This window comes from Micromonospora sp. CPCC 205546 (genome assembly GCF_036902715.1).
In the GTDB taxonomy this organism is placed as follows: Bacteria; Actinomycetota; Actinomycetes; order Mycobacteriales; family Micromonosporaceae; genus Micromonospora.
This window is the reverse complement of record NZ_JBAKHL010000036.1, coordinates 1-55,367: the sequence shown is the minus strand read 5'-3', so window position 1 is coordinate 55,367 and position 55,367 is coordinate 1. Positions and strand designations below refer to the sequence as shown.

The following is a 55,367-nucleotide window of genomic DNA, read 5'->3' as shown; positions in this document are numbered from 1 at the left end:
GATCTCACTGATCGTCGCCGGCAGCGAGGCGAAGGCGCCGTCGGTGACGGTGACCGAGTCGCCGACCTCGAAGTCGAGGACCTTGATCTCGGGCTTGGCCTTCTTCTGCTCGGTCTCGACCGCCGGCGCCAGCCACTTCAGCACCTCGTCGAGGGAGAGCGGGGCCGGGCGGTCCGCCCGGTCCGTCGCGCCCACGAACCCGGTGACGCCCGGCGTGTTGCGCACGCAGGAGTAGGACTCGGCGGTCAGCTCCATCCGGACCAGGATGTAGCCCGGGAAGACCTTGGCCTGGATCTGCGACCGCTTCCCGTTCTTGACCTCCACCTCTTCCCGGGTCGGCACCTCGACCTGGTAGATGTAGTCCTCCATGTCGAGGCTCGTGATCCGGGTCTCGAGGTTGGTCTTGACCTTGTTCTCGTAGCCGGCGTACGAGTGCACCACGTACCAGTCGCCCGGCGCGTAGCGCAGCTTCTGCCGCAGCTCGGCGACCGGGTCGTAGTCCTCTTCCGGGGCGGGCTCGGTGGTGGGGAACTCCGGCTCGCTGGCGGCCTCGACCGACTCGTCATCAGCCGCCGTCGCCACCGTGGACTGGTCGCCCGTGGTCTCGGCGGTCTCGTCGTACTCAGGCACGCTCGCTCACTTCCGTCACTATCGGCTCAGTCGGCCGGTCAGCTGGGGTTGCCGAAGACCCACAGCACGCCCTTCGCGAAGGCGAAGTCAAGGCCGGCCACGATCGTCAGCATCACCGCGACGAAGGCGACCACCACGGCCGTGTAGGTCAGCAGCTCCTTGCGGGTCGGCCAGATGACCTTACGCAGTTCCGCCACGACCTCGCGGATGAATCGGGCGATGCGACCGAACAGACCCACACGGTCGGTTTCCGCCTTGGTCTTCGGACGGCTGTCCGCCGAATCCGCCTTCGCCCGCGAGCGCGTCGCGGTGCCGCCGCGGGAAACCGGCTCCTCGGCGTCGGTGGCGTCGTCGTCGGCCACGTCGTCAACGACCTCGTCGTGCAGACGGTCGTCGCCGGCGTCCTCGCCGCGCCGCTTCTTGTCGGCCACTTCGCCCTCCGTCGCGGGATGTCGGGTCGCACGCTGTCGGGCGTGCGCGGCGCTTGGTCACGCCGGCCGGACCAACCGTCCCGCGACGGGCCGCGGCCGGCGGATCAGCCAGGGGGGCCCGAATGCCTCGGAGCCACCCCGCCGATGCCACCACCACGGGCCGGACGCCGCCGTACGGCGGCGCGACCCACGGGAACGGTCAGGCCTGAGGCGCAGGGGTGACAGGACTTGAACCTGCAGCCTGCGGTTTTGGAGACCGCTGCTCTGCCAATTGAGCTACACCCCTGTGCGGCAATGCTCGCCCCGCCCGGTCATGCACGACCGTTCAGGGGTTACTTGCCCCACGGCGGACCAGTGTACGGGTAGCGGCACCACTTTCCCAACCGGTCTGCCCCTCGCGCGTCGGGAGCCTGGTCAGCGGGCCGTCCGGACGGTGGCCCGGGCCTGCGACAGCACCTTCTCCCCCCGGCAGACGGCGGTGACGTCGAGCTTGGTCAGGCCGTCCTCGGTGACCTCCCGGACCACCGCCGAGACCTCGATCTCGGTGCCCTCGTCGTCGTCCGGGACGACCACCGGCCGGGAGAAGCGGACGTTGTAGTCGACGATCGCGTCGGGCGCTCCGGCCCACTCCGCCACCGCACGGCCGACCAGCGCCATGGTGAACATCCCGTGGGCGATCACGCCCGGCAGGCCCACCTTCGTGGCGGTCCGGTCGTTCCAGTGGATCGGGTTGAAGTCCCCCGAGGCGCCGGCGTAGCGGACCAGGTCCGCGCGCGTCACCCGGAACGTCCTGGCTGGCAGTTCCATCTCAGCCCTCCCCACGTACGACGAGCTTCGACCAGACGGTCACCACCGGCTCGCCGGCCGGGGTGGTGACCTCGGTGCGGGTGGTCAGGAAGCCGTGCCCGCCACGGCTGCTGACGTCGTCGATGACGCTGACGCAGACCAGCTCGTCCCCCGCCACCACGGGACGGGCGTAGGCGAAGCGCTGGTCGCCGTGCACGACGCGGCTGTAGTCGACGCCGAGGTCCGGGTCGTCGATGATCTGCTGGTTGGCCGCCATGGTGAGCACGATCGGGAAGGTCGGCGGGGCGACCACGTCCGGGTGGCCGAGCGCACGGGCGGCCTCCGGATCGTGATGCGCCGGGTCGGCGGCGCCGATCGCCGTGGCGAACTCGCGGATCTTTTCTCGGCCCACCTGGTAGGGGGCGGTCGGCGGATACGTCCGGCCGACGAAGGACGGGTCCAGGGACATGCCGCCGAAACTACACGCAAACAGCGATCGCCGATCCGTGCGGTCGGGGCGGCCGGAGCCGCGCCGTCCCTAACGGACCGGCGATCGGGTGATGCCAGAGGACCAAGGCCGGCGGTGCCGGCCGTGGGTCAGCGGGTCTCGCGGTGGACCGTGTGCTTGCCGTCCCGCGGGCAGAACTTCTTCAGTTCGATGCGGTCGGGGTCGTTACGACGGTTCTTGCGCGTGATGTAGTTGCGCTCCTTGCACTCCACACACGCCAGAGTGATCTTCGGCCGGACATCGGTCGCCTTCGCCACGGCGGAGTGCCTTCCTCGCTACGGGTAACAACTACGGCGCATCAGCCTACGCACTGATGCCGCGGACATGCAAAGTGGGCGCCTGTGGCGCCCATCCCACCGACCGCCGGGAGCTGGCCCGGTGGACGAGAGTAGCGGTGGCCGGACTTGAACCGGCGACACAGCGATTATGAGCCGCTTGCTCTGCCATCTGAGCTACACCGCCGTGGCGGGTCCAGCCGGACCCTCTGAGCCCCCTTACGGAATCGAACCGTAGACCTTCTCCTTACCATGGAGACGCTCTGCCGACTGAGCTAAGGGGGCCTGCGCGATCTCCCCGGGGGGTGACGCGCAGGGGATACATTACACGGCCCTGCGGCACAGATGAAATCGGATCCCCCACCGGGGCGTTCCCGCAGATCAGGGCACTGCCCGCAGGCGGGGCAGCTCCCCCGGTGAGATCGTCTCCGGGTCCACCTGGGCGCCGAACCACGCCTCCAGCCGCTCGTACGGCAGCGGGCGGCTGAACAGGAAGCCCTGGCCGATCTCACAGCCGATGTCCTGCAGCAGCTCCAGGGTCAGCTCGCTCTCCACGCCCTCGGCGACCACGGCCAGGCCGAACTGCTGGGAGAGCGTGACCACCGCGTTGACGATCGCCAGGTCGCCCGGGTCCGTCGCCATGCCCTGCACGAAGGAACGGTCGACCTTCACCTCGTGCACCGGCAGCCGCCGCAGGTGGGCCAGGGACGAGTCGCCGGTGCCGAAGTCGTCCACCGACAGCCGTACGCCGAGGTCCCGCAGCCGCCGCAGGGTCGGGATGGGCCGGTCGGTGCCGTCCAGCACCCCGGCCTCCTTGATCTCCATCGTGAGCAGCTGCGGCGGCACGCCGTACTCGTCGAGCAGCTCCTTGACGCGGGCCGGGAAGTGCTGGTCGGTGAGCGTACGGGCGGAGAGGTTGACCGCGACGGCGAGCGGCTGGCCGGCGTGCGTCCAGTCCCGGCTGCGCCGCAGCCCCTCGCGGAGCACGAACTCGGTGAACCGGCCGAGCTGGCCGGTGTGCTCGGCCACCGCCACGAAGTCCTCCGGGGCGACCGTGCCGTGCGCCGGGTGCTCCCAGCGGGCCAGGCACTCCACGCCGACCAGCCGGCGGTCCCGCAGCGTCACCTTGGGCTGGAAGTAGACCTCCAGCTCGTCGTTGTCGAGCGCGCGCCGCAGGTCGCCGGCGAGGCCGAGCCGCCGCAGCGACCGGGACTCCAGCGCCGGGCTGAACAGCTGCACGCTGCCCGGCACGGACTTGGCCGCCGTCGCCGCCAGGTCCACCCGTTGCAGCAGGGAGGCGGCGTCGCTGCCGTGGTCGGGGTGCACGGCGACACCGACCGCCGTGTCGACATCGAGGGTGAGCGCGTCGAAGACCATCTCGTCGCGGATCTGCTCGCGCAGCTGCGCCGCCAGCTCCACCGCCGCCTCGGCGCTCTCCAGCCGCAGCGTCACCAGGAACTCGTCCCCGCCGGCCCGCCCGACCAGCGCCGACGAGGGTACGCAGGAACGCAGCCGGTTGGCGACCTCCACCAGCACCTTGTCGCCGGCCGCGTGCCCGAGCGACTCGTTGACCTGGCGCAGCCGGTCGACGTCGAACAGCAGCAGGGCCACCACCTCGCCGGGCGCCCGGATCTTGACCGCTTCCTCCAGCGCGACCGTGATCCGCCGCCGGTTGGGCAGCCTGGTCAGCGTGTCGTGGCTGGCGTCGTGCCGGAGCCGGTCCACCAGCCGCGAATTCTCCAGCGCCACCGCCGCGTGGGCCGCCACCGTCTCGAAGAGAGGCACGTCGGTGCGGACGAAGTAGTTGCTGTCCCCCAGTCGGTTGGCCACCTCCAGCGTCCCGATGACCGCCTGACCGGACCGCAGCGGCAGGACGATCACGTCCTTGACCCGGTGCGCCGTGAGCGGGGCACGCAGGTCGCCGTCGGTCGTCAGCCCTCGGCCGACGGCGACGGTACGACCCTCGTCCCGGGCCCGCTCCCGCACGGGGGCCGGAGTCTTGGCGAAGTCGAGCAGGCCGGGGGCGTCGTTGCGAGCGGTCAGCAGCACCTCGGGGTGCCTGCCCTGAGCAGGCAGCCAGAGGGTGGCGTACTCCGCCTGCATGAGAGCCCGCACGCGGCCCAGCAGGGCGTCCGGCAGCGTGCCGTACTCGCCGCTCTCGCTCACCGCGCGGCTCAGCTCGTACATGTCGGTGAGGGTGCGGTGCTGCCGGAAGAACTGGGCGTACGCCCGGTAGACGAAGGCCAGCGCGACGAGGAGCGCCCCCAGCAGCAGCAACGACCACCAGGTGGCCGCGATGAGGATGAGGAAGATGATCCCGCTGGCGATGTTGATCATCGCTGCCAGGAGACCCGGCACCGACTGGCGCAGCGCGCCCCGGCCGGCCTGCCACCCCTGCAGCAGCGTGTGCACGCTGGCGACCGAGGCCATGCTCAGCAGGGTCACCATGCTGGCCGCGAAGGCCAGTTTCAGCCAGGTGGCCGGGCCGACACCCTCGACGGGCGGCAGGGCCTGGAGCACGAGGACGGCCAGGGACGAACCCGCCGCCGCCCGACCCACGTTGAACCAGAACTTCGTCGCGCCGAACCGGTGCCTCAGGTGCGACACCGCCGACGCGACCGTGTAGATCACGACGACCGTCAGCGGTTCGACGAGATAGAACGCCAGGACCAGCGGAATCTCGGTCAGGGTCACGCCGAGGGACTGCCGCCGGACGGTGAAGTTCAGCACCGGGATGCCGGCGGCCACCATGGCCACGAGGAGTGGCAGCGCGAGCGACCACCCGCCGAACGGCTGCGGCGCGACCAGGCCGACCACCGTGGTGCAGACGATGGCGATCAGGGCCAACGGCCCGGTGATCAGCCACGCGTATTCAGTCGAGCGGGGGCCGGTGGGGCCACGACCCGCCATCCCGTGCCCCCTTACCGGCCCGCCGGTGTCACGTCATCGAGCAGTGGATGCTCAGCGAGGCGCAGGCATGTTCCAGATGATGTCGGCGGTCTGGAGGTCACCGAGTCCCTGGAGATCACCGATCATGACGGCGCTCGCGAGAGCGGCGAGCGCGAAAAGCGAACCAAGCAGCCGGCCGAGCTTTCGACGAGACATGTTTGCTCCTGCAGGGGAAGTGTCACGGGGATGGTGGAGGTTCCACGATGGTGCCACAAGGCAGGTACCCAGGAAAGCGGTGTGCGTACCGACCGGACGAGCGTCGGCGACGTCGCGCCGTTCGGCCCACGGGTCGCCTCGACCGAGCCCTGATCACGGGGCTGAGTGGGCACCGCGCACTTCGCACATTGCGGATTGCGACCTTCCACGCAATTGGGGGAAGGCCCGGGAGTCCAGACGTACCCACCACCATCGTCGGCGCCCTCTCGCCGAGGGCAGACTTGACCGGACATCGACCACCATACTCGTTCTGCGCCAGCATGCCACAGCTTCTGCCGGCGGCCCGACAGACCTCGTGCGCGGACGGGGAGGGCACCGACCGCCCCGCCCGGCCGAGGGGAGCCGGGTGGACCGGCGGGCACGATGCTGTCGATCGCCTCGCGGGCGTCGTCGCGGACCGCCCCGGTGACGCCGTCGCGAGCCCGTCCCACCGGGACCGAATGCGGTGGTGCTCCTCGGTGGCCCGCCGGTACTGTCCGCGGGCTGGACGGCGCGCCGAGGGAGTACGGCGGGGCAACGCCGGCGGCGGCTCAGCCGAACGCCAACGGCCCCCGATCAGCGGTCCTGCTGGTCGGGGGCCGTGGGCGCTATTGGCGGGCAGCGGGTTCAGTTGACCTCGAAGCTGCGGGTGTCGCTGTAGCTGGCCAGGTGGTCGATGTCGGGCGGCATGTGAACCCGGTAGTGGTGGGTGCCCTTCGCCGACGGCTGGATGGTGAACGAGTAGGCGCCGGTCCACGACAACTCCGTGCTGCTCACCGTGGACCAGCTTCCGTCCACGTGACGCTCCAGGCGCACCGTCCTGCCCGGGTGGGCCGGGGACACGCTGCCCGACAGGGTGACCGAGCCGCCGAGGGAAACGGACGTCTTCGACAGCGTGGCAGTGACGGTGGTCCTCACCCAGACCGTCGTGAGGCTGCTCTCCGAACCCAGGCGGGTCGTCGAGCCGAGGTGCAGCCACTTGTAGTCCAGCCCCCACGAGGGCTTGTGGCTGTAGCTCACCTCGCCTGAGCTGTCCGTGGTCGACGTGGTGATCAACGTCCACTGGCTGGTGCCCTTGCGCCTGCCGTAGAGCCGCATCGGAGCGTCCGCGACACCCGCACCGGTGTCCGCGCGGACTGCCGCGCCCGACACCGTAACCGCCGACCCGTGCGCCAGCGACGTGGCGCTGGCCGCGATCGTGGTCGTGCTGCCGACCAGGGTCACACTCGACGCGGCCGACAGCTTGCCGCTGCCGTCCTTGACCCACACCGCGAAGGTGTACGTCGTACCCGGCGCCAATCCCGTCGCCGTGGCACTGCTGCCCGTGCCCCCGTACACCGCAATGCCGGCGGTTGGTGACGACGGCGCCGTCGGGCCCGTGGCACCTCGCACGATCACCTGGTCCAGATCTGTGATCGACGGCAGCGTCCAGGACAGCATGGCCGAGCCGACACCACCGGTCGCCTTGAGATCCGACACCGTCGGCGGGCCCTCGACGGTGAAGCTGTACGTGGTGACCATGGAGGCGGTGCGGTCGGCCGTGAAGCTGCGGACGCTCAGGACGTACCTGTCGGCGGCCGGCGGCGTCCAGGTCACCGCCGCGCTGCCATCGGCCTCGACGGCAACGGTGCCGCTGCCCGCGGCAGACCCGTTGCTGACCCACCATTGGTACGAGGCCGAGCCGGGCATACGCGGTGTGAAGCTGAAGGTGCCCGGGGCGAGGCGACCGCTGCCGGTCGCCGGGAAGTCGGTCGAGGTGACCCGGGGCCCGTCCGTCACGGTCCAGGTCACGCCGCCCTGTTCCGTCCGCACGCCGGCGGCGTTGCGGGCGATGACGGTGACGGCCTTGTAGCCGCTCCTGGTCGGGGTGAAACTGAAGGTGGCGGTGCCGTCGGCGGCCGACTTGACGACCTGGCTGCTGGCCTCGTCGTAGTGGAGCGTCGCCACGTAGTCGACCACGTCGGCCATCCCGCTGCGGGCCGTGAAGGTCGCCGGCGTGCCCAGGTCGGTGCCGCCGGTGCGGGTCACCGTCGGTGCCGCTCCGTCGACGGAGATCGGTTGCCAGCGCGGATGGGAGAGGGTGCCGTCGGCGCTCCGGCTCTGGATCCGCAGGCCGGCGACGCCGGTCTCGGTGGCCGTCCAGGTCAGGTCGGCGGTGCCGTCCGGCCGGGCCGGAACGGTGATCTTCTCGATCGGCCGCTCCTCCAGGCTCGAGTACTCCGCCCAGTAGACGTACGCCTCGACGTTAGACATCCGGGGCGCGAGGCGGAAGGCGAGCGACGACCCGATGACCACGCTGCCGCGCGTGTCCCCGGTGAGCGTCGGGCCGTTGTCGACGATGAACCGGTAGGCGCGGTCCGCGTGCGCCGTGCCGTCGTGCGCGACGCTGTGCACGTAGAGGGTCTGCCAGCCGCCGCGCGTCGGAGCGATCATGACCGTCGCCTTTCCGGCGGCGTCCGCGGGCACGGTGCCCGATGGTCCACCCTCGTCGATCCGCCATGCGAACGACGCGGTGCCAACGAGCCTGGCGGCGGTGAACTCGAACGCGCCGGGCACGCCGACGTTGTAGTCGAGGTTCGGAGACAGGTCCTGGTACGCGGCGGAGAAGACCGACGGTCGGGTCTCCTTGACGTAGAACTCGTGGTAGGCCGGCTCTGACGAGTTGCCAGCCCGGTCGATGGCTCGGACGGTGAGCGAGTGGTGGCCGGCAGCTCGCGGGCTCCAGCGGACGGTCGCCGGACCGCCGAGCCCTTCGGCGTTCACCGTGCCCTCCACGGGGTCTCCCGAGAGTTCGCCCGAGTAGAACCGGTAACGGTAGCTGACGGCGTCGGCGGAGACCGGGGCCAGCGCGAACACGCCGGGGACGCCGATAGCGCCGCTGGCGTCGCCCCAGCTGCCCGCGGGATATTCGGCAGAGGTGACGGTCGGTGCCGGGCCACCGCTGCGGTCGACGGTGAAATGGCACGTGTCGCTCCACGCCGACGCTGCCGCGCCGTCGAGGACCCGCACCCGCCAGGCGTACGTGACGCCGTCGAGCTGCTTCGCCTCGTCCTCGAGCTGGACGTAGACCTCGCCCTGCTCGCCGACGGTGCGGAGCCACTGCTGCGGGTGCTCCGGGTCGGCCACGTCCCACACCTGGAAGTCGGCCTCGAGATGGGGGCCCGCGCCCGTACGGTCGAAGGTGCCCCGCAGCACGACGGCCTGAGCGTCGTTGAGCCTGACCGGGCTCAGGTACGGCCCCGGTGCGGCGGTGGCGCACGACTGGCCGGCGGTCCTGAGGTCAATGGGTGCGCCCGCGGCCGCGGTGGCCGGGGCCGAGGTGAGCCCCACGATCGTGCCGCAGCCAAGTGTCGAGGCCATGATCAGCGCCATGGCACGCTGCCGAGCGCGCGAAGCGTTACGCACGTGGTCTCCCAGATTGACGGGTAGCGTCTGTCAGCCGCGAAGAGGATCGCATGCCGCCGCGACGGAGGATGCCCCGGAACCGTTGCCCGCGGCCATGGCCTACCTGCCCGATAAACACCGCTTTCCAGTGATCCACGCGGATTTCAGGGATGATGCGCTCTGGGACCAAGTGCGAAAGGACATCTCAAGGAAACAGGAACGGGCTCCAGGACAAACGTCGAGTTTGTCGAGGATCCGAGGCTGGCCGGCCTCGATGTGCCGGCGCTGGTCCGCGCCTTTCCCCCGCATACCCTCACGCGTACAACCATCAGGCGGTGTTCGTCGTCGACGCGGTGACCGTCTCATCGCCGGAACATCCCGTCCTCGTCATTGGCCTCAACGGGCGCGGGACGCCGCAGAGCCGTTCCGGGTCGTGCCCGAAGAGCTGCACTCGATCGAGACCAACCTCCCGCTCTCCAACATGGACTTTCGCGACTTCGCGAGGGCAGCGCACCGCAGCGGCGGTGTCTACCGGGGCTGAGCCGCACACAGCACGACCAGGGTTTCCACACTCCGCGAGGCACGCCTCGCCACCGGGCACCCAGCGCGTCATCGATGCGGTCGCTCACCCCGTCCTCTCCCCCGTCGAACGGTTGCGGTGGGTGGGAGCTACGGCGGTGCCGGCGAGCCGCCGGAATGCGGGATCATCTGTTCCCGCGCTTGTTCCCGTAACCAACCACCGAGCACCGGACCGGGCCGGACTCCGCTGGGCTGAACGAGAGCGGCCCCGGAGTGCGTTTCCGCAGCTCACGGGGCCGTTCGTGCACCTGGTGGCGGGTAGAGGATTCGAACCTCTGTAGCTTTCGCGACGGATTTACAGGGCGTCCGCGGTCTTGGCCCTTCCGAGCCTCTGACCTGCTGCGATGCCGCCCTGACTTGGCTTTAACGCCCCCACCGCCCACCATGCGCCCACGCCCACCGGCCTCGCATCAACTCTTGGGGTGCAGTGCACGGAAGCGGAGCCAGCTACCCGTGGCCTCGGAATTAGTCAACACAAGACCGTTTTTTTTAACGGAGTTCGCCGAGCCCGTCACGGCGGCGAGTTGCACGCCCAGGGCACCAAGAACGCCGGCCAGACCAACCATCCAGAGCTGGAAGAGTTCTGGCGCAGCCCCTGGTGCCGCAAGCGCCATACACACCGAGGATCCGCCAGCGGTAAGGGCGGACAAACCCCCGATGATCAACCGTCGAGAACCACGCACGGCCCGACTCTGCCACAGTCCGTCCACACCACGGCTCATCTGAGCGCGTCGCCGATCTTGTCGTTCATGGTGTCGTCTCCCCCGTCGATGCAGTTGGCGTATACCCGGAGCAGGACGGCGACGCCGTGGCCCAGGCGCCGAGCGACCTCGGTCGGCGGGACGCCGGCATTCAGCCAGAGCGACGCCGCCGCGTGCCGCAGGTCGTAGGGACGACGGACGAGCGGCGAGGTGACCTGCGATTCGGTCAGGGCCTTCTCGCGGGCGAGCTTCCACCACCGGTCATAGACCGACTCGGAGAGCGGCCCGCCGTGCAGGCCCCGGAAGAACCGACCATCCGGGCCGACGCCGTGATTCTCGACGTGGGCGCACAGCAGCTCGACGAGCCGGGGCGGGATCGGGACCGTTCGGGTTTCCTGCCGGCCCCGGTGCTTGAGGCCGCGCCGCTCGTGGGAGCCGCCGTCATCGGTCCAGTGCGACCCGGCGCGCGGAGCGGTCCCGGCGAGCACCAGGCGGCCCCAGCGGTATTCGATCTTCTCGTGGTCACAGGACGCGGACGGCTTGACCGCCGCTAGGTCGTCGAAGTCTGTCCCGCAGTCGAGGCAGCGCCCGGGAAGGTCGCAGTCCTCCCGCCGCAGGTCCGCCGCTTCCGAAGGCCGCATGCCCGCGTAGTAGAGGCAGCCGAAGAACGCCGTCACCTTGTCAGCGCGTCTGCCGAGAGATCTTACCGCCTCCAGCAGCGTGGCGACCTGGGCCGGGTTCGCCACCACCCGCCGGTCGATGGACTGCGCGACCTCGGGGGCAGTCCACTGGACCCGGTCGACCGGGTTGGAGGCGATCAGCTCCAGCTCGACGGCGTACCCGAGCGCGTTGTAGAAGGTGGCCCGCTTGCGCTGGACGGTGGAGGCAGCCGCGGGCTTGCCGTCGAGGCGTACGCACAGGCTGTCCAGGACGCGGCGGACCATCGCGGGTGAGTCCAGCTCGACAACTGGGAGGGACGCTGTTTCCAGCCAGGCGAGCGCCGCCGCGTGGTCGGTCGGGATCTCGTCGGACCAGCGGCGCGGGTTGAGGCCGTAGAGGTACAGCGCCTCACGGAGCAGGGCGTCATCCGGGCGGCCCCGCTTCGTCGGCCGGGTCAGGGTCACCGTGATGGAGGTCAGCGCCTCCACGATTGACCGCCGGGTCTTGGCCGCCGCCCGGGGCCACTTCATCTCGACGTACGCGCGGCTGTGCGCGTACCACGTGGTGGGGTTCTTGGTTCTGGCCTCCGAGACCGGGCGGCCGGTGGCCGGGTCGAAGGGCTCCCCCGCGTTGGCCGCCTGGACCAGCTCGGCGCGGAACGAGTGCGCCAGAGCCTTGGTACGGAACATCTCCTCGAAGCGCTGGCTGCTCACCGCCCAGCGGACCCGCCACGGCCGAGCCTTCCGGTCAGCGCGCTTCCCGATCTCCCAAATCTGGACCTCGTAGCTCTTCACGCCGCGTCCTGCTCCAGCTCACCGAGCCACCGACCGAGCGCGGACCGGCGAACCCGAAGCTGCCCGTTGGGGAGCTTGATCACCCGTGGTCCCTTGCCGGTCTGCCGCCAGTAGAACCAGGTCGAGCGCGGTACGCGCAGCTCGGCGAGCACTTCCGGCACGGTCAACAACTCCTCGTTCACTGCTTCTCCTCCCCGTGGTTCTGTGCACTGTGCTGAGTTGCCGAAAGATCTGAGGACCCCTGCGCGGCCCGGTCCTTGGCGGCGAGCAGTTCGGACCGCCAGCGGGCCCGTTCGCTGATCGACCGCATGAGCCGGTGGGACAGGGGCCCCACGTCGGGATCGTCGGGCCGGGCGAGTTCCCAGGCGTGCCGGACCCGCTCGGGCGTGGCGCCCTGGTCGTCGACGAGCTGCCCGGTCTCGGCCGCACCGCTGTCGGTGGTGGCGCCGAGCAGTGCCCGCACCCAGGCCCGCGCGTCGTGCTTGTGGTCGGCGAGGGTCTTGCCCGACCAGTCACGGGAGATGAGGATGCGCCGGCCGCCGATGCCGAGGGTGTCCCGCTGGTGCACCTTGCCCTTGCACCGGCCCGGCTTGAGCTTCGCGTGCGCCTTCTTCGGCTGGACGCCGTACAGGAGCCAGTTCGCGCAACGGTCGGTGCACGGGGTGAGCTGGAGTTGCTGCCAGAGCCGGTCGAGGTGCTTGCGCTGCCGGTCGGTGGTCGCTTTGTGGCAGTCGCCGGTGTGCTTGGTGATGTACTTCGTGACGTACCGGATGGTCCGTTCGGCGTCCTCGGTGCCGGGCATGACGCCGCGGGCGTCGACCTGGGAGCCGAAGCGGACGACGTGCACAGGCTCGGCGTCCGGGTCGTCGTCGATGTCGTCGAGCGCTTCCGCCCAGGTGGACAGCGGCTCGTGGGTGTCTGGGTCGACCCACGCCGCCGTCTGCTCGTCCCAGACCGGGAGCCGGTCGAGGGTGTACCGCTGGACATCCACGCTCGGCCACCAGACCTGGTGGTACGTCGCCGCCGCCACGGTGCGCAGCACGTCGCGGGGGATGGTGCCTCGGATGGCGAAATGCGCGTGCGGGGCGAGGCGACGTTGCGGCTCGACGCAACCGGCGTACTGGACGTTCCAGCCCTCACAGCGGCGCAGGTTCTGCCAGAACCGGTCGAGCAGCCGGGGGAAGTGGACGGCGTCCCAGGCGGCGCGGCGGTAGTCGTATCGGTCGGGGTTGACCGGGGTGCCGTCGGGGCGGACCGGCCCGTACGAGTCGAGGGTGAGCGTGAGCCACATGGACGGTCGGAAGGTCGAGCCGTCGGGGGCGGTGTAGGTCTTGCCGACGGTGCGACGCTCGACCTTGCGCCGGGGCAGGTCGGGGGCATCCTGGCGCCGCCTGGTGGAGCGCTTGCGCCGGCGGCCGGGCTCATCGTCGGAGTCATCGTCGACGCCGCCGTGGGGTGGCCCGACGCGCCCGCGCAGCCCTTCCGCGGCGATGGCTTCCTCTACCTCGCGGATGGCCTCGTCGAGGTCGGTGACCTGGTCCCATTGGGCGGCACGGATGGCCTCGTCGCGGGAGAACTCCAGGTGTGCGCGGAACAGGATCAAGGACTTCTGTGCCTCGGTCGCGGGTTCCGGGCCGGGTAGCGGCTCGTCGTCGCGGTGCCAGCCCTCCCGGATCTGGGCCTGCCGCAGCCGGCGGTTCTTCTTCGCGCACGGCCCGCACTTGTCTTCGCGGGTGGCCCCGCAGGGCAGGTCGATGACCTCGGTCAGACCGGTGTCGAGGTCGGTGCGGCGCATGGCCAGGGGGCGGACGCAGACGCCGTACTCAGCGGCAATCTCTTTGAGCACGTCGACCGAGCGGGGTAGCGCCATGCGGGCCGCCCGCGACCCCGGCCGAGGAGCAACCGGGGTCGGGGCGGCGGGGGCGAGGCCGGGCAGGGTCGGAGCGGTCATCGGATGATCCCGACTACCTGGGGCCGGTTGGGCTGGACGACGCCGAGCGGAGGCAGCACCGCGGCCGGGGCCGGGCGGACCGCCGGGGCGGGCACGGTCGGCTCAGCCGGTCGCTGCGGTTCAGGCTCGGTGACGACCTGCTCCGGGACCTCGTAGGCCCAGTCGACCGGCGGTTGGTCCGGCTCGGGAGCCGGGACGGTCGCGGGCGCGCTGGACAGGACGACCTTCACCAGGGCGAGGAACGCCAACGACGGAACGGCCGCCACGATCCAGCCCCACACCGATGGTTCGGCTTCCGCGACCTGGGCGGCGAGGGAGAGCAGCGCGAACGCGACCAGGAGCACGCCGACCAGGCCGACGGGACGACCGGCGCGACGGCGGGCGCGGATCTCCAAGCCGAGGTAGATCGCCATCAGTTCGACGGCTACGGCGTTGGCCCAGCCGATCCAGTCGGGCTGGCCGTGGGCAACGCTCAGGTCGTGAACGTGGGTGAAGGCAGCAGCGCCGGCCATGGTGCCGATGGCGAGCAGGATCAGCACCCGTACGCCGGATTCGGCTCGTTGGCGGATCATCGGCCACCCCGGGGGTTGCGGACGGTAAGGCTGATGTGGATGTGCTGCCCGTCCAGGTCACGACGGCGGTTGACCATGTGCGCGAGCCCGTGCAGAGCGGCGGCGAGCCGGTCCGGGGAGTCGTTCAGCTCGATGTGCAGCGGCTTGAGCCGGTGGGTGCCGAGGAAGAAGCGCTTGAGGGACGTCATCGGGTTACCTCCGGGCCGGTCGGATGTCGGTGCGGATGTGGTCGGGCGGGTCGCCGAGGGAGGCGACCGCTTCGGAGAGGCAGCGCCACAGCGCCCACGCCTCGTCGGGGGTGAGGCACATGCGGCGCCGGCCGCCACCGACGGCGAGATAGACCGGGTACGGGTCGGGTCGGTCGGCGTCGACGCGGACGGATACCGCCGTCGGGCCGGTCGGGTTGGGCGCGCGCAGCCGGTAGAACCGCCGGCTGTCGGTCGGGGCGGTCACCGCGGGTCGCTCCCGTCGGCGTCGAGGATGTTGCGCAGCGAGTCCGGCAGCAGCGGACCACGACGCGGCCGAGGCAGGGACGGCCGGACCGGTTCAGGGGCCGACTCGCGGCCGACCTGGGCGAGGATGTCCGCCGCGTCAGCCGGGGCCGGATAGTCCCGCGCAAGGTCGCGGATGTGGTCATCAGTGATGTACGAGAACCGGACCCGCAAGGGCTCGGGGGTGCCGTCGAGGATCACGTAACCGACGCCCTTTGCCCAGCGGGGCATCTGATCGGCCAGGGCGCCCCGGTTGCGGGCACCGTCGCCCAACACGAGGTCGACCTGTGCCGCTTCGGTCAGACCGAGCGCGATCCGGGTCGGGAACAGGTCCCGGAACGGCAGCACCTCCTTGCGCGGGTCCTGCAACGCGGCCACGACCAGGACGCCGACCCCGGCACCCTGGGACAGCAACAGGCCCAGCGAGGACGCGATTCGCTTACGCAGGTCGACGTCTTGCAGGTACGCGGTCAGCGCGGCCATCTCGTCGACGACGACCACGACCAGGGGGTCAGCTTCGGTCGGGGTGTGCACCCGGACCGTTCCGGCGAGCCGGGTCTGACGTTCCCGCATGACCGTCACGGCCTCGTCGAGCAGGTCCGCCATGGCCTCGAAGGACTTGCAGGCGAACCGGGCGAACAGGGACCGGCCCATGGCGAACTCCATTCCGCCCTTGGGGTCGATCACCCAGAGCCGGACCAGCCCCGAGGTGATGCCACCGGCCAGCGAGCGGACCAGCGACCAGAGCACCGAGCCCTTGCCGGACCGGGTGGCACCGCCGATGAGGACGTGCGTGGCGAGCAGGTGCAGGGACCAGACGCCCAGGTCTTCCCGCCGAGCCAGCGGCAGGGCGGTGAAGTCCGGGACGGCCGCAGCGTCGAAGGGAGCCACGACCGGCCGCAGGGCATCGGTACGGACGAGCACCAGGTAGACCACGGTCGGCCGGTCCCGGAACCGCACCCGGTCCACCAGGCCCAGCACCAGCGCCCAATAGCCGGTACGAGTCGGCGGGTCGTCGGGCCGCTCGGAGTAGATCCGGGCGTGCCGCCGACCGAAGGCGTACGCGAGATTGGTCGTGACCCGCTGGAAGTCGGCCGGGGTCTGCCCGCGGACCATGCGGATGGTCAGCACGTCGAGGGCCTGATCCGAGCGCACGCGCAGCAGCTCGGGCAGGACGGCCCGATGGTCGTACGTCTCGGCGAGACCGCACAGGGTCATGGCCTCACGCCACGCCCGCCGGTACACGAAGACCTGACGGAACCGGCCGAGCAGCGGGCCAGCGCACCACCGCCACCAGGACGCCTCATCACGCCACCGCCACACGGCCGACACCGCCGACGCCAGGACCAGCGGCACGACCAGACCCGCCCAGCCGTACTCGGCGTAGAGCACGACGGCGAGCACGGCCAGGCCCACGGCGACCGGGTGGCGCAGGCCCCACCAGCAGGCCCGAGCGAGCCAGCGCAGCACCAGGCCGAGCACGACCGCCCACATCGGTAGCTCGAACCGCTTCGGCCGGATCACCATCAGGTCCCCGGTGGTCGTCATGACCACTTCGCCCCGCGGCCGGCGCATCATCGCGCACCCCGCAGCGACACGAACCGGCCCGACGAGTCGCGGACCGCAGGAAGGGGAAGAACGAGCTGACCGACGCAGAGCGGGCAGCGGTCAGCCGCGCCGCCGGCCGGGTCGAACCGGGACTGACACACGCCGCACCGAGGCTGAGCCGGGGCAGCCGAACGCCTACGCTTGGACACGTCACTACCTCTCTCGACAGAGCAGGGGGAAGAGACAGAGGGGCGGGGCTGCCGTCCGCCAAGACCTGACAGCCCCGCCCCCACCCGATGCGGCTACGCCGCCGCTTTCTTGGCCACGCCCGCCGGAGCGCGCATGCCGGTCGCCCGCAGCGAGTACGCCATCCGGTTGTTGTTGGTCACGTACGGCGTGACCGTCATGCCCTCGAACTCGACCGCCTCGAACGGGGCGCCCGTCGGCGGGACCGGCTGGTAGTCCGCCGAGATCTTCACCGTCGTCTCCCGGGAGCGCTTGCCAAGCTCCGGGTCCAGGTCCATTACGCGGACCTGCCACACCCGCTGGCCGGTCAACTTGTCCTTCGCCGGGCTACGCCGGCCGGTCTTCTCGTCGTAGTCCTCGACCTCACCCAAGGACTCGGGGACCAGGGCGCATCCCGCCGGGAACACGTCCTCACAACGCACGGCGAACCTCGTACCGCCACGCAGAGCCATCGCTCAACCTCCAGGTTGTTGGCATGTCTGCCAAGTTGAGACACCAAGGTAGACGGCACTTGGCAGACAAGTCAACAAGTGCCGCTGAAGCCTTGCGGTTGATCCCCATGACCGCGGCTGGCCGTCCGTGCCAGCCGACCTCACCGCCCAGGCGCCAGCCGGCCGAATCAAGGCCGCCGGAGGACGCGGAGTCCGCTCAGATCAGAGAAGGCCCCGGACATCAAGGTTGTACCCGATGTAGGATTTGATTATCCCGCTTAGCTTTCCGCCATAAATCCGCGCGAAGTCGATCGGATCATCCGTGGTCAGATCCGCCAGGTAGGCATCAGCCGCGCATCCTTCCGCAGCCCTTGCCGCAAAAGATGTGAATTCCTTGAGGAATTCCTGCGAAGCTTCGACGCCTGCAGCCTGAGCCAATGCTGAATAAATTGGTAACCAAAGCCCGTCGTGGCAGTCCCTACGCCACTTTTCCACCCTTGCAGCTTCCGGAAGATGCGCTGAGTCCCCCAACAAGGAGTTCAGCTTCCGGATGATCGCCTCCATGCGCATCCGACGCCGGATGTTTGCCGGGGCGGCCTTGTCGATGATGCTAGGCAAGGAGATTCGCCCTACAGTCAGGAGTTGTGCATCCTGGAGCAGGGAAAAGCGCATGCGCTCTAGGATGTCGTCCAGCCACACTAAGGACTGCGCAAACGCGGCGAGATCACGACGGTAATCGTCCTTGCTAGCCCATCTTCGGTCAAAAGTTGATTCATGAACACGGTATCCACGAGCCTGAAGTTCAACAACCGCGGTCTCTCTACTCGGAATTCTACCCGCCCGCCGCCTGGCCAACTCTGACCGCAAGTTCCGCCCAAGGCAGACATCGATTCCAACCTGCAAGAAGGCCCCAACATCATTGAGGTTCGCATCCTTAGGGTTAACGAGGCCCAACCTCATCACGGGAGGGATGCTTGGTTTCGTTGTTCTCTCAGCCATCCAGGAAGGGTGCCCGAAGAGCAGGAACTGACGCAAGCATCCAGACACCTCCTGCCTGAGTCGTGGAGCGGGTCCGCACCAAATCGGCCACCCAGCAATTATGAGTTCTATTCCGAATAGACGGTGCCCCGTCAGTTCGTGTCGCCCTGCTTCTCCCGGCTTAAGGAGCCGGCCGCAGGGTATCGAACCGCCATGACAGGCGATGACAGGTCGGTAGACGAAGAGCACTCCCGTCCCAAGGGCGTAGATGACGCCACGGTTGAGGCGCTAGGCGAGTTGAGTAAGGCCTTGGAGACGATCCACCGGGTGCGCGGTCACCTGTATTCGGCGCACCAGCTCGTGGGCGGCGCGGATCTCACCCTCGATCGGGTGGTGAAGCTGCTCCGCGAGGCCGGGCACGACGAGATGGCCGACCGGGTCGAGCATGAGCTGTTGGGGCGCAACGTGCTACCGGGCCGGTGGACGTTCCAGATCATGGAGGAGTTCGACGACGGCTACTACGCCGCGTTCCAGGAGATCGAGCGGGAGGCGCGGGAGAAGCTGGCCGGCGGACGGCGGCACATTTACGAAGCGGAGATGAAGGAGCGGCGCCGCACCCCTGGCATGCCGGGACACGAGGCTACGCCGGAGGCGTGAGCGGCAATCCGTTAGGCAGCATCGAGGCCAGGGCGTTGGCTCTGGCTTCGATGATCTTCATTCGTCCCTGGTACTCGGCCGGCTCCCTGTGCGCGGGCTGACTGGTGACCTGACCGGGCCACTTGCGATACAGCAGCCCGTACTCACGGGTGAAGTAGCCCTCGCTGATTGCATTGGCGGCGAGCAGAAGCCCGGTGTCCTCGGAGGCCGGCAGAGCCATCCAGCCGCCCAGGGCGAAGACGAGATCCCGCCGCAGGCACAGCGTCGCCGGATGCACGGACGCCCGATAGCCGTTCGCCTGCCAAAACGACAGGACCGATCCGCGGTCGATGACTCCGCCGGCCGGGTCCTTGTCCCATCCGGCCGTTGACCCGTCGGGCAACAGATCGAGTACCCGCGAGGTGGTCCAGCCGATCTGCGGGTGCGCGTCGAACGCGGCGATGTCCCGAGCAAGCGCGCCGGGGGTCAACTGGTCGTCGGCGTCTAGGACCTTGATGAGTTCCCCGGAGACTCGGGAAAGCGCGAGGGTACGAGCTACGCCAGGCCCACCGGGACGGCCGGTGCCGTGACTGATCCGGGGATCATCGGGCAGCGCGTCAACCAGGGCGCCAGTCTGCCCGTCCTCTTGGACGAGCCATTGCCAGTCCCACCCGTCAGGCATCTCCTGCTTTGCCAACGACTCGTAGGCGCCAGCCAGGTACTCGATGCTGGGCGCGTGGACCGGAGTGATGACCGAGACGAGCTGCGTCAAGTTTTCCACCGCTGGAGTTTGTGGGAGTAGACAAGCTCGGTGCGGTCACCCGGCATCACCACGTCGGCGACCTCGACGACCCGCCCGGTGGTGTCGACCGAGGTCTTGCGCACGGTGAGCACGGAGACGCCCGGGTCGATGTCCAGCAGCTCGGCCTCATCCGGCGATGGCGGACGCGCGCGAACCTCGTCGTCGATCCGATCCAGCTCGATGCCGAGGGTGTAGAGCTGATGCTGCGTACCGCCCGGCCACGGCTCCTTGCCCTCGTCGAGCAGGTCCGGGTTCGCGGCCACTAGGTCATACGGCAGGTACGAGTACGACACCGTCAGCGGCGCGTTCTCGTGCCGTGAGGACGTCCAGTAGACCCGGCGCAGCAGCGGCGTACCCGGCTCGACCTGCAAGGCCGCCGCCATCTCCTCGTCAGCGTTCACGCGGGAGTATTCGGCGTGGAACTTCAGGTCGTCGACGGTAAGGCCGGTGTCGTGCTCGGTGGCGCCGGTCTTCAGCCGTTCCGCCTCGTCGAGCAGGACGCGATCCTTCTCCCACTGGTACCGCTCGGTGTTGCGACGGCGTACCCGCTGGCGAGGTGCCCGCACGTAGGTGCCGCGCCCCTGCTCCGCCCGAACCAGGCCCCACTCCCGGAGCTGCCGGATGGCGTTGCGGACGCTGGTGCGGGACAGGCCGGACGACTCAGCCAGCTCGGTCTCGCTGGGCATCAGAATGCCCGGTGGCAGCTCCCCGCTCATGATCTTCGCCCGCAACTCCTCAGCGAGTTGCAGGTAACGAGGGCGCCAGTCCCGGCTATGCACACCGGCCACCGTACCCCCTAGACGTTCCAACGTCTGCCATGTGGTCCCCCCAGCAGGCCGCTCGGGAACTGGAGGAATCGCTACCGCCGCTCGCGGTGACTGCCCGCGGCGAGCGCCGGGAGTACGAGGGGCGGCTACAGCCCGACGGCTGCTGGAGTTCACTGCGTCTCCCCCGCCCGTTCGTGTCGGCCAATCGGCGCCAGCATCTCCAGGCGGGCACGGGTCAGCTCGTCGATGAGCCGGTCGACCTGCGCCGGCGACATGAGCACGGTCTGCGTTGCGCCGTAGCGGGTCGCATCGAGCTTCACGGCCAGGCCCCGGCGCGCGAACCGGTCGACGAGCAGTTGAACGGTCACCCAGCCGGTCCGCTCCCGCCCGATGGTGGACGGCAAGCCCCGGTGCATCGGATCGTTCGGCCCGCAGCCCCGGCACCACATCGGGCACACGGCCGGCTCGATCGAGGACGACGGCTGACGCTCCGTCATGGGTTCGTCTTCACTCATCGTCGGCCCCCTTCTGGCCGCCAGCTTGCTTAAGCAGCTCGCGCAGATGCTCGACCAGTTGGACGACCTGCGGCAACGGCAACTCCGCCCAGCCCATCCCGGCCCGGCACGTCGCGTGAACCGCGATCAGGGGCGCCGTGGGGTCGGCACCGATGAGGTACGTGACGATGTGGCCGCTCGCTTGGGTATCACCGACCCGGTACATCAGGCCCCGATGGCGACGGGCCATATGCGTCATCAGCGGCGGCACCAGGTGGCCGCAGCGATCCGGGGCGCACCAGTCCGGGTGGCTCGTGACGTCAGCCGGTTTGCTCGTACGGCTCACCGCGGCCACCGCCCACCGCTACCCCGGTACAGCTGCGCCCGCGTCATCAGTGGCGCGTACCGCAGCGCGGGCAGCTCCCGCGTCGGCCCCGAGGGCCACCGATGCGAGGGCGGGACAGAAACCGATCGGGGACGCGACAAGGCGTTAAAGCTGGTGGCCCGGGTCGACGGACGCCGCCAGGACCACCAGGACGAGAACCAGCGGCGCCGACGATGAGAGCCGGACATCGCACCTCCACAGTAGGCGGGGACCGGTGGCCAGCTACGGGGGAAATGCAGCCAGCCACCGGCCCGGATGAAGGCACGGCGCACCGTCCGACGCAGACGGGTCGGGTATCGCCGAGCCAACTTGTACGCGCGGCTACCGCAACCGGTCCGACAGGACGCCGCGCATCAGGTGCGACCAGGGCCGACACGAGACCACCCCTGACACGTGCCGTCAGCCTGGCTACACACAGAGAAACGTACCTACAAGTGGACGTGTTGTCTATACGTCGAAACGGGTCGCTTGGTTGGCACTTGGTACGACAAGTGCCAGGTACCGTGAGCAGGTGCCCACCCCGCACTACGGACAGCCCCTTTACCGCGTGATCGCGGACGAACTCCGGGAACGCATCGAGAGCGGCGTCATTCCACCTGGCGCTCTCCTGCCAGCCGAGAGCGTGCTCACCGTCGAGTTTCGGGCGAGCCGCGGCACAGTCCGCAGGGCCATAGCTGCTCTCCGGAACGAGGGTTTGGCGAATACCGAGCATGGTAGGGGTACCTACGCCCAGGCAAACTCCTACGATCACGACCCAAATCGATGCAGCGGTATAGAAACGAGGCAGCGTGAGGTTGCTGCGGATGCAGAACTAGCGGACCTATTTGGCATCGAGGTCGGGGCACTCTTGATCGAATACGAGAGCGTAACGCGGAGAGGAAGAGGAGTCGAGAGGGTCGCCCGAGTCTATCGGCTAAAACCCACCTGCCATTGAACGGCCGGGTAAATGAGGTCGGCGATGATGGCAAACCCCTGGTCAACAGCAGCCGACGCTGCAACCGTAGCAAGGGCGCAGCCTGACGCGAGTCACGCTGCGAGTGTCAACGGATGGCCAGAGCCTGCCAGGTTCCAAACAAAGCCGGTTCACTTAAGCGCAGTCTGTACTCTCCCAACGGATTGCCGTTCCACTCTTATCTCTTTCCACTACAGCATCGTAGCTCAGCCGGGCTTTCGAAATTGCATACAACCAGGCAGCATTTCGGTCAGGATCGGTCTTCAGCGCTCGGCGAGCTTTCTCCTTCTTGCAGGCATAACGCCTTCCATCAAAGTCGACAAAGATGATCGAAATGTCATCCGCTAGCTTCGGACGTGAGGCTTGCGCAAAGCTAGTGACGCTATCATGAATTAGACGTGCCGCCCTACTTGCAAGAAGATCAAACCCAAGAGCGATTGCCTTAGCCTGCTGACAGAAAGTCAGCAACTCGCTCGGCTGAATATTGGAGTCCGCCTTGTGCGCTGCCCGATTGCGCAGTCTCAGCCCTTGGGCGTATGCGTCCCGGAGTGGCACCCCACCCAGTCCGACCCGAGAACCGAGTCTTGTCATTTCATTCCAAGGATCCGCAGCATGTAGTGTCTTTAGAATAGAACTCACTTCATCAGCACCTACGTTAGAGCCATTGTAGCCCAACGAGAACTTTGATATGTGCAGCGGACCAGTGAGCGTGCTAGCGACCTCAGACGCGGCCTGTTGCAGCAAAGGTACCGGATCGTCCCCCTGACGGCTCGCCATTTTTGCATGAGCGTGAGCCGCTCGCATGACTTCCACGGTGGCCGCAAGAACTAAGTCACGCGGGAGATCGGAGAAGACGAGCGCCGTTCGACTGATGTAACCTAATACTTCTGCAGATCTTTCGCGTATGAAATCTTCAAGCGCGCTGAATGTCACGACCATTAGGCCGTTACGCAGAATCCTAGCCCGATTATTGTGGGAGACGTCAGTTAGCGCTTGGTCAATGAGAAGTGGCTGGGCGAGTGCATCCTGCACGGCAACGACTCTGTCCAAGAAGTTGCGACGTGTAACCGACATACGCTATTCAGCCGCCTCGCGCAACGCATCGGCCATTTTGCTGACTCTGTATTTCACCTTCGAGGGCGTATTGGTGGCGACACGGACGGCATCCTCAAAATTCTCGTCCTCGAAAAGCTCTCGAGTGATTTGCTCAGCGCGCCCCTTCTTGCGTCCTAGTTTCTCAATAACCGCCGGGGAAACGAGGCTCACAGCAATCATCTGGCTGTCATACATTCCAGCCAAGGCCTGATCTCGCCATGCACCTCGATCGGGACGCTTGAATGCGTTAACGCCCCAGAGCCGTTCGCACCCGCTTATCGCGCTCAGAAAATCAGACGACAAATCTTTTAGCGACTTCGGGTCGGGGTTCTGATTCCTCTGCATGAAGGCATCCATTGACCAACGAAAGTCGCCCGAAAATTGCTGCCAAGTGTCCATCAGGGTAAAATACCGCAACACATATTCCACATCGAGCATTGCCCTGTATGCCGGGGACCTAGTATCACGAATCTTCAACTGGTGACGAAGGAAAGAGTTTTCGGACAGCGTCACGAGTAGGTCGTTAAGGCTGCCTCGATAGATTACGTTACGGATCTCCTGTGCGTTGAGCGGCTGACCGCCTGAGTTTAGGCGATGGAAGACCTCGTATTTAGTTGCCGGGTCGCTCTGACGCAGCAATGTAACTGCTCGAATATACGGGCGGACGAGTAGCGCGTTTTTGAGTGAAGGCGGAAGATCCTTAAAACGGTATCCGTTGAGCTCTTCAAACCTTCCGAGGAGTGAAAGAGTGAGACGATTCCTCATAAACTCGTGTATCGCCGTCAGTCGCTGCTTTCCATCGATCACTGAATAGCTTCCGAAATCATCTTCGGCAAGGTACACGGGAGGCACCGGTATGTTAAGCAAGAAAGACTCTATTAGAGCCGACTGCTTAGCTGGATCCCACCTTTCGCGACGCTGAAACTGGGGGCGGACATCGATAGCCTCACTTTCAACCATCGAGGCCACAGTTTCAAGAGACAGGTCAGACGCCTGGAGAACTAACGCATCTTGCGCCAGTTCAAATCTCCGTGTGACGTCACTGTCAGTGCGCATCGTACTCCTATGGACATCATGCATCAGTGCCAGATGGATAACCGTACCGACCAAGAGTGCCCCAGTCTAGGGCGCAGCGAGGGAGACGGGCGCGACGGCAGAGCGCGAGCCGGGCCCGAGCAAGATTCTCGCTGGTATTGGCATTCAAGCATTCAAGAAACCACTGCCGATTTCTTCTGTTCTGGATCAAGGCACCGCGCTTCGCGCGGTGCGGGGCGGTGAGCCCGGCCGGCGGCAAGCCGCCCCGGTCGCCTGCGGCGCCGGGGCGGTCAGCCACCGACGGCCGCCGGGCAGCCGCCCCCCACGACGGAGAACTCACAGGGCCGCATCAGCTCCAGGCGGTACGGAAGCCGACCAAGTCAGCCCAGCAACCCGCTCAGGGCTTCCGGCTGCCGCGCCAGTCCAAACCCCGGACTGGCTTGCCCCCGGCCTGACTCCCGTACCCACAGACCGCCTCAGCCGCCCAGGCGACGCCGTCCGCGACCCGAGCGCTCGGCCGAGGAACGGGCATGATCGACCTGCCCACTATCTGCCCACAACCAGTCGTGATCGGCTGGACTCAGCCAGACTCGGCTAGATCAACGACAACGGCCCCCGATCAGCATCTCTGCTGGTCAGGGGCCGTAATCGCACCTGGTGGCGGGTAGAGGATTCGAACCTCTGTAGCTTTCGCGACGGATTTACAGTCCGCTCCCATTGGCCGCTCGGGCAACCCGCCAGGGCACCCCACCGCGTCGTAACGCGGCAGCGGAAGCAAGGATAGCGGCTCACCCCGGCATCGGCGCAACCGGGTACCGTCAGGGGGTCGTACCGCTGGTCAGCGGGGGACGAAGGACCACAGACCGCCGGACAGCAGGAGCATGAGCATGGCAGCGAACCCGTCGTTCGACATCGTGAGCAAGGTCGACCGCCAGGAGGTCGACAACGCCCTCCGTCAGGCGGAGAAGGAGCTCGCGACGCGGTTCGACTTCCGGGGCACCGGCGCCGAGATCTCCTGGTCGGGCGAGGAGGCGATCAGCCTCCAGGCGGAGACCGAGGAGCGGGTGCGGGCGGCGCTGGAGGTCTTCAAGGAGAAGGTCATCAAGCGGAACATCTCGCTGAAGTCACTGGACGCCGGCGACCCCCGCTCGTCGGGCAAGATCTTCAAGATCGACTGCAAGGTGATCCAGGGCATCGACTCCGACAAGGCCAAGGCGATCAGCAAGAAGATCCGCGACGAGGGCCCCAAGGGCGTCCAGGCCCAGATCCAGGGCGACCAGCTGCGCGTCACCGGCAAGAAGCGCGACGACCTCCAGGCCGTCATCGCGCTGCTCAAGGGCGAGGACTTCGGCGTCGCCCTCCAGTTCACCAACTACAGGTAAGGAGGTAGCGGCCAGCCTGGTCATTAGGCTGGCCACACCTTGTCACCTGGGCAGACGTTGTCATCAGTGGTCGTTGTTGGTTGCTCGCAATCGGCCTCCGACGGCCTGGCGACGGCCTGGACCTGCTCTTGCCCGGGGGCGGCTCAGCTTGGCGGCGGTGGGCAGGATTGGCAGATGGCAACCTGAATCACTACTCGCTCGTCCAGCCTCGCGGCGACCGTTTCGCCATCGCTAGTGATCTTCGCGCCGCACCCGTCGCAAACCACCCCCGCGCTGGTCGTGGCTGCCGGCAGCCCACTCGCCATCGCGTGGATCTCACATACGAGCTTCCACGGGTACCAGCTGAACCACGCCACGTCCGCCTCTTCAGCGTCAGCGCAACAAAACTCGACGTCACCTTGCTCGACCATGAGCGCCAGCCTCATGGCTCCGTTGTAGACAGGAGCGTAGGTCGAGTTGTCCCTTGCCCACTGGCGGGCAACCCGCCTGATCTCATCCATACGAGTCACGCTCAAGAGATACCCCACAGCGCCAAGCCCTGCCCATGACGCCATCTCTGGTCGGCGTTTGACGGCCCAGCAACCGGTCCAGACGGCTCGTAGACGGCCCGGCCGACCCCTCGCTTGTAAGTTCTGGGCGCTCTGTCCGGCGGTGTCCGTCGGCGTCATCGGCCTCGGGCCACCGTCCGGCCTCGGTTTCAACTGTGTGGCTGCGTCTACGCCGGTTGCTGTCACCGTTGCTGTCGACAGTCACGCCCAAGCCCCGCGTCGGCAGGCGGTCGGAGCGCTGGTAATCGCTCCGGGACGGGGCTCTGTTAGGTCCACGCTGCTTGTGCGGCCAGCTCAACGATGAGATCACGCTGGGCGACGCGTCCGCCGCGAGATGTCCAGGCGGTAACGGGTCGGGCGGGGTCGAGGCGGGTCCACGCCCAACGTGGGTGGGTCATCCTGGGCTGATGAACCCACACCATCGGTCCGTAGCGTCGGGTGCGAACGTCGGGGATCACGAGGGCGTGGCCGTGGTCACCGACGTGCCAGCCGAGGCCGGTGTACCAGCCGGCGGATTTGGCGTGGATCGTGGCCATCATGCCGAGCCGGCCGGCGGCGAGGGCGCGGCGCTGCGCGTCGACGACGAGGTCGGTTCCAAGGCCGTGCCCGCGATGAGTGTCCGCGACGGTGACAAACCCGAGTTCGCACCAGACGCTTTCGAGCATGACCTGGCCTTCGCCCATGTGGGGCTTGATCACTGCGAACCCGCTCACCTGATTGTCTTCGAGGGTAACGGTGAAGGCCCAACCGTTTCGGGGCGCTTTGGTGATTGTCCTCTGTAGGTTCCCTGGGCGGGGGAACGCAAGGCTCCAGTTGACTCCGAACGCGCGGCTGCCAAGCGCGTTGATCGCGTCGGCGTGACTGGCGGTTGCTTCATGGATCGGCCGGGGCGTCGCCTGCATGCCGGGAACCTACCGCGTGCGACGGGTACATCGCGTACCTCGGCGCCACCCCTATCGGGCCGCAGCGGCACTGGTCGCGGCCGTCGTCACCCAGTGGTCACCCAGCACGGGCTCGTGGGGAGCCTGCCGCTAGTCCCACGAGCCGCCCGGCCAGCCTCCGGATGCCTGGTCTGGCCCGTATTGCTGATGCGCTCAACCACGCGATGCCCCCAGGCTGTAGACATGCCGTCGTTCTACATCATGGCCCTCGGCCTCGTCCCGGATGGCGAAGCGGGAGGGGCAGAGTCGTGTCGTCTTATTCCCCGAGCTTGGGGCGTAGCAATATTCGATTGGGCTTTGCTGGCCACTCAACACAAGATGCACGTGCCTTATCAGCTAGCCGACTCTTATGCAAATAGCTGCAATCTGGAGTTCCGTGTCAAGGCAGATACGGCGGATGCAGCAGTTCAGAGCTTCCGATCTATCACTGTTGCCTTGCTTGCTTCGGGGGTGGCGCCGTTCGGGGTACCGATGGTGTCGACGCACAGCATCAACGACTTCTCGAATATCAGCGGGGCAGCGTGCGACGAAAATGACCCGCGCCACGGGCAGGCAAAGCGGATCGCCTCGAAGGAGGAGGTTGTTGAGATCTGGCCGGCCGCTACGAGCAGCGGCGGGATGGCCGCCCTGGGTGCCACACGTCGCGTATCGGCGAAGCTCGTTGCGGAGGCGACCAGGGAGGCCGAACTGTGGCGCGACCTGGTCAAGAAGCAGCCTGTGTTGCACGTGCTGGAAGACACGATCCTCTCGGTTCCTCAAACGACGAACATGGGTCAGGGGATCCTTCAAATGTGGACGGGTCTCGAATCCCTCTTCCCAAAAGTGCAGAGCGAGGTATCTTTTAAGCTCGCTCTTTACTTGGCGCAACTTCAAGGCGCATCCAAAAGTCGCCTGGCATATTTCAATAAAGCCAAAAAGGCGTATAACATCCGATCGAAGATTGCTCACGGTGGAAGCCTTCGCGATGACACCGAGCAAAATCGAGAGAAATGGTCTTCAAATTGGGCACTGCTCATTGACGCCTACAAGGCGATTCTGGTTCGCCGAGGGTTGCCAGACGAAGAGGAACTAATCGCCGAACTCCTTAGGGACGCTGACGAAGCGGGCGGGGATGCAAACCCGCGCCCACCGAGCGGGTTGCCATCCCGTCTGCCGTCGACCCGCCCTCCTGGGGAGCGGGCCGCCGCCCGGCCCGCCACGTCAAGCGGACCTTGACGCACGTTCGGACGCTGGCGGGTCGGGCGGTGGTCTGCTCGGCTTGCCCGGGTCGAGGGCAGGCGGGATGGCCTACCGCAACCACCCACGGACCGTGACCCGCCGACGGAGCCCCGGCCATCCTGGAGCCGGAGCGCCCCCGCCGGAGGCGCAGTAACCGCCACCCCGCGACCGCCGGCAGCTCGCCGAGGCGGCCGGCGTGCCCTCCCCTACGCCGCGCGGGCTCATGGCCGCGCGGCCCGGCCGGCTGCCGGCCCACCACCACCCGGTCAACGCTGCTGTCGTCATGCGGCGGCCCCTCCGGGCTTCCCGCTCTCCGCGCCAGCCGCCGGGCGTGTTGCGGGGCCGGAGTCGGAGCGCCAGCGAAGCGACGGACGCGCGCCCAGGCGGCGGCGCGTGCGGCCCGTTCAGGGCCGCCTTGAAGACGTACAGAAAGTTTGAACCACTTCGCCGGCAGCCGGCATGTCCTCCGTCGGCTGATGTGCGACACGCGTCCGCCAGGTGATCTGCGACAGTGGTCGGTTTCGGCACTCTGAGCCCGACGTCTCCGCGGGGCGTCGGGACTCGGGGAGGCCGGGATTGGCGCTGGTTGTCTTGTCGGTTGTCGAGCAGCGGTTGGACGCGGTCCGTGCGGTGCTGGCCGGGTCGGATGTGGTGGAGGTGGCCGCCAACTGTGGGGTGCATCGGTCGACGGTGCATCGGTGGGTGGGCCGGTATCTGACTGAGCAGTTGGCGGGGTTGGCCGACCGGTCGCACCGGCCTCACTCGTGCCCTGGTCAGGTGGCGGAGGCGGTCGAGGTCGCGGTGGCGGAGATGCGTCGGGAGCATCCTCGATGGGGGTCGCGGCGGATCCGGTTGGAGATGCTGCGCAAGGCCGGGCCGTGGGTGGTCGAGGATCTGGTGGTGCCGTCGGAGCGGACGATCGACAGGATTTTGCAGCGGCAGGGGCTGCTGCGGGTCCGGCCCCGGAAACGGCCGAAGGACTCGTATAAGCGGTGGGAACGGCCTGCGCCGATGCAGTTGTGGCAGATGGACATCGTCGGCGGAGTGCAGCTGGTCAACCCGGCCACTGGTGTGCTGCGGGAGGCGAAGCTGGTCACCGCCGTTGACGACCACTCCCGGTACTGCGTGATCGCGAAGGTCGTCGAACGGGCCACCGGCCGGGCGGTGTGTCTGGCGCTGGCGGAGGCCCTGACCCGGTTCGGGGTCCCGGAGGAGATCATCACCGACAACGGCAAGCAGTTCACCGACCGGTTCGGCAAGTATCGTCCCCGCACCGGTGAGGTGCTGTTCGACAAGATCTGCCGCCACAACGGCATCACGCACCGGCTCACCGCGCCGGCTTCACCGAACCAGAACGGCAAGGTGGAACGGTTCCACGGCACCGTCCGCCCGGACTTCCTCGACACCGCCGAGGCGTTCACCAGCCTCCGGGAAGCCCAGGCCGCGGTGGACGCATATGTCCTGCACTACAACACCGACCGGCCCCACCAGGCCCTCGACCCGAGAACACCGGTCACCCCTGCTGACCGGTTCCAGCCGGTCGGAGCCCAGCAGCGGACGCTGGTCGACCTGTGGCTGCCGCCCACCCTGGACCCCGTCCCCTCCACCGAGGTCCAGCCGGTGGCAGCCGACGCACCACCGGTCCAGGCTCAGGAGACGGCGGTGGAGCCGGGTGGACCCGTGGAGTTCGACCGGGTCGTCCCGGCATCGGGCAATCTGATGGTCTGCCAACGCCAGTTCTGGATGGGCACCCACCGGGCCGGCATGGTGGCCCGGATCTGGGCCGACTGCGACCTGATCCACGTCCTCATCGCCGGCATCCGGATCAAGACCGTCCGGTCTCACCTGAGCGTCAACGACCTGGCCACCCTCGTTCGCCAGGGCGCCGTCCCGGCCGGCCCCGCACCGCTGCCGCCGATCGAGGACGGCGACGCCATCGAGGTCGAACGCTGCGTCAACCGAGGCGGCGGGGTCTCACTGGGCCAACACATCGTCCTGGCCGCAGAGATCCTCGCCGGCCGCCGCGTCGGCATCCGCATCGAGCCGACCACCCTTATGTTCTACGACCTGGACACCCGCGAACTGCTGCGCACCCGCGCCAACCCACTCCGCCCGGAACAGATGAAGCGCCTGCGTGGAGCCCGACCGGCAGGACCACCACCACGACCCTCCATCGAACCCGTTCGGGTGCAACGGAGGGCTTCCAACAGCGGGATCATCATGGTCGCCGGCCAGAAAGTAGCCCTCGGCCGGCTGCACCGCCACCAGACAGTCACCGTGACCGTGTCCGAAACAACCCTGGCCATCGAACTCACCGACGGCGACACCAAGGTCATCCGACGCACGACCACGCAGCCAGTCCGTAGCATCAAAGCCCAGCGACCGCGGATCGCTACCTCAGTTTCCTAGACCACCCGTCGCACATCACCTGGCAGAGCTGCGTCGCACATCAGCTGTCGGATCACACGCCGGCAGCCGGCAGCCGGCAGCCGGCCGGCCCTGCCTCGCCACCGTCCGGACACGGGATGGCGTGGGCTGAGTGCGCTCCGTACCCTGACGGCATGGCCGCCTTCGTCGATACCGCCCGGGAAGTTGCGCGACACCTGCTGGCGAAGCCGCTACCTCGTCGGTGGAGTCACGTCCAGGCGGTCGCCGCCAAAGCGGACAGGATCAGCGGGGCGGTTCCCGCCGAGGACCGCGATGTACTCGTAGCCTCCGCGTGGCTGCATGACGTGGGCTACAGCCCCGACTTGGTCGACACCGGCTTTCACTCCCTCGACGGTGGCCGTTGGCTTCGGCGCGAGCAGTTCAATGAGCGGATCGCCGCTCTGGTGGCCCACCACTCCTGCGCGTGGCTGGAAGCGGAAGAACGTGGGCTCGGCGGCGTCCTGGCCGCCGAGTTCCCTCGGGAAGAGACGCCGGTAACCGACGCGCTCTGCTTCTCCGACATGACGACCGGGCCGGACGGGCAAGACTTCGAGGTGCTGGAACGGCTCGCGGAGATCCGGTCGCGGTACGGGCCGGAGCACCTGGTGACCCGGTTCATCCGCCGGGCGGAACCAGAGATGGTCGCCGCCGTGCAGCGAACTCAGCGCCGACTCTCGGGCAGCGTCGTTCAGCCGATGTAGGGCTCGGGGCGTTCCTCGTAGCCATGGGTAATGCGGAGCAGGGTCGACGGGTGGATGTCGAGCGCGCCCAGCTCGTCACGGGCGACCCATCGGACGTTGCTTGACTCGTCACTCGGCGTCGGGGTGCCGCCGACGGGTACCGCTCGCAGGCAGAGCGAGAACTGCTGTCGTACCTCACCGTCGGAGTAGGCGACTACGTGGCGAGGGTCGGAGTAGACGCCGACCATCCCGGTCACCTCGACCCGTACGCCAGTTTCCTCCTGGGTCTCCCTCACCGCGGTTCCTGCGACCGACTCGCCGATCTCCTGGCCGCCTCCGGGCAGTGACCACAGGCCGTTGTCGGTGCGCTGGATGAGCAGCACCCGGCCGGCCTCGTCTCGGGCGAAGACGGAGACCGCCACCACGATGCTGTTGGCCTTCGGCGCGTTCGGGTCGTGGTAGTGCTCGGTTCTCGCCATGGCCCTAGGCTGCCACCTCGCTGCCCGGCTGGGGCTTCGAGGCCTTCCGGACCCGGTCGAAGCTGTCGGAGTAGGTGCCGAACAGGTCGCCGCCGTTGAGCCGCCGCAGGTGCATCACGGGTGCGTGAGGTGCGTGGCGCCCGAGTACGTGCATGTTGACCAACATCTCGTCATCGAACCGGTAGATCGAGTTGTACAACGTCGTGTCGTGGTAGAGCACCGTCACCCCGGGCGCGCCTTCGAGCCGGTTGTAGTACTGCTGGACTTGGCCGATCTTCGCGGCCATGAGGCCGGGCGCACCCTCCTCGACGCTTCTCCGCTCGATCGCCTCACTGGTCGGGTCACCGAGCAGAATCGTCACCTCGACGCCGTCAATACCCTTTTGACGCAGGACGTCGATAAGCCTCGGGTCCTGCTCGACGAGGAAAAGACCGGCGTAGGCCAGGATGTCAATCCGCTCCTCTGCTCGCTCGATCAGGCGACCCCAGAGGTCGTACGGTACGGAGGATCGCCGGGAGTAGATCTGGAGCAACTCGCTCTGTCCGATTCTCGACGCCCTCTCCGGCGTCACCGCCTTGGGCCAGAGGTAGGGGACGTCTTCGCGCACCACGGCCGCGATCGCGTGCCGGTGACGTGGATAGGGAGTCCGGTCTTGGGTGATCCACCGCTCTACCGTCTTTGGGTCGACACCGATTTTTTCGGCCACCGTGCCCGGGGTCAGCCCATTGCGCAGGATGGCATCGCGTAGCCGGTCGTTTGCCATTCGACCCTCCTCAAGGGACGACTAGGGACGAGTAGACAGTAACCTAGACGTCCCATAGTCGTCCAGCTCATGGGATGGGGTGTCCTCCGCTTTTCGAGAGCCTTATCCGCAGAGGCCACGAGCAAGAGTCCACCGGGGACAAGCTCAACAACTGGCCCGAGACACAGGAGGTTTCTCGTGAAGCTGTACGTGGACACCCAGAGCAAGCAGGTTCAGGTGACGAAGGACCCGGAGCCGAAGAACGACCAGAACGGCAATCAGCGGTCGGAGAAGAACACTGGCCGGCTCATGTGGTCGACCCAGGTCTTCGTTCTCGACGAGACTGGCGGCGAGATCATCACCATCACCACGGCGGGTGAGAAGCCGGGCGTGACGGTGGGACAGCTCGTCGCTGTCGAGCAGTTGGAGGCCATCCCGTGGGCGACCAACGGGCGTAACGGCGTCGCGTTCCGTGCGATCTCGCTGAAGCCGAAGGCTGGCACCTCGGCGGCAAAGTAGGTCCTTCGCTCACCCGTGCTGTGTGAGCCTCTGGTGTCGTACGTGAAGCGGCCTGATGGTCCGCTGATCTGATCCATCGGTCCGGGAGTGTTTCTGGCTCCTACTCTCCCGGCCCTGGCAACCGATGGTTGCCCTTTCGATATGGCGCGGGGTCGGTACTGGCTCCTACACCTGCCGGCCCCGCCTGCCCTTCCAACCCGTCTGCCCACACGCTGGGAGTGGTTGTCATGCTCGTTTCCGCTGTCGTGTTCGCCGTTGTCGCGGCGACGTTCTCCGCCGGCCATCAGGTGGCCGATCACGTGTTCGGCCAGTCCGACAAGCAAGCCGCCCACAAAGCCGCGCCGGGCTGGCACGGCTGGCGCCACCTCCTGGGCCACGTGCTGGCCTACCACCTCGTGGTGGCGGTCATGCTGGCCGTCGCCATCGCCGCGCTGGACCTGCCCGTCACCGCCCTCGGCCTGGCCGCCGGCATGGGTTTCTCGGCCGTGTCCCACGCGTTGCTCGACCGGCGTTGGCTGGTGCGTTGGCTGCTCATCCACACCGGCAGCCCCGACTTCGCCGACCGGCAGTCGCCGATCTGCGGCATGTACCTGGCGGATCAGTCCCTGCACTCGGCGTGCCTGTGGATCTCTGCCCTGCTCGTCGCCTGCCTCTGAACCCCTCATACCGAAGGAGGCCCTGACGTGGCCCGCAAGTTCATCTTCGCCACCGACCCGAACGGCCGATCGCATGAGGTGAAGGCCGACCCGAAGCACATCGACCGTCAGAAGCGCGACCTGGAACGCGCCGGCAACGAGGTCGTCGTCCTCGACGAGGACGAGCGCATCCGCATGGGCCTGATCGCCCAACAGCTGCGTAACCGCTGACCCCGGTCAGCTCAGGAAATCGAGCGTGGGGCCGGTACTGGCTCCTACACCTGCCGACCCCGTGCTCTCCAACCCATCCACCCCAACTCGCGATTGGGAGGACGTGTCGTGTCCAAGTCTAGCCCTCGCCGCTCGTTCGGACGGAAGTCCAACGGCACCATCACCGTCATCGAGGCCAAGGTCCACCGCTCCTCGGCCCGCAACGCCCGCTTGGCGTTCATCCTCACCGCCGTCATCACCGGCATCCTGACCGCCGCCGTGGCCACCTCCTACACGCACCCCATCGTGGCCCTGTTCGTCGCCGTCGCCGTCGGTGTTCCCCTCGGCGGGCTCGCCTGGGTGCTCGTGCGTATCTGGCCGGTGCTGCGGCTGCTGTGGTGGTGGCTTCCCGAGATCGTGTTGACGGTCATGGCACTCACCTTCTGGGTGCAGCTGGCCAACCACACCCCGGCGGTCGTGACCCTCGTGGTCGTCGCCCTGGTCGTCGGTGTCCCCGCCGCCGTTCCCACCATCCGCCGTGCCGTAGTCGCCTGGGCCTGGTGCCTGATCGTGCGGCACCGACTGCGCGTGTGCTTCGCGCAGTTCATCATCGCCAACCAGTCCGGCAGCCTGCCGCTGATCCTCTGGGCCAAGCCGACCCCCGTCGGTGAGCGGGTCTGGGTCTACCTACGCCCCGGCCTCTCCATGGCCGACCTGGAAGGGCGTCTCGACCGCATCGCGGTCACCTGCCACGCCTCTACCGCTCTCGTCGAGCGGGCCTCTGACCGCAACGCCGCGTACCTGCGGTTCGACATCAAACGCCGCGAGGTCCTCACCGCTGAGGTGGGTTCCCCGCTGGTCGACGTCATCGACCCGAGCATCCCGGCCAGTGACCGGCCGATGCCGGTCGTGCCGACCGCCTTGGACCTGCCCGACGTTGACGCACCCACCATCACCCTGCCCACGCAGGGCAAGCCGGCCGCGAAGACGCCGGCCGCCACCGCCAACGGCAGCAAGCCCGCGGCTTCCTCGTCGACCGACGCCGACGACGTCTCCGACTGGATCTGACCCACCAACAGAACGGACGCGGGGAGCCCTACGGGCTCGTTCGTGTGGTTCCTCGCGCCCACCAAGCCCAAGGAGGGCAGCTCATGACCACCATCGCTACCGCCCCGGCTGCCGGGGTTCCGGTGGGGCCTGGCCTGTCGATGTTCGACCCCATCTTCGTCGGCATCGACGAGTTCGGTCAGCCCGTCTACATCACCCTCGCCTACCGCAACCTCCTCGCTGGCGGCGAACCCGGCGGAGGCAAGTCCGGCCTGCTCAACACCATCGCCGCCCACGCGGCCCTGTCCGTCGACTCCCGGCTCGTGCTGTTGGACGGCAAGCTCGTCGAGCTGGGGCAGTGGGAAGACTGCGCCGACGCGTTCATCGGCCCCGACATCACCGAAGCCCTAGCAGTCCTGCGACGGCTGCAAACCGTGATGAACAACCGCTACGCCTGGCTGCGTGCGCATGGGCGCCGCAAGGTGACCGCCCTCGACAACCTATCGGTCATCACCGTCCTCGTCGACGAAATCGCCTTCTACTCCGCCACCGTCGGCAGCAAGCAGGAACAGGAGGAGTTCGTCGCGCTCCTGCGTGACCTCGTCGCCCGGGGCCGCGCCGCCGGCATCCCCGTCGTCGCCGCCACCCAGCGGCCGTCGTTCGACATCATCCCCACCAGCCTGCGGGACCTCTTCGGCTACCGCGCCGCGTTCCGCTGCACGACTCCGAACAGCTCGAACATCGTGCTCGGGCACGGCTGGGCCGAGCAGGGCTACTCCGCCACCGACATCCAGCCCACCAACCAGGGCGCGGCCTACCTCATCGCCGAAGGCGGCGTCCCCCGCCGCATCAAGGTCGCCTACCTCACCGACGCGCAGATCGCCGGCATCGCCGACTACGCCGCCTGGATCCGCCGACCCGGCCGACTCACCACCACCACGCCTGATCTGGCGGTGGCGGCATGACCACCCGTGAACGCGCCCACGCCAGAGCGAACAACCAGCGGGCCAACCAGTACACCGAAATGTGGATCGTCGGCAGTCCCGAGGACTTGGCCGTGATGATCCAGGCCGCCTCCCGAACCGGGCGGCTCGTCTTCGTCTCCGCACCCCACCAGATGGGTGGGGATGACACCCGTCACCGCCGCTACCTGCGGCTGCGCGCCCACTGATCGGCCGACAGGACCGGATCTGCCTCGCAAGCTCGCCGGTCCTGCCGACCACCCGCCAACAGCCCTACCGAAAGGACGTGGCTGCCATGAAGGCTACCCACCAACCGCCCACCGTCGAGGTCAGCCCGGCTGACCTGCTGCGGATGGCTGCCCTCTACCTGCGCCGGCACGGCTGGACCCAGGGCATCTACTACGCCACCACCGACGCTCTCACCTCGCCGGCCTGCGCCGTCGGGGCCATCGGCATGGCCTGCGCCGGAAAGCCGCTCATGCACCCGGTCCTCCTCTCGTCCGCCGACGAGGACATCTACCGGCAGAGCATCGCCGCGCTCGTCGACTACCTCGACGCCTTCGCACCCGTCTTCCACATCGACGAGGACGGCCACCTGCTCGATGAGCACACTTCCCCGTACTCGTGGAACGACGACCCGGCCCGCACCGCCGAGCAGGTCATCACCGCCCTTGAGAAGGCCGCTGACGAGTGGGACCGCCTCCACACCCAAGGAGGCGAGAACCGGTGAGCACTGTCAAGAAGTCCTTGACGCCTCTTCCTCGACAGCAGCGGCGTCGGGAGGTCGTCGAGAACGACGAGTTCGCCGCCTTCGCACGGCGCATCATCCGCGCCCACGGCCGCCGCGTCGCTACCGGTGACGTCGAAGCCCTCCGCGACCTGGTTGCCCTGTCCGCCGACCTCGATCAGGCCATCACTGACGCCGTCATCGGGCTGCGGGCCTTCGGCTACTCCTGGGCCGAAATCGGCTCCCGGCTAGGCATCTCCCGCCAGGCCGCCCAGCAGCGCTGGGGAGACCGGCCATGACCACCCTCACCGAGCCGACCGGGCTCGCCTCCCGCTTCTACGACCCGACCGGCAGCCGCTACGGGTTCCCCACCTACCCCTTCCAGTCCGCCCCCGCCGGGCTGGCTACTCGCCGGCAACTACGCGCCGCCGGCCTACGTCCGGGCGGTCATGACCCCGTCGCGCAGATCCTCTGGCGTCGCGGTAAGCGCCTCGCCTACCTCTACCGCCTCGACCTCGCCCAACCCAAGCGCGTCGCCACCCCCGCCCAGCGGGAGGCCATCGCCAAAGCGCTACGTGCCCGGCGGACCTGCCGAACCTGCGGGCTCGTGCAGCCCTACTACATCCCCCGCCGCTACGGCTGCTGCCTCAACTGCCACGGAGGCCCCCGATGAACACACCCAACCCCTGCCCCTGCGGCGACTACTACTGCGCCGACAACACCCCGCTCACCACCATCGACCGCCGCGACTGCTGCCAATACTGCGGCTTCTACAACTGCGACGTCTGCGGCTGGACCGCCCCCGCACCGACCGGGGGTGACCCGCGATGAAACCCACCGCCGGCACCCGCATCGAGGGCGTCGTCCTGGTCCTCATCCTCCTCACCGTCGCCGGCTTCGCCGGAGCCGCCTCCTTCACCCACGTCAAAGACTGGACCCTCGCCAACTCCCCTGCTGGCACCGGGCAGTGGTTCGGCTGGGCCAACGCCGTCATCTCCGAACTCGTCCCCATCGCCTGCCTACTCACCATCCGGCGACGCCGCCGCCTCGGCGCACCCATCGGCTACCCGCTGTTCCTGCTCATCGCCGCTGCCGGACTCTCCCTCGCCGCACAACTCGCGGTCGCCAAGCCAGGCATCTCCGGATGGCTCCTGTCCGCCGTTCCCGCTCTGGCGTTCATGGCCCTGGTCAAACTCGTCCTCGCCCCGACCCCCACCAGGTCGGAAGACACCACGCCGACCGTCGAGCAGGTCGAGCAGGTCGAGCCGATCCGCGTTCAGGTGGCCGAGCAGGTCACCACCGAACCGGCACCGCCGGCCATCACCCCCGCACCCGAACCGACCCCAACCCCGGTCGTTGAGCCGGCCCCGGTCGTTGAACCGGCCGTCACGGCGGCTGTTGAGCCGGAACCGGAACCCGTCACCGCCCCGGCCCCTGAGCCGGTCGACGTCCCTGCCCACCTGCTGCCCATGGCCCGCTTCGCGGCCGTGCAGCACGAACAGTCCACCGGGGCACCCATCACGCCGGACGAGCTGGCCGACCGGCTCGACGTCGCCCCGGCCGTCGCTGGGCAACTCCTCGCCCTCGCGCGGGGTGACCGATGACCATTCACCTCGTCGACATCGAACACATCCAGCACACCTGCCCCGCCAACCCTGACGGGCACCCGTACGACATCCGCCGCACCCTCGTCGACATCATCCCCGGCGGACCCTGCCGCACCCCGGTCACCATCCGCTGCGGCAACACCACCACCCAGATTCCCTGTCACCGGCACGAGCCAGCCACGCGCCAATGCGGCGCCTGCCGGGTCATCGTCACCGAACGCACCATCACCACCCGCACCCCCGAGGTGCCGGCCTGATGGCGTCGACGCTGGACCTCACACCCCGAGCCACCTCGGCCCGGGGTGTGGGCTCGAACGCCGACGTCCCGCCCGTCTACACCTACACCGCCGCCGGCTCCGCCTTCGCCCGCGCCACCCAACCCGACTACTACGGCTGGATCGAGCACGTCCGCGCCGCCGCCGGCTGCACCCGCCCCATCCGCCTCGCCGGCCAACTCCTCACCATCGACTCGTCCACCGGCCGGGTACTCGATCAGCGGCACACCGACGCCATGCCCGACGCCGCCATCTACACCGCCTGCGGCAACCGACGCGCCACCGTCTGCCCCTCCTGCGCCCACACCTACCAACGCGACGCCTACCAACTCCTACGCGCCGGCCTCGTCGGCGGCAAGGGCGTCCCCGACACCGTCGCCCAGCATCCGGCCGTGTTCGCCACCTTCACCGCACCGTCCTTCGGCACCGTGCACGTCCGCGCCGTCAAGCGGCACACCTGCGGCAACCGGAAGCGCTGCGACTGCCGACCGGAGCCCTGCCACGCCCGCCGCGACGCCGGACTCTGCCCCCACGGCCAACCGGCCGTGTGCTGGGCCCGCCACGAACCCGACGATGCCGTGCTCGGCCAGCCGCTCTGCCTGGACTGCTACGACCATGACCACCAGGTCGTGTGGAACCTCTACTCCGGCGAGCTGTGGCATCGCACCAAGCAAGCCGCGGAACGGTGGCTCGCCAAGCTCGCCCGCCGCCGTGGCATCCCTCGGGTCGAGGTCGTCACCGCCTCCGGCAACACCCGCACCGTTCCGCCCATGCGGCTGTCGCACGGCAAAGCCGCCGAGTTCCAAGCACGCGCAGCAGTGCACTTCCACGCCCTGGTGCGCCTCGACGGCGTCCACCCCACCGATCCCACCGCAGTCGTCCCCCCACCGGCCGTGTTCACCGTCGCCGACTTGGAAGACGCCCTCCGGCACGCCGCACAGGTCGCCTTCTCCACCCCCGGCCACCCCGACCGGCCCGACGGCTGGCCCATCGCCTGGGGCGAGCAACTCGACATCCGCCCCATCAACCTGACCGGCGATGGTGAGGTCACTGACAGCATGGTCGCCGGCTACCTTGCCAAGTACGCCACCAAAAGCACCGAGGTAACCGGGCACCGCTCCGTCAGGCTCACCGCCGACACCATCGGCGACTACGCCGACCCCGACGGCGACCACACCGCCCGCCTCATCGACGCCTGCTGGCGCATCGGCCGACCCACCGGCACCCCCGTCCCGCTCTCCCAGCGGACCCGCGACCCCCGCCACCGGCCCGGCTTCGTCGACCGCTGGGAGTGCCCCGACTGCGGCACCCACACCCGCTACGCCGCCTGCCCCACCTGCGTCGCCGACCGTCAAGCCAGCCTTGACACCAAATCGACGAAACCAGCCACGGCCAACCCGTACGCCCGACTGCGACGGTGGGCGCACATGCTCGGTTTCGGCGGCCACTTCCTCACCAAAGCCCGCCGCTACTCCGTCACCTTCCAACTCCTCCGTGACAACCGGGTCGCCTTCCGCCGCCACGAGCACCAGGACCACGAGCACCTCGGGCGGCAGCTCGTCGACGAGCACCACGAAGACACCACCCTCATCGTCGGCACCCTCACCTTCGCCGGCGTCGGCTGGCACACCACCGGAGACGCCCTCCTCGCCAACACCGCCGCCGCCATGGCCAGAGAACGACAAGCCACCGGCCGCGAAGAACTCGCCCACGAACTCAGCGCCACTCCGGCCGGCACCGCGCCGGCTGCTACCTGACCCCTCGACCCACAGGAGACGACATGGCCACTACCTCGTCGCTCAAGCTCTGGACCGTGGACGACGTCGCTGACTACCTAGGCGTCTCCGTCCAGACCCTCTACACCTGGCGCAAGCGCCGTATCGGTCCACCCGCCGGACGAGTCGGCCGACACCTGCGCTACGACCCGGACGCCGTCCGGGCCTGGTTCGAGCAGCAAGCCGCAGCCTGAAGGGGGAGAAGCGTGGCCCACGTCGAAGACCGCTGGTACAAGTCCGTCACCCGTCCTGACGGCAAGTCGGAGCGGGTCAAGACACCTCTTCACGGCAAGGGATTGCGCTACCGGGTTCGGTACATCGCGCCGGATGGCCGGGAACGGTCGAAGTCGTTCCCCGACAAGGAAAAGCGGGCCGCTGACGCCTTCCTCGTCTCGGTGGAGTCGGACAAGCTGCGGGGTACCTACATCGATCCGGCCGCCGGCAAGCTGACCTTCCGTCAGTACGCCGAACAGTGGTTGGCTGCTCAGACCTTCGACGAGTCCACCCGCGAGGCAACGGAACGGCGGCTACGCCGGCACATTTTTCCCCACCTCGGGAGCCGGGCTCTAGCCACGATCCTGCCGACTCACCTGCGAGAGCTGGACCGCTCGTTGCAGCAGCTCGGCCTAGCGGTCACCTACCGGGTCGTCGCCTACAGCAACGTCGCCACGATCCTCAACGCAGCGGTCGACGACGGTCGTATCCCTCGCAACCCCTGCCACGCGAGGACCGTCCGGCCGCCGAAGGTGCCGCCCCGCAAGGTGCTGCCCTGGTCCCGCGAACAGGTGCTCGCCATACGCGCCGGTTTGCCGTCGCGGTACCAGGTCGCCGTCGACTTGGGCGCGGGCTGCGGCCTTCGCCAGGGTGAGGTGCTGGCCCTGGCCGTGGAGGACATTGACTTCCTCAAAGGCACCCTGCACGTCGTGCGGCAGTTGAAGATCGTGGGTAGCCGGCTCGTCTACGCGCTACCCAAGGGCCGAAAGACGCGCGACATCCCGCTGCCCGGGTCGGTGGGCGCCGCCCTCACCTGTCACCTGGAGGACTTCCCCTCGGTTCCGGTGACGCTGCCGTGGGAGGTGCCCAGCGGTCCTCCGGTCACCGTCAGCCTGGTTGTCCATGGTCGGACGAACGTCGCCATGGACCGGCACACGTTCAACCGCGACTACTGGCACGCCGCCCTGGCGACCGCCGGCATCCAGCGATCCCGGGCGACGGGAATGCACGCCCTGCGGCACTTCTACGCCTCGGCCTTGCTCGATGCTGGGGAAAGCGTCAAGGCGCTGTCCGAGTACCTGGGACACGCCGACCCCGGATTCACCCTGCGCACCTACACCCATCTCATGCCGTCCAGCGAAGACCGGACTCGGCGCGCCATCGACAAGGTGTTCTCTCGATGAACCAAGGGGGCAACGAGGTGGTGGCTCGCCCGTGGGCTACCCGGGCGAGCCACCACGCCGACGCTAGACGGCCACGACCGCCTGAAGAACGGCCGCAGCAGACCCGAGGACGGCGGCTGCCGTCCCGACAATGAGGCAAATCTGCTGGAGACCTAGGCGGTCTCGTCGGCGCGCCCTTCTTACAACTTTCCGCTCACCGTACTTTCGAGGCATGATGGAGGTGGCTCCTGTTCTTTGCTGACATGGAGTTGGTGAGCGGCACCTTTGGTTTCAGGCCCGGGGGTGCCGCTCGCTTGCGATACAAGATCTTTTCGCCCTTGACGGGGTTGCCATGTCCGCCTTGACCTAATTTTGCTGGTCAAGAACTTGGCAGACTTGACAACTAACCAGTTTTAAGGCTACAATCAGCTTGTACGCTGAGCAGCCTATCTCACGCTGCTCGCGATTTCAATGTGGGTTCGTCCGTTTCCAAGATCAAAACGCAGCGCCGCTGGCTCTCATCGAGTAACGACCCGAGATGGGCAGCACCTGCAGAGCCTCCGGTCGCTAGCGGTCACCGCCTCGGTAGCGATTCGCGTCTCCCCGTCTTGGACGGCCTAGCGACGGCCTAGCGACGATCATGGCGGAGTTTTGGCTGGTAGCGGCCAGTGTCTCTCCAGTTCACCAACTACCGCTGACGCGCGCCCGGTCGGTCCTGCCGCGGCGGGACCGACCGGGCGGTGGACGGCCGACCCTGACGACCCGGGTCGAGAGGACCGCGCCGGTTCAGCGGGAGAAGACGAGCAGCAGCACCACCGTCAGGACCGCGCTGATCAGCAGGGATCCGAGGCAACCCACCCGGTTCGAGAAGAAGACGAACATGCCCGGGTGGTACCCCTCCGACGCGACGGGAACCCCGTGGGCGTCAGGCGGGCAGCAGCTCCTCGGTGCGTACCGCCGTGGCCTCCGCGCGGGCGATGGGCCCGGCGGGCAGGGCCGCGACCCCGGCTCCGACGGCGACCGCGGCCCCGGCGAAGACGAACGCCCAGGGCACCCCGCCACCGTGGTCGACGATCAGGCCGGCCACCGCGCCGCCGGCGGCGCTCGCCCCCACCGACATGGTGACCACCCAGGTGTACGCCTCGTTCAGCATGCTGGTCGGGGCGACCCGGCCGACCAGGGTGTTCTCCAGGGTGAGCGCGGGTGCGATGGTGGCACCCCCGATCACCAGGGCGGTGCCCAGCGCCATCGGGGTGGGCATCACGGCGAACACGGCGAAGCTCGCGGCCACCGCACCGAGCAGCAGCGCGAACTGCCGGGTCATGTTCCGGGCCGGCTTGCGGACACCGAACCAGAAACCGCCCACGGCGCTGCCGACTCCCCAGACGGCCAGCAGCACGCCGGCGAGGCTGTCGGGGTCGTCGGACGTGTAGGCCGTGGCGAACGCCGGCACGGTCACGCCGGCCGCGCCGAAGGCGATGCCCAGGGTGGCCACGCAGAGCAGCAGCGCCGGGAACCCGGGCACGCGCAGCGGGCCGAGCCCCGTGGTGCGGTGCTCACGCGGCGGTGGCCGCCAGCCGCGCATCACCCGGCCGAGGGCCACGGCCAGGGTGCCGACCAGGGTCACCACGGCGGCGCCGATCAGGGCGGCCCCGGCGTCGGCGAACAGGATGAAGCCGGCGACCAGCAGCGGGCCGAGCACGAAGACGATCTCGAAGAGCGTGGTCTCGGCGGCGAGGGCGGTGTTGCGCAGGCGCCACCGGCCGGAGGCGGGCGAGGTGAGGTCGTTCCAGGCGCCGCGGATGGCGGCGGTCAGCGGCGGGTAGGTGGCCCCGGCGACCCCGGAGGCCACGAAGACCAGCGCCAGGCTGCCGGCGTCGGAGCGGGCGGACCAGAGCAGACCGAGCAGGGCGAACGGGTGGGCTATGGCGGTGCCGACGAGCACCGGGGTGGGGCCGATCCGGTCGGCGACGCGGCCGGCCACGGGACTCAGCGCGGCCCCGGAGAGTGCGTAGATGGCGCCGGCGACGGCCGCCAGCGAGTAGCGGCCGGTGACCTGCTCGACAACCAGCAGCAGCGCCAACGGCGTCATGCCGATCCCGAGCCTGCCGACGATGCCGGTGAGCAGCAGCATCGGCGCTCCGGGGATCCGCCAGACGCCCAGGTACTGGCGCAGTGCGGCCACGGTCGACCTCCAGGGGATGTAACGAGTGGGGAACCTTCCGACCCTAACGCCGCCGGAGGCGCGAGAGGAACGGTTAACGCGCTCACACGGCGTTCCGCCCGCGTCCGGCGGACCGGACACGGGCGGAAAGGTGATCAGCGCCTCAGCGCTGGAACTGCACGGGTCCGCTGTTGGCGGCCATCCGCTCCAGCCGGGCGACCCGCTCCTCCATCCGGGGGTGGGTGGCGAAGAGCGACGCCACGCCACCACCCTTGAACGGGTTGGCGATCATGAGGTGGGCGGTGCTGGTGAGCTGCCCCTGGGCGGGCAGCGGCCGGCGCTGGGCGCCCATGTGGATCTTCCGCAGGGCGCTGGCCAGGGCCAGCGGGTCCCGGGTGAGCTGAGCGCCGGAGGCGTCCGCCTGGAACTCCCGGCTGCGGCTGATCGCCAGCTGGATGACGGTGGCCGCGATCGGGCCCAGGATGATGGTCAGCAGCAGCACGGCCGGGTTCGGGGAGTCCTCGTCGTCGCCACCGCCCAGCGGGATGAACCAGGCGATGTTCGCCAGCATGGTGATGATGCCGGCCAGGCCGGCCGCCACGCTGGAGATGAGGATGTCCCGGTTGTAGACGTGCGACAGCTCGTGCCCGATCACGCCCCGCAGCTCCCGGTAGTCGAGGATCTCCGTGATCCCCTGTGTGACGCAGACGGCCGCGTGCTGCGGGTTCCGCCCGGTGGCGAACGCGTTGGGCTGCGACGTCGGGCTCACGTACAGGCGGGGCATCGGCTGCCCGGCCTCCGTGGCCAGCTCGCGGACCATCCGGTACAGCTCGGGGAACTGCGCCTCGCTGACCGGTTGCGCCCGCATCGAGCGCAACGCGAGCTTGTCCGAGTAGAAGTAGGTGACGCCGTTCATGACCAGCGAGACGGCGACGGCGATGACCAGGCCGCCACTGCCGCCGAACCAGTAGCCCACCGCCAGGATCAGCGAGGTGAGCAGGCCGAGCAGCGCGGCGGTCTTCAGACGGTTGTGGTGCACGATCACTCCTTCGGTGCAGCACGGATCACGCGGGATCCGCTGACCGGTTCAACAACCCGGTACCCGTCAACCATCCGTCTCATGGCTGAGAGTTGCCTGAGATGTCCGGAGTGCCCGTCAGGATTGCCGCCGCCGGACGCGGGAAGACCGCCTGACCGGGCCGTCCCGTCAGCGGGCGGCGACGTCCAGCACGAGCTGCGGGGCGAGACCGAGCACCAGCGCCGCCACCGTCGCCACGGCCAGCACCACGCCGACCGTCCGGGCCCGCACGGGGACCAGGGCCGGGGCCCCGCCGGCCGGCACGGCGTCCCGGCCGGAGACCGCGAGGGCCGGGTCGTCGGCCGTGCGGGCCGGGGCATCCGTCCCGGAGGCCGGCGCGGCCCACAGGGCGGCGGTGAGGCGCAGGTAGTAGGCGAGGCCGATCACCGCGTTCACGGCCACCACCACGGCGAGCCAGCCCGCGCCGCCGTCCAGCAGCGACCGGACCACGGTCACCTTGGCGAAGAGGCCGGCCAGGCCCGGCGGCAGGCCGGCCAGCCCGATCAGCGCCAGCCCGAGCGCCCCCGCCCGCCACGGGTGCCGCCGGGCCGCCCCGCGCAGGTCGTCGAGGGTGCCGCCGTCCGCGCCCGCCGGGCGCAGCGCCACCACGGCCGCGAAGGCCGCCAGCTCCAGCACCACGAAGAAGACGGCGTACGCGACGGCGGCCGCGTACGCGGCGCTGCGGGCGTCGTCGGTGCGTCCGGCGGTCAGCGCCAGCGCGCCGAGCGGGGCGAGGATGTAGCCGGCCTGGGCGACCGAGGACCAGGCGAGCAGCCGGACCGTACGCCGCTGGCGCAGCGCCACCAGGTTGCCGACGGTCATCGTCAGCACCGCGAGCAGGGCGAGCACCGGGCCGGTCACGTCGGCCGGCAGCGCGTACTGCACGACGGCGAGCAGGGCCACCACGCCGCCCAGCTTCGAGGCGGTGGACAGGTACGCCGCCACCGGCAGCGGCGCGCCGTCGTAGGTGGCCGGCGCCCAGGCGTGGAACGGCACCGCCGCCACCTTGAACGCCAGCCCCAGCACCACCAGCGCCACGGCGGCCGTGGTGAGCGGCAGGTCCAGCAGGTCCGGCCGGTCGGCGAGGATCGTGCCGATCCGCCCCAGGTGCAGCCCGCCGGCGGCCGCGTAGAGCAGCGCCGCCCCGAGCAGCGTCAGCGTGGTGGCGACCACGCTCACCACGAAGAAGGTGACGGCGGCCTCGGCGCTGGCCAGGCTGCCGCGGCGCAGCCCGACGAGGACGTACAGCGGGAGGGTGAGCGTCTCCAACGCCACGATCAGGGTGATCAGGTCGCCGGCCGCGCCGAGCACCACGCCGCCCGTCATCGAGCAGGCGAGCAGGAAGCAGTACTCCCCCGTCGGCGACTGCCCCGCCCGCAGCAGCGGACCGGACAACGCGAGCACACCGAGGGTGAGCAGGGCGACGACGACGGCGACCAGGGCGGCCCGGCCGCCGAAGACGTACGAGCAGTCGGGGCCGACGCAGAACGTCCGGCGCTCGCCCCCGGCGCCGACGAGCACCGCGCCCAGCGCCGTGGCCGCCGCGCCGACGGCCGCCGTCGCCAGCGTGACCCGACCACGGGCCACCAGCAGGTCGGCCAGCAGCACCAGCACGGCCGTGCCGGCGGCCAGGTACGCCGGGAGCAGCGCCACGTTGTCGACGCTCTGCACCACGCTCATGCCGATATCCCGTCACGTCCGTACCGCCGGCCCGCCTCGCTCACCGCAGCACCTCCACCAGGGCGTCGACGGGTGCCTCCGCGACGCCGAGCACCAGGGTCGGGGCCAGCCCCACCGCGAGGGCGAGCAGCACCAGCGGCACCCACGCGGCCAGTTCCCCGCCGGCCAGGCCGGGGGTGAGCCGCCCGACCGCCGCGCTGGGCCGCCCGTGCGTCACGCTGCGCAGCAGCCGCAGCAGGTACGCCGCGGTGAGCGCCCCGCCGATCGCCGCCAGCACGCCGAGGGTCGTCCAGAGCGCCCCGCCCACCTCGACGGCGGCGACCACGGCGAACGCCTCGCCCCAGAAGCCGGCCAGCCCGGGCAGGCCGAGCGAGGCGACGGCGGCGAAGCCGAGCAGCCCGGCGAGCCGGGGTGCGGTCTCGCGCAGCCCGGACAGCTCGTCCAGCGACCCGGTGTGCGTACGGTCCTTGACCGCCCCGGCGAGGAAGAAGAGCAGGCCGGTGATCACCCCGTGCGCCACGTTGCCGATCAGGGCCGCCTGGATGCCGGTGGCGGTGAGCGTGGCGACCCCGAGCAGCACGAAGCCCATATGCCCGACGCTGGAGTACGCGATCAGCCGCTTCAGCTCGCGCTGGGCGAGGCAGACCAGGGACCCGACCAGGATCGCCGCCACGGCCAGCACGCCGAGCACCGGGGCGGCCCAGCGGGCGCCCTCCGGAGCCACCCCGACCGCGATCCGGATCAGCCCGTACGTGCCCATCTTGAGCAGCACCCCGGCGAGGACCACGCTGCCGACGGTGGGTGCCTGGGTGTGCGCGTCGGGCAGCCAGGAGTGCAGCGGCCAGAGCGGGCTCTTCACCGCGAAGGCCAGCGCGAGCAGCGTGAACGCCGCGAGCTGGGTGCCCCGGGACAGCCCCGTCCCGCCGGTGAGCGCCACGATGTCGGCCGTACCCGCGGCGGACACCACCACGTAGACGCCGACCAGCAGCAGCACCGAGCCGAACAGCGTGTAGAGGGCGAACTTCGCCGCCGCCCGCCGCCGGTCCGCGCCGCCCCAACCGGCGATGATCGCGTACATCGGGAGCAGGACGACCTCGAAGAAGACGAAGAAGAGCACGAGGTCGAGGGCGAGGAAGGTGCCGAGGATGCCGACCTCGACGACCAGCAGCAGGGCCACCAGGGCCCGCCCGCTGCCGCCGTCGGGGACCTTCCACATGGTGTAGCCGCAGCAGAGCAGGGTGAGCAGGGCCGTCAGCACGACCAGCGGCCAGGAGATGCCGTCGACGCCCAGGTGGAAGCGCAGGTCGAGGCCGGGCACCCAGGGCAGGTCGAGCCGGTGCCACGGCCGCACGGCGGGGGTGCCGGCCGCGTAGGTGGTCCAGGTGCGGTCGCCGAGGAAGAGCAGCGCGGCGGCCACCAGGGTCAGCGCGGCGACGGTCGTGCCGAGCGCCCGGGCCGCGCGGTCCCGGGGCGTCGCCGCCACCGCGAGCGCGCCGAGTGCCGGCAGCGCCAGCACCGCCACCAGCAGGAACTCGCCCATGGTCACAGCGCTACCTCGGTTCGCGACTGCGGGGCCCGCAACGCCGGCTCGCTGCTCGCGCTCACGCGGCCCCTCCGATCAGGACGGCCGCCAGGCCGATCAGCAGCGCCCCGGCCAGCACGCCGACCGCCGCGCGCGGCAGCGGCGCGCGGTGCAGCGCCGCCAAGCCGCCGCCGAGGCCGAGCGCGGCCCGGCCGCTGCCCTCGACCGCGCCGTCCACCACCACCTCGTCAGCCGTACGCGTGGCGCGGGCCAGTGCCTTCGTCGGGCGTACGACCAGGGCGCGCTGGAGGTCGTCGAGCCGGAACGCGGCGGCGAAGACCGGCCGCAGCGGACCCAGCGCGGTCGCCGGGTCGGCGGCCGGGTCCCGCCGCCAGCGCAGCCAGGCCAGCCCCGCCCCGACGGCCAGCAGCGCCAGCGGCAGCAGCAGCCCCGGGCCGACGTGGACCAGGAGTCGCTCGCCCGGCTCGCCCGCGGTGGGCGTGAGCAGCAGCCGGCGCGCGAAGGCCCAGTCGAAGCCGGCGAGGCCGAGCAGGGCGGCCGGCACGGCGAGCAGCAGCACGGGCCAGCGCATCACGGCGGGCGGGTCGTGCGGGTGGGCCAGCGGGATGCGCGTCTCGCCGAAGAAGCTGCGCAGCAGCAGTCGGGTGGCGTACCAGGCGGTGACGGCGACGCCGACGAGCCCGGCCAGCCAGACCAGCCAGCCCACCCAGGACGGGGCGGGCCCGGTCCCGTGCAGGGCGGCGTCCCCGGCGACGGTGAGCACGCCCTCCTTGCTCCAGAAGCCCGACAGCGGGGGCACCCCGGCCAACGCCCCGAGCCCGACCACCGTGCACCAGAAGGTCACCGGCATGCTCCGGCGCAGCCCGCCCATGCGGGACATCAGCGTGGTGCCCACGGCGTGGATCACCGCACCGGCGGCGAGGAACAGCAGTGCCTTGAACGCGGCGTGGGTGAGCAGGTGGAACAGCGCGGCCGGCGGCGAGCCGACCGCCAGCGCGCCGGTCATGTAGCCGATCTGGGAGACCGTCGACCAGGCCAGCACGCGCTTGAGGTCGTCCTGGGCGGTGGCGGCGAACGCGCCGAGCAGCAGGGTCACCGAGGCCATCACGCCGAGCACGGCCAGCGCGGTCGGCGTCACCTCGAACAGCGGGTAGAGGCGCGTGACGGCGTACACGCCGGCGGCGACCATCGTGGCGGCGTGGATCAGCGCCGAGATCGGCGTCGGGCCGGCCATCGCGTCGGGCAGCCAGGTGTGCAGCGGGAACTGGGCGCTCTTGCCGGCCACCCCGGCGAGCAGCAGCAGGCAGGCGGCGGTCAGCGTACCGGTGGCGTGGTCGTGGGCGAGCACGTCGGCGATGCGGAAGCTGCCGGCCGAGACGCCGAGCAGCGCGATGCCGAGCAGGAAGCCGACGTCGCCGACCCGGGTCACCAGGAACGCCTTCATGGCGGCGGCCGGCGCCTCCGGCAGCCGGCGGTCGTGGGCGATGAGCAGATAGGAGCAGATGCCCATCACCTCCCAGCCGACCAGCAGCAGGATCAGGTCGCCGGCGACCACCACCAGCAGCATGGCGGCGGTGAAGAGGCTGATCTGCGCCGCGTAGGGCGGGTAGCGGTGGTCGGTGTCGACGTCGTCGTGCGGGCCCCGGCGCAGGTAGCCGACCGAGTAGACCTGCACGGCCAGGGCCACCGCCGCGACCGCGACGGCGACCAGCGCGGCGGCGCCGTCCAGCCGTACCCCGAGGCTCACGGTCAGCCCACCCGGCTCCACCCAGGTGGTGGACGCCTCGGCCGGCCGGTCGAGGGTGACCAGCAGGGCCACGGCCAGCGCCAGCGCACCGGCCGCCCCCGCCACGCCGAGCGTGACGGCCACCCGCCGCGCCCGGTCAGCGCCCGTCCCGGCAACGCGCGGCGCCGGCGGCAGGAGCAGGCCGAGCAGGCCCGCCACCAGCGGTACGGCCGGCAGCAGCGCGCCGAGCAGCGTCGTCGTGTTCACCGCTCCCCCTCCGGGCGCTCGGTCAGCGGCACCTCGTCGACGGCGACGGTGGCCCGCAGCCGGTAGAGCTGGAGCACGATCGCCAGGCCCACCCCGATCTCGGCGGCGGCCAGCACGATCACGAAGAGCGCGAAGACCTGCCCGCCGTGCGGCAGTTGCGCGCGTACGGTGGTGTCGGCGGTGACCAGGATCAGGTTGACCGCGTTGAGCATCAGCTCAACGGCCATCAGCACCAGCACCGCGTTGCGCCGACGCAGCACGCCGTAGACGCCGAGGCCGAACAGCAGGGCGGCGGTGACGTACGGGATGACGGGCCTCACCGCGACCGCCCGCCGTCGTCGCCCGGGCGTCCGCCGCCGACCGCCGTGCCGGAGCCCCCGGGGCCCGGCCCGCCGGTGCGGGACCGGGCGGTGCCCGGCTCCCCGGCCTTCGGCCGGCCGATGTCGGGGCGGGAGATCACGATGGCGCCGATCAGGGCGGACAGCAGCAGCACCGAGAGCACCTCGAAGGGCAGCACCCAGCTGCGGAAGATCTGGTCGCCCAGGCGTTCCGCGGTGCCCGCCTCGGGCAGCTCCACGGCCGTCCAGCGGTAGGCGTCGACCAGCAGGGCGGCCAGCCCGAGCCCCGTGCCGCCGCCGACCAGCGCCGCCGCCCAGCCGGGCCGGTCCAGGTCGTCGGAGGCGCCGATCGGGGCGCGGGTGAGCATCACCGCGAAGAGCAGCAGCACCACCACCGCGCCGACGTAGATCAGCACCTGCACCCAGGCCACCAGCTCGGCGGTGAGCACCAGGTACATCCCGGCCAGCGCGCCGAGGCAGAGCACCAGGTAGAGGCCGGCCCGGACCAGGTGCCGGGTGGCCACCACCAGCACCCCCGAACCGACCGCCAGCGCGCCGAGGGCGAGCAGCAGCACGTCCGCACCGGTCATGCGCCGGCCTCGGGCTCGGGGCGTACGGGTGGGGCGGCGGGACGGGCGGCGGGCGCGGCCGGAACCGCGGCCTTGCGCGCGGCGGCGGTCTCCTCCTTCGCCGGCTCGCCGTTCGGGTCGTGCGCGGGCGGCGGCGGTACGGTCCCCATCCACTGCCCGAGGTGGTCCTTGTCGTGCAGCAGGTCCTTGATGTCGTACTCGGAGTATTCGAACTCCGGCGACCAGTAGAGGGCGTCGAAGGGGCAGACCTCCACGCAGATCCCGCAGTACATGCAGAGCGAGAAGTCGATGTCGAACTTGTCGAGCACGTTGCGCTGGCGGGGGCGGGCGGCGCCGGGCACCGCCACCTCCTCCTTGTGCGAGTCGATGTAGATGCACCAGTCCGGACACTCCCGGGCGCACAGCATGCAGACCGTGCAGTTCTCCTCCAGCAGCGCGATCACCCCGCGCGAGCGGGGCGGCAGCTCGGGGGCGACGTCCGGGTACTGCTGGGTGGTCGAGCGGCGCGTCATCGTCTTCAACGTGACCGCGAGCCCCTTCACCAGGCCCGCGCCCGGCAGGCCCCGGTCTCCGCCGGCGCCGCCCGGCTCGCTGCGCTCGCTGCGGTCGGTCATGCCGACCATCCTGCCCTGTGGCCGCGGCGCGCGCGACCACCACCCGGGGTCTGCCGGCGGTACGGTGCAGCGGGGAGAAGGACGCACCGGAAAGGGCTCGCCATGACCGCCGCGCTGCAGGGCGACCAGCCGCCGCCGGGCGGGTGGACGGTCGACGACCTCGACCGCCTGCCCGACGACGGCCGCCGCCACGAACTCCTGGACGGAAACCTCATCGTGTCGCCCTCCCCCACGCGACTCCACCAGTCGATCGCACTGATGCTCGGTGCGGCTCTTCAGGAAAGCTGCCCCGCCGACCTCGACGTCACGCAGGGCGTCGAGGTGCGGCTCTCCCGCACCCGGGCCTTCATCCCCGACGTGCTGGTCACGGAGCTGGACGCGGCCTCGCGCAACCCGTCGCACTACCGGCCCCACGAGGTGATGCTGGTGGTCGAGATCGTCTCCGAGGGGTCGCGGAGCATCGACCGGGTGCTCAAGCCCGCGCTCTACGCCGAGGCCGACATCCCCTACTTCTGGCGGATCGAGACCGAGTCGGGGATCGTCGTGCACGCCCACAAGCTCGACCCGGCCAAGCGCGTCTACGTCGAGCAGGCCCGGATGACCGACGGCATCCTCGTCCCGGAGCCGTGGGAGATCGACATCCCGCTGAGCAGGATCACGCCCCGGTCCCGCTGATCCCGCCGGGCGCGGGCGGGAGCATCTCCACGCCCAACTGCTGCAGGAGCTGGAACAGCTCGTTGCAGCTCCACACGTCGACGATCCGGCCCGCGTCGTCGAAGCGCAGGAAGCTCGCCCCCGAGTAGCTGACCACCTGCCCGGTCGGCGGCACCGGACCGAACGGCCCGGCCTGCGTGCCGGCCGCCCGCCAGTGCACCGCCACCCGGTCCCCGGCGGCCACCACGTCCACGATCTTGTAGCGCAGGTCCGGGAAGGCGGCGCGGCGTTCCCGGTGCCACGCCAGCGTCGCCTCCGGGCCGGCCCCGCCCAGCCCCGGGCACTCCGGCGACACCAACTCGTACGCCGACTCCTCCCGCGCGCCGTTCCACACGTCGGCGATGAAGCGTCGGGCCGCCGCCTCCACATCGATCATCGCGGCAGCCTAACCGCCGGCCGGCCCGGCCCCGCCGGCCGCAGCCCTCCACCGTCGGACGGCGCGACGGCCCAGGTCGGCACTCGGCGCGCCTGAGGGCGGCGCAGCCGCCATGATGGGACGAGCGACGGGCGACGGCGGAGGGGTGGGGCATGGGCGGCACGACCGAGGGCGGCACGACGGCTGATGCGGGAGGCACCGCCACCAGCGGCGACGAGGTGCTGATGCGCACCGGCGGCAGGTACGTCGAGCCGGGCGGCGAGTTCACCCGGGACCAGCGCTACATCGCCACCCGGATCACCGCCGACGCCCGGGACGGCTGGCCGGTGGAGCCCGGCCGGTACCGGCTGGCGGTCAGCCGCGCCTGCCCCTGGGCGAACCGGCTGATCATCGTGCGGCGGCTGCTCGGGCTGGAGGACGCGATCTCGATGGCGGTGGCCGGCCCGACGCACGACAAGCGGAGCTGGACGTTCGACCTCGACCCGGGCGGGCGCGACCCGGTGCTCGGCATCGAGCGGCTGGCCGAGGCGTACTTCGCCCGGTTCCCCGGCTACGAGCGGGGCATCACGGTGCCCGCGATCGTGGACGTGCCGACCGGGCAGGTGGTCACGAACGACTTCGGGCGGATGAGCCTCGACCTGTCCACCGAGTGGACGGCGTACCACCGCGAGGGGGCGCCCGACCTCTACCCGGAGCGGCTGCGCGACGAGATCGACGAGGTGAGCGCGCTGCTGTTCCGGGACGTCAACAACGGCGTCTACCGGTGCGGCTTCGCCGGCGACCAGGCGGCGTACGAGAAGGCGTACCACCGGCTCTTCGACCGGCTGGACTGGCTGGACGAGCGGCTGGCGGGGCGGCGCTACCTGGTCGGGGACACCATCACCGAGGCGGACGTGCGGCTGTTCACCACGTTGGTCCGCTTCGACCCGGTCTACCACGGCCACTTCAAGTGCAACCGGAGCAAGCTGACCGAGATGCCGGTGCTCTGGGCGTACGCCCGGGACCTGTTCCAGACGCCGGGCTTCGGCGACACGATCGACTTCGACCACATCAAGCGGCACTACTACGAGGTGCACCGCGACATCAACCCGACCGGCGTGGTGCCGCTCGGACCCGACCTGGCGAACTGGCTCACCCCGCACGGCCGGGAGGCGCTCGGCGGCCGGCCGTTCGGCGACGGCACCCCGCCCCCGCCGCCCCCGCCCGCCGAGCGCGTCGACCCCGCCCACACCCCGCTGCCCTGACGGACGGCACGCCGCCACGGCCCGTACGCGGTGCCGTGGCGGCCCGGGTGGCACCTCGCGGCGGTGGCCGCCCTACAGCGCCACGCGGACGGCGGCCGTGAGGACGAGCTGCCCCAGGGAGACGGGGACCAGGACGAGCCAGCAGAGGCGCTGGAGCTGGTCCTCGCGCAGCCGGGGGTAGGAGACCCGGATCCAGATGATCAGGAACGAGACGGCGAAGACCTTCAGGAGGGTCCACAGCCAACCGAGCTGCGCGTCGGCGAACGGCCCCTGCCAGCCACCGAGGAAGAGCACGGTGGTGAGCGCGGCGATCACCACGATGCCGACGTACTCGGCGAGCAGGAAGAACGCGAACCGCAGACCCGTGTACTCCGTCATGTAGCCGAAGACCAGCTCCGAGTCGGCCACCGGCATGTCGAACGGCGGGCGGCGGATCTCGGCGAGCCCGGCGAGGAAGAAGACCACCATGGCGGGGGCCTGCCAGAGCAGCCACCAGGGCTGCCACGCCTCGACGATGCCGGAGAGGCTGAGCGTGCCGGCCGCCATGGCCACCGAGGCGGCGGCCAGCACCAGCGGCAGCTCGTAGCCGAGCAGCTGGGCCGCCCCGCGCAGGCCGCCCAGGAGGCTGTACTTGTTGGCCGACGCCCACGCCGACATCAGCACCGCCACCACGCCCACGCCCACGACGGCCAGCACGAAGAACAGGCCGATGTCCAGCGGCTGCCCGACCAGGTCGTCCGGGCCGAGCGGGATCACCAGCAGGACCAGCAGGTAGGGCACGAGGGCGACCACCGGGGCGAGCCGGAACACCGCCCGGTCCGCCTCCCGGGGCGTGACGTCCTCCTTCTGCACGAACTTCACGCCGTCGGCCACCAGTTGGGCCCAGCCGTGGAAACCGCCCGCGTACATCGGGCCGAGCCGGCCCTGCATGTGCGCCATCACCTTGTGCTCGGCCTGCCCGACCAGCAGCGGCAGGGTGAGGAAGGCGACCAGCACGCCGCCCACCCGGATGACCAGCTCCAGCCACAGTGGCATCAGGACGTACCTCCGTCGTCGCCGGACCGCCCCGACGCGGCCGGCCCCTCCGGCGACGGCCGGTCCGCCGGCGGGCCGGAGCGGGAGACCCCACCGCCGGACGCTGCGGACGTCGGACCGGCGGCCGGCGGGTCGGCGGGCGGCGGGTCGGCGGGCGGCGGGTCGGCGGGCGG

At 69.5% G+C, this 55,367-nt stretch carries 60 protein-coding genes and 4 tRNA genes (1 of these 64 running past the window's edge); 24 read left to right on the top strand and 40 right to left on the bottom strand.

Translation table 11 applies throughout. From position 1 onward, the window contains the following. The 11 genes from nusG to V6U77_RS18000 all read right to left on the bottom strand — a co-directional run. A protein-coding gene (gene nusG / locus V6U77_RS18050; protein WP_334607503.1) for a transcription termination/antitermination protein NusG crosses the window boundary here: on the bottom strand, nt 1-630 show its 5' portion. 93 nt of this gene lie to the left of the window's left edge; 630 of the gene's 723 nt are visible here — the first part of the coding sequence; it begins with the start codon at nt 628-630; the stop codon falls past the left edge of the window. Nucleotides 631-668: 38 nt separating this feature from the next. After that, a complete protein-coding gene (gene secE, locus V6U77_RS18045) occupies nt 669-1,061 on the bottom strand; it encodes a preprotein translocase subunit SecE (protein ID WP_121399899.1) in 393 nt (130 codons plus the stop codon). A gap of 213 nt (nt 1,062-1,274) precedes the next feature. Further along, nucleotides 1,275-1,347: transfer RNA gene (locus V6U77_RS18040), tRNA-Trp, on the bottom strand. Between the two features lie 128 nt (nt 1,348-1,475). Next, nucleotides 1,476-1,868 carry a MaoC family dehydratase gene (locus tag V6U77_RS18035; RefSeq protein WP_334607502.1) on the bottom strand — a complete coding sequence of 131 codons (393 nt, stop codon included), beginning with the start codon at nt 1,866-1,868 and terminating at the stop codon, nt 1,476-1,478. A 1-nt stretch (nt 1,869) separates the two neighbouring features. Next, entirely contained in the window at nt 1,870-2,316 is a 447-nt protein-coding gene (locus V6U77_RS18030; RefSeq protein ID WP_334607501.1) for a MaoC family dehydratase N-terminal domain-containing protein, read from the bottom strand. Nucleotides 2,317-2,444: 128 nt separating this feature from the next. After that, nucleotides 2,445-2,612 (bottom strand): 50S ribosomal protein L33, encoded by a 168-nt coding sequence (gene rpmG / locus V6U77_RS18025; protein WP_013288652.1) that lies wholly within the window; start codon nt 2,610-2,612, stop codon nt 2,445-2,447. 132 nt (nt 2,613-2,744) lie between these two features. Continuing rightward, nucleotides 2,745-2,817 (bottom strand) — tRNA-Met (locus V6U77_RS18020). Nucleotides 2,818-2,842: 25 nt separating this feature from the next. Next, a tRNA-Thr gene (locus V6U77_RS18015) sits at nt 2,843-2,915 on the bottom strand. A 96-nt stretch (nt 2,916-3,011) separates the two neighbouring features. Beyond that, a complete protein-coding gene (locus tag V6U77_RS18010; RefSeq protein WP_334607500.1) occupies nt 3,012-5,540 on the bottom strand; it encodes a putative bifunctional diguanylate cyclase/phosphodiesterase in 2,529 nt (842 codons plus the stop codon). 51 nt (nt 5,541-5,591) lie between these two features. Then, entirely contained in the window at nt 5,592-5,735 is a 144-nt protein-coding gene (locus V6U77_RS18005) for a hypothetical protein (protein ID WP_334607499.1), read from the bottom strand. Nucleotides 5,736-6,401: 666 nt separating this feature from the next. Further along, nucleotides 6,402-9,134 carry a hypothetical protein gene (locus V6U77_RS18000; RefSeq protein ID WP_334607498.1) on the bottom strand — a complete coding sequence of 911 codons (2,733 nt, stop codon included), beginning with the start codon at nt 9,132-9,134 and terminating at the stop codon, nt 6,402-6,404. On the opposite strand from V6U77_RS18000, the gene V6U77_RS30080 reads away from it, so the two are divergent. Continuing rightward, entirely contained in the window at nt 9,058-9,699 is a 642-nt protein-coding gene (locus V6U77_RS30080) for a DUF6924 domain-containing protein (protein ID WP_442934455.1), read from the top strand. The genes V6U77_RS18000 and V6U77_RS30080 overlap by 77 nt on opposite strands. Before the next feature lie 756 nt (nt 9,700-10,455). Here V6U77_RS30080 and V6U77_RS17995 read toward each other — a convergent pair. The 9 genes from V6U77_RS17995 to V6U77_RS17955 all read right to left on the bottom strand — a co-directional run bounded on the left by V6U77_RS17995 (nt 10,456) and on the right by V6U77_RS17955 (nt 17,803). Next, entirely contained in the window at nt 10,456-11,892 is a 1,437-nt protein-coding gene (locus tag V6U77_RS17995) for a tyrosine-type recombinase/integrase (RefSeq protein ID WP_334607497.1), read from the bottom strand. Next, nucleotides 11,889-12,074, bottom strand: a complete 186-nt coding sequence (locus V6U77_RS17990; RefSeq protein WP_018784531.1) for a helix-turn-helix transcriptional regulator — start codon at nt 12,072-12,074, stop codon at nt 11,889-11,891. The genes V6U77_RS17995 and V6U77_RS17990 overlap by 4 nt, the downstream gene beginning before the upstream one ends. Then, nucleotides 12,071-13,843 carry a replication initiator gene (locus tag V6U77_RS17985; protein WP_334607496.1) on the bottom strand — a complete coding sequence of 591 codons (1,773 nt, stop codon included), beginning with the start codon at nt 13,841-13,843 and terminating at the stop codon, nt 12,071-12,073. Before V6U77_RS17985 ends, V6U77_RS17990 begins: the two co-directional genes overlap by 4 nt. Further along, nucleotides 13,840-14,415 (bottom strand): DUF2637 domain-containing protein, encoded by a 576-nt coding sequence (locus V6U77_RS17980; RefSeq protein WP_334607495.1) that lies wholly within the window; start codon nt 14,413-14,415, stop codon nt 13,840-13,842. The genes V6U77_RS17985 and V6U77_RS17980 overlap by 4 nt, the downstream gene beginning before the upstream one ends. Next, nucleotides 14,412-14,603, bottom strand: a complete 192-nt coding sequence (locus V6U77_RS17975) for a hypothetical protein (RefSeq protein WP_334607493.1) — start codon at nt 14,601-14,603, stop codon at nt 14,412-14,414. The genes V6U77_RS17980 and V6U77_RS17975 overlap by 4 nt, the downstream gene beginning before the upstream one ends. A 4-nt stretch (nt 14,604-14,607) precedes the next feature. After that, complete coding sequence (locus V6U77_RS17970; protein WP_334607492.1) at nt 14,608-14,868, bottom strand: hypothetical protein; 261 nt, start codon at nt 14,866-14,868, stop codon at nt 14,608-14,610. Further along, nucleotides 14,865-16,454, bottom strand: coding sequence for an FtsK/SpoIIIE domain-containing protein (locus V6U77_RS17965; protein WP_334607491.1), 1,590 nt, complete (start codon nt 16,452-16,454; stop codon nt 14,865-14,867). The genes V6U77_RS17970 and V6U77_RS17965 overlap by 4 nt, the downstream gene beginning before the upstream one ends. Nucleotides 16,455-16,756: 302 nt before the next feature. Continuing rightward, the gene (locus tag V6U77_RS17960; protein ID WP_104113758.1) at nt 16,757-17,152 is read right to left on the bottom strand and encodes a transcriptional regulator; all 396 of its coding nucleotides are present in this window, start codon (nt 17,150-17,152) and stop codon (nt 16,757-16,759) included. A 201-nt stretch (nt 17,153-17,353) separates the two neighbouring features. After that, nucleotides 17,354-17,803, bottom strand: a complete 450-nt coding sequence (locus tag V6U77_RS17955; RefSeq protein WP_334607490.1) for a hypothetical protein — start codon at nt 17,801-17,803, stop codon at nt 17,354-17,356. Between the two features lie 519 nt (nt 17,804-18,322). On the opposite strand from V6U77_RS17955, the gene V6U77_RS17950 reads away from it, so the two are divergent. After that, nucleotides 18,323-18,766: a hypothetical protein gene (locus V6U77_RS17950; protein ID WP_334607489.1), complete on the top strand. Its 444-nt coding sequence runs from the start codon at nt 18,323-18,325 to the stop codon at nt 18,764-18,766. On the opposite strand, the gene V6U77_RS17945 is transcribed toward V6U77_RS17950, so the two are convergent. The 4 genes from V6U77_RS17945 to V6U77_RS17930 form a co-directional block, all read right to left on the bottom strand. Further along, nucleotides 18,750-19,526, bottom strand: coding sequence for a glycosyltransferase family 2 protein (locus V6U77_RS17945; protein WP_334607488.1), 777 nt, complete (start codon nt 19,524-19,526; stop codon nt 18,750-18,752). The genes V6U77_RS17950 and V6U77_RS17945 overlap by 17 nt on opposite strands. Next, nucleotides 19,514-20,335, bottom strand: a complete 822-nt coding sequence (locus V6U77_RS17940; RefSeq protein WP_334607487.1) for a GntR family transcriptional regulator — start codon at nt 20,333-20,335, stop codon at nt 19,514-19,516. Before V6U77_RS17940 ends, V6U77_RS17945 begins: the two co-directional genes overlap by 13 nt. 149 nt (nt 20,336-20,484) lie before the next feature. Beyond that, on the bottom strand, nt 20,485-20,829 hold the full coding sequence (locus tag V6U77_RS17935; protein WP_334607486.1) for a precorrin-4 C11-methyltransferase: 345 nt from the start codon (nt 20,827-20,829) through the stop codon (nt 20,485-20,487). Continuing rightward, complete coding sequence (locus V6U77_RS17930) at nt 20,822-21,154, bottom strand: hypothetical protein (protein WP_334607485.1); 333 nt, start codon at nt 21,152-21,154, stop codon at nt 20,822-20,824. The genes V6U77_RS17935 and V6U77_RS17930 overlap by 8 nt, the downstream gene beginning before the upstream one ends. A 550-nt stretch (nt 21,155-21,704) precedes the next feature. On the opposite strand from V6U77_RS17930, the gene V6U77_RS17925 reads away from it, so the two are divergent. Continuing rightward, on the top strand, nt 21,705-22,127 hold the full coding sequence (locus V6U77_RS17925) for a GntR family transcriptional regulator (protein ID WP_334607484.1): 423 nt from the start codon (nt 21,705-21,707) through the stop codon (nt 22,125-22,127). 153 nt (nt 22,128-22,280) lie between these two features. On the opposite strand, the gene V6U77_RS17920 is transcribed toward V6U77_RS17925, so the two are convergent. From V6U77_RS17920 to V6U77_RS17910, 3 genes are all read right to left on the bottom strand, one after another. After that, nucleotides 22,281-23,177 carry a HEPN domain-containing protein gene (locus V6U77_RS17920; protein WP_334607483.1) on the bottom strand — a complete coding sequence of 299 codons (897 nt, stop codon included), beginning with the start codon at nt 23,175-23,177 and terminating at the stop codon, nt 22,281-22,283. A 45-nt stretch (nt 23,178-23,222) separates the two neighbouring features. Further along, the gene (locus tag V6U77_RS17915; RefSeq protein WP_334607482.1) at nt 23,223-24,296 is read right to left on the bottom strand and encodes a DUF262 domain-containing protein; all 1,074 of its coding nucleotides are present in this window, start codon (nt 24,294-24,296) and stop codon (nt 23,223-23,225) included. A 634-nt stretch (nt 24,297-24,930) separates the two neighbouring features. Beyond that, nucleotides 24,931-25,014: transfer RNA gene (locus V6U77_RS17910), tRNA-Tyr, on the bottom strand. 148 nt (nt 25,015-25,162) lie between these two features. Here V6U77_RS17910 and V6U77_RS17905 point away from each other — a divergent pair. Continuing rightward, entirely contained in the window at nt 25,163-25,657 is a 495-nt protein-coding gene (locus tag V6U77_RS17905; protein ID WP_089003198.1) for a YajQ family cyclic di-GMP-binding protein, read from the top strand. 814 nt (nt 25,658-26,471) lie between these two features. Here V6U77_RS17905 and V6U77_RS17900 read toward each other — a convergent pair. Next, entirely contained in the window at nt 26,472-27,107 is a 636-nt protein-coding gene (locus tag V6U77_RS17900; protein ID WP_334607481.1) for a GNAT family N-acetyltransferase, read from the bottom strand. Between the two features lie 222 nt (nt 27,108-27,329). Between V6U77_RS17900 and V6U77_RS17895 the strand changes: the two genes are divergently transcribed. From V6U77_RS17895 to V6U77_RS17885, 3 genes are all read left to right on the top strand, one after another. Then, nucleotides 27,330-28,361 carry a hypothetical protein gene (locus V6U77_RS17895; RefSeq protein WP_334607480.1) on the top strand — a complete coding sequence of 344 codons (1,032 nt, stop codon included), beginning with the start codon at nt 27,330-27,332 and terminating at the stop codon, nt 28,359-28,361. A gap of 501 nt (nt 28,362-28,862) precedes the next feature. Continuing rightward, a complete protein-coding gene (locus V6U77_RS17890; protein WP_334607479.1) occupies nt 28,863-30,773 on the top strand; it encodes an IS481 family transposase in 1,911 nt (636 codons plus the stop codon). Between the two features lie 152 nt (nt 30,774-30,925). Continuing rightward, complete coding sequence (locus V6U77_RS17885; RefSeq protein WP_334607478.1) at nt 30,926-31,492, top strand: HD domain-containing protein; 567 nt, start codon at nt 30,926-30,928, stop codon at nt 31,490-31,492. On the opposite strand, the gene V6U77_RS17880 is transcribed toward V6U77_RS17885, so the two are convergent. Next, on the bottom strand, nt 31,480-31,950 hold the full coding sequence (locus tag V6U77_RS17880; RefSeq protein WP_334607477.1) for an NUDIX hydrolase: 471 nt from the start codon (nt 31,948-31,950) through the stop codon (nt 31,480-31,482). The genes V6U77_RS17885 and V6U77_RS17880 overlap by 13 nt on opposite strands. A gap of 4 nt (nt 31,951-31,954) precedes the next feature. Then, the gene (locus V6U77_RS17875; protein WP_334607476.1) at nt 31,955-32,713 is read right to left on the bottom strand and encodes an XRE family transcriptional regulator; all 759 of its coding nucleotides are present in this window, start codon (nt 32,711-32,713) and stop codon (nt 31,955-31,957) included. Nucleotides 32,714-32,890: 177 nt separating this feature from the next. Here V6U77_RS17875 and V6U77_RS17870 point away from each other — a divergent pair, with 177 nt between their 5' ends. The 15 genes from V6U77_RS17870 to V6U77_RS17800 all read left to right on the top strand — a co-directional run bounded on the left by V6U77_RS17870 (nt 32,891) and on the right by V6U77_RS17800 (nt 41,846). Then, nucleotides 32,891-33,211: a hypothetical protein gene (locus V6U77_RS17870; protein ID WP_089003163.1), complete on the top strand. Its 321-nt coding sequence runs from the start codon at nt 32,891-32,893 to the stop codon at nt 33,209-33,211. Between the two features lie 227 nt (nt 33,212-33,438). Then, a complete protein-coding gene (locus tag V6U77_RS17865) occupies nt 33,439-33,867 on the top strand; it encodes a DUF3307 domain-containing protein (protein WP_334607475.1) in 429 nt (142 codons plus the stop codon). A gap of 27 nt (nt 33,868-33,894) precedes the next feature. Next, nucleotides 33,895-34,077, top strand: coding sequence for a hypothetical protein (locus tag V6U77_RS17860; protein WP_334607474.1), 183 nt, complete (start codon nt 33,895-33,897; stop codon nt 34,075-34,077). A gap of 108 nt (nt 34,078-34,185) precedes the next feature. Beyond that, nucleotides 34,186-35,124, top strand: a complete 939-nt coding sequence (locus tag V6U77_RS17855) for a hypothetical protein (protein WP_334607473.1) — start codon at nt 34,186-34,188, stop codon at nt 35,122-35,124. Between the two features lie 83 nt (nt 35,125-35,207). After that, a complete protein-coding gene (locus tag V6U77_RS17850; protein WP_334607472.1) occupies nt 35,208-36,068 on the top strand; it encodes an FtsK/SpoIIIE domain-containing protein in 861 nt (286 codons plus the stop codon). Then, nucleotides 36,065-36,274, top strand: coding sequence for a hypothetical protein (locus V6U77_RS17845; protein ID WP_334607471.1), 210 nt, complete (start codon nt 36,065-36,067; stop codon nt 36,272-36,274). The genes V6U77_RS17850 and V6U77_RS17845 overlap by 4 nt, the downstream gene beginning before the upstream one ends. Before the next feature lie 86 nt (nt 36,275-36,360). Then, nucleotides 36,361-36,795 (top strand): DUF6197 family protein, encoded by a 435-nt coding sequence (locus tag V6U77_RS17840; protein WP_334607470.1) that lies wholly within the window; start codon nt 36,361-36,363, stop codon nt 36,793-36,795. Continuing rightward, entirely contained in the window at nt 36,792-37,091 is a 300-nt protein-coding gene (locus V6U77_RS17835; protein ID WP_334607469.1) for a hypothetical protein, read from the top strand. The genes V6U77_RS17840 and V6U77_RS17835 overlap by 4 nt, the downstream gene beginning before the upstream one ends. After that, nucleotides 37,088-37,465, top strand: a complete 378-nt coding sequence (locus V6U77_RS17830; RefSeq protein WP_334607468.1) for an RRQRL motif-containing zinc-binding protein — start codon at nt 37,088-37,090, stop codon at nt 37,463-37,465. Before V6U77_RS17835 ends, V6U77_RS17830 begins: the two co-directional genes overlap by 4 nt. After that, nucleotides 37,462-37,623, top strand: coding sequence for a hypothetical protein (locus V6U77_RS17825; RefSeq protein WP_334607467.1), 162 nt, complete (start codon nt 37,462-37,464; stop codon nt 37,621-37,623). The genes V6U77_RS17830 and V6U77_RS17825 overlap by 4 nt, the downstream gene beginning before the upstream one ends. Beyond that, on the top strand, nt 37,620-38,396 hold the full coding sequence (locus V6U77_RS17820) for a hypothetical protein (RefSeq protein ID WP_334607466.1): 777 nt from the start codon (nt 37,620-37,622) through the stop codon (nt 38,394-38,396). The genes V6U77_RS17825 and V6U77_RS17820 overlap by 4 nt, the downstream gene beginning before the upstream one ends. Next, complete coding sequence (locus V6U77_RS17815; protein ID WP_334607465.1) at nt 38,393-38,656, top strand: hypothetical protein; 264 nt, start codon at nt 38,393-38,395, stop codon at nt 38,654-38,656. Before V6U77_RS17820 ends, V6U77_RS17815 begins: the two co-directional genes overlap by 4 nt. Then, the gene (locus V6U77_RS17810; RefSeq protein ID WP_334607464.1) at nt 38,656-40,431 is read left to right on the top strand and encodes a replication initiator; all 1,776 of its coding nucleotides are present in this window, start codon (nt 38,656-38,658) and stop codon (nt 40,429-40,431) included. Before V6U77_RS17815 ends, V6U77_RS17810 begins: the two co-directional genes overlap by 1 nt. A 23-nt stretch (nt 40,432-40,454) precedes the next feature. Continuing rightward, nucleotides 40,455-40,643, top strand: a complete 189-nt coding sequence (locus V6U77_RS17805; RefSeq protein WP_334607463.1) for a helix-turn-helix domain-containing protein — start codon at nt 40,455-40,457, stop codon at nt 40,641-40,643. 12 nt (nt 40,644-40,655) lie between these two features. Further along, nucleotides 40,656-41,846 carry a tyrosine-type recombinase/integrase gene (locus tag V6U77_RS17800; RefSeq protein ID WP_334607462.1) on the top strand — a complete coding sequence of 397 codons (1,191 nt, stop codon included), beginning with the start codon at nt 40,656-40,658 and terminating at the stop codon, nt 41,844-41,846. 904 nt (nt 41,847-42,750) lie between these two features. Here the strand turns inward: V6U77_RS17800 and V6U77_RS17795 are convergent. The 8 genes from V6U77_RS17795 to V6U77_RS17760 all read right to left on the bottom strand — a co-directional run bounded on the left by V6U77_RS17795 (nt 42,751) and on the right by V6U77_RS17760 (nt 51,834). Next, entirely contained in the window at nt 42,751-44,010 is a 1,260-nt protein-coding gene (locus V6U77_RS17795; protein WP_334607461.1) for an MFS transporter, read from the bottom strand. 142 nt (nt 44,011-44,152) lie between these two features. Beyond that, nucleotides 44,153-45,028 carry a zinc metalloprotease HtpX gene (gene htpX, locus V6U77_RS17790; protein WP_334607460.1) on the bottom strand — a complete coding sequence of 292 codons (876 nt, stop codon included), beginning with the start codon at nt 45,026-45,028 and terminating at the stop codon, nt 44,153-44,155. A 168-nt stretch (nt 45,029-45,196) separates the two neighbouring features. Beyond that, a complete protein-coding gene (locus V6U77_RS17785) occupies nt 45,197-46,747 on the bottom strand; it encodes an NADH-quinone oxidoreductase subunit N (protein WP_334607459.1) in 1,551 nt (516 codons plus the stop codon). 40 nt (nt 46,748-46,787) lie between these two features. Further along, complete coding sequence (locus V6U77_RS17780; protein ID WP_334607511.1) at nt 46,788-48,287, bottom strand: complex I subunit 4 family protein; 1,500 nt, start codon at nt 48,285-48,287, stop codon at nt 46,788-46,790. 61 nt (nt 48,288-48,348) lie between these two features. Then, entirely contained in the window at nt 48,349-50,283 is a 1,935-nt protein-coding gene (locus tag V6U77_RS17775; protein WP_334607458.1) for an NADH-quinone oxidoreductase subunit 5 family protein, read from the bottom strand. Further along, on the bottom strand, nt 50,280-50,603 hold the full coding sequence (gene nuoK, locus V6U77_RS17770; RefSeq protein WP_132230874.1) for an NADH-quinone oxidoreductase subunit NuoK: 324 nt from the start codon (nt 50,601-50,603) through the stop codon (nt 50,280-50,282). Before nuoK ends, V6U77_RS17775 begins: the two co-directional genes overlap by 4 nt. Then, nucleotides 50,600-51,211 (bottom strand): NADH-quinone oxidoreductase subunit J family protein, encoded by a 612-nt coding sequence (locus V6U77_RS17765; RefSeq protein WP_334607457.1) that lies wholly within the window; start codon nt 51,209-51,211, stop codon nt 50,600-50,602. The genes nuoK and V6U77_RS17765 overlap by 4 nt, the downstream gene beginning before the upstream one ends. Beyond that, nucleotides 51,208-51,834, bottom strand: coding sequence for a NuoI/complex I 23 kDa subunit family protein (locus V6U77_RS17760; RefSeq protein ID WP_334607456.1), 627 nt, complete (start codon nt 51,832-51,834; stop codon nt 51,208-51,210). Before V6U77_RS17760 ends, V6U77_RS17765 begins: the two co-directional genes overlap by 4 nt. Nucleotides 51,835-51,927: 93 nt before the next feature. Here V6U77_RS17760 and V6U77_RS17755 point away from each other — a divergent pair, with 93 nt between their 5' ends. Then, on the top strand, nt 51,928-52,500 hold the full coding sequence (locus V6U77_RS17755; protein ID WP_334607455.1) for a Uma2 family endonuclease: 573 nt from the start codon (nt 51,928-51,930) through the stop codon (nt 52,498-52,500). Here V6U77_RS17755 and V6U77_RS17750 read toward each other — a convergent pair. Then, nucleotides 52,481-52,915 carry an ester cyclase gene (locus tag V6U77_RS17750; protein WP_334607454.1) on the bottom strand — a complete coding sequence of 145 codons (435 nt, stop codon included), beginning with the start codon at nt 52,913-52,915 and terminating at the stop codon, nt 52,481-52,483. The genes V6U77_RS17755 and V6U77_RS17750 overlap by 20 nt on opposite strands. 152 nt (nt 52,916-53,067) lie before the next feature. Here V6U77_RS17750 and V6U77_RS17745 point away from each other — a divergent pair, with 152 nt between their 5' ends. After that, on the top strand, nt 53,068-54,159 hold the full coding sequence (locus tag V6U77_RS17745) for a glutathione S-transferase family protein (RefSeq protein WP_334607453.1): 1,092 nt from the start codon (nt 53,068-53,070) through the stop codon (nt 54,157-54,159). 72 nt (nt 54,160-54,231) lie between these two features. On the opposite strand, the gene V6U77_RS17740 is transcribed toward V6U77_RS17745, so the two are convergent. After that, entirely contained in the window at nt 54,232-55,194 is a 963-nt protein-coding gene (locus V6U77_RS17740; RefSeq protein WP_334607452.1) for a complex I subunit 1/NuoH family protein, read from the bottom strand. Nucleotides 55,195-55,367: the final 173 nt, after the last annotated feature.

Coding starts and splice junctions, on each gene's coding strand:
- V6U77_RS18035 (WP_334607502.1), bottom strand. CDS start 1,868: ATGGAACTGCCAGCCAGGACGTTCCGGGTGACGCGCGCGGACCTGGTC.
- V6U77_RS18030 (WP_334607501.1), bottom strand. CDS start 2,316: ATGTCCCTGGACCCGTCCTTCGTCGGCCGGACGTATCCGCCGACCGCC.
- V6U77_RS18010 (WP_334607500.1), bottom strand. CDS start 5,540: ATGGCGGGTCGTGGCCCCACCGGCCCCCGCTCGACTGAATACGCGTGG.
- V6U77_RS18005 (WP_334607499.1), bottom strand. CDS start 5,735: ATGTCTCGTCGAAAGCTCGGCCGGCTGCTTGGTTCGCTTTTCGCGCTC.
- V6U77_RS30080 (WP_442934455.1), top strand. CDS start 9,058: ATGGGTGCGCCCGCGGCCGCGGTGGCCGGGGCCGAGGTGAGCCCCACG.
- V6U77_RS18000 (WP_334607498.1), bottom strand. CDS start 9,134: ATGGCCTCGACACTTGGCTGCGGCACGATCGTGGGGCTCACCTCGGCC.
- V6U77_RS17985 (WP_334607496.1), bottom strand. CDS start 13,843: ATGACCGCTCCGACCCTGCCCGGCCTCGCCCCCGCCGCCCCGACCCCG.
- V6U77_RS17980 (WP_334607495.1), bottom strand. CDS start 14,415: ATGATCCGCCAACGAGCCGAATCCGGCGTACGGGTGCTGATCCTGCTC.
- V6U77_RS17975 (WP_334607493.1), bottom strand. CDS start 14,603: ATGACGTCCCTCAAGCGCTTCTTCCTCGGCACCCACCGGCTCAAGCCG.
- V6U77_RS17965 (WP_334607491.1), bottom strand. CDS start 16,454: ATGACGACCACCGGGGACCTGATGGTGATCCGGCCGAAGCGGTTCGAG.
- V6U77_RS17960 (WP_104113758.1), bottom strand. CDS start 17,152: ATGGCTCTGCGTGGCGGTACGAGGTTCGCCGTGCGTTGTGAGGACGTG.
- V6U77_RS17955 (WP_334607490.1), bottom strand. CDS start 17,803: ATGCGCTTTTCCCTGCTCCAGGATGCACAACTCCTGACTGTAGGGCGA.
- V6U77_RS17950 (WP_334607489.1), top strand. CDS start 18,323: ATGACAGGCGATGACAGGTCGGTAGACGAAGAGCACTCCCGTCCCAAG.
- V6U77_RS17935 (WP_334607486.1), bottom strand. CDS start 20,829: ATGAGTGAAGACGAACCCATGACGGAGCGTCAGCCGTCGTCCTCGATC.
- V6U77_RS17915 (WP_334607482.1), bottom strand. CDS start 24,296: ATGCGCACTGACAGTGACGTCACACGGAGATTTGAACTGGCGCAAGAT.
- V6U77_RS17905 (WP_089003198.1), top strand. CDS start 25,163: ATGGCAGCGAACCCGTCGTTCGACATCGTGAGCAAGGTCGACCGCCAG.
- V6U77_RS17900 (WP_334607481.1), bottom strand. CDS start 27,107: ATGCAGGCGACGCCCCGGCCGATCCATGAAGCAACCGCCAGTCACGCC.
- V6U77_RS17895 (WP_334607480.1), top strand. CDS start 27,330: ATGCCGTCGTTCTACATCATGGCCCTCGGCCTCGTCCCGGATGGCGAA.
- V6U77_RS17885 (WP_334607478.1), top strand. CDS start 30,926: ATGGCCGCCTTCGTCGATACCGCCCGGGAAGTTGCGCGACACCTGCTG.
- V6U77_RS17880 (WP_334607477.1), bottom strand. CDS start 31,950: ATGGCGAGAACCGAGCACTACCACGACCCGAACGCGCCGAAGGCCAAC.
- V6U77_RS17875 (WP_334607476.1), bottom strand. CDS start 32,713: ATGGCAAACGACCGGCTACGCGATGCCATCCTGCGCAATGGGCTGACC.
- V6U77_RS17865 (WP_334607475.1), top strand. CDS start 33,439: ATGCTCGTTTCCGCTGTCGTGTTCGCCGTTGTCGCGGCGACGTTCTCC.
- V6U77_RS17850 (WP_334607472.1), top strand. CDS start 35,208: ATGACCACCATCGCTACCGCCCCGGCTGCCGGGGTTCCGGTGGGGCCT.
- V6U77_RS17845 (WP_334607471.1), top strand. CDS start 36,065: ATGACCACCCGTGAACGCGCCCACGCCAGAGCGAACAACCAGCGGGCC.
- V6U77_RS17840 (WP_334607470.1), top strand. CDS start 36,361: ATGAAGGCTACCCACCAACCGCCCACCGTCGAGGTCAGCCCGGCTGAC.
- V6U77_RS17830 (WP_334607468.1), top strand. CDS start 37,088: ATGACCACCCTCACCGAGCCGACCGGGCTCGCCTCCCGCTTCTACGAC.
- V6U77_RS17825 (WP_334607467.1), top strand. CDS start 37,462: ATGAACACACCCAACCCCTGCCCCTGCGGCGACTACTACTGCGCCGAC.
- V6U77_RS17820 (WP_334607466.1), top strand. CDS start 37,620: ATGAAACCCACCGCCGGCACCCGCATCGAGGGCGTCGTCCTGGTCCTC.
- V6U77_RS17815 (WP_334607465.1), top strand. CDS start 38,393: ATGACCATTCACCTCGTCGACATCGAACACATCCAGCACACCTGCCCC.
- V6U77_RS17810 (WP_334607464.1), top strand. CDS start 38,656: ATGGCGTCGACGCTGGACCTCACACCCCGAGCCACCTCGGCCCGGGGT.
- V6U77_RS17805 (WP_334607463.1), top strand. CDS start 40,455: ATGGCCACTACCTCGTCGCTCAAGCTCTGGACCGTGGACGACGTCGCT.
- V6U77_RS17785 (WP_334607459.1), bottom strand. CDS start 46,747: ATGAGCGTGGTGCAGAGCGTCGACAACGTGGCGCTGCTCCCGGCGTAC.
- V6U77_RS17780 (WP_334607511.1), bottom strand. CDS start 48,287: ATGGGCGAGTTCCTGCTGGTGGCGGTGCTGGCGCTGCCGGCACTCGGC.
- V6U77_RS17765 (WP_334607457.1), bottom strand. CDS start 51,211: ATGACCGGTGCGGACGTGCTGCTGCTCGCCCTCGGCGCGCTGGCGGTC.
- V6U77_RS17760 (WP_334607456.1), bottom strand. CDS start 51,834: ATGGTCGGCATGACCGACCGCAGCGAGCGCAGCGAGCCGGGCGGCGCC.
- V6U77_RS17755 (WP_334607455.1), top strand. CDS start 51,928: ATGACCGCCGCGCTGCAGGGCGACCAGCCGCCGCCGGGCGGGTGGACG.
- V6U77_RS17750 (WP_334607454.1), bottom strand. CDS start 52,915: ATGATCGATGTGGAGGCGGCGGCCCGACGCTTCATCGCCGACGTGTGG.
- V6U77_RS17745 (WP_334607453.1), top strand. CDS start 53,068: ATGGGCGGCACGACCGAGGGCGGCACGACGGCTGATGCGGGAGGCACC.
- V6U77_RS17740 (WP_334607452.1), bottom strand. CDS start 55,194: ATGCCACTGTGGCTGGAGCTGGTCATCCGGGTGGGCGGCGTGCTGGTC.